At 60.6% G+C, this 57,671-nt stretch carries 51 protein-coding genes (2 of these 51 cut by a window edge); 13 read left to right on the top strand and 38 right to left on the bottom strand.

The features are described from left to right. The 3 genes from lpxK to L1073_RS01385 all read right to left on the bottom strand — a co-directional run. On the bottom strand, positions 1-767 hold the 5' portion of the coding sequence (gene lpxK, locus L1073_RS01375) for a tetraacyldisaccharide 4'-kinase (RefSeq protein WP_246896451.1). Its footprint begins 238 nt before the window's first position; only the first 767 of its 1,005 coding nucleotides appear in the window; it begins with the start codon at positions 765-767; the stop codon falls past the left edge of the window. Then, the gene (gene msbA / locus L1073_RS01380; protein ID WP_246896453.1) at positions 764-2,431 is read right to left on the bottom strand and encodes a lipid A export permease/ATP-binding protein MsbA; all 1,668 of its coding nucleotides are present in this window, start codon (positions 2,429-2,431) and stop codon (positions 764-766) included. The genes lpxK and msbA overlap by 4 nt, the downstream gene beginning before the upstream one ends. Before the next feature lie 186 nt (positions 2,432-2,617). Continuing rightward, positions 2,618-4,894 (bottom strand): DNA internalization-related competence protein ComEC/Rec2, encoded by a 2,277-nt coding sequence (locus L1073_RS01385; protein WP_246896455.1) that lies wholly within the window; start codon positions 4,892-4,894, stop codon positions 2,618-2,620. A gap of 122 nt (positions 4,895-5,016) precedes the next feature. Here L1073_RS01385 and L1073_RS01390 point away from each other — a divergent pair, with 122 nt between their 5' ends. Then, positions 5,017-5,544 (top strand): DUF2062 domain-containing protein, encoded by a 528-nt coding sequence (locus L1073_RS01390; RefSeq protein ID WP_246896457.1) that lies wholly within the window; start codon positions 5,017-5,019, stop codon positions 5,542-5,544. A gap of 9 nt (positions 5,545-5,553) precedes the next feature. Here the strand turns inward: L1073_RS01390 and L1073_RS01395 are convergent, their stop codons facing one another. Then, complete coding sequence (locus L1073_RS01395) at positions 5,554-6,264, bottom strand: ABC transporter ATP-binding protein (protein WP_246896458.1); 711 nt, start codon at positions 6,262-6,264, stop codon at positions 5,554-5,556. Between the two features lie 10 nt (positions 6,265-6,274). Then, positions 6,275-7,516: a lipoprotein-releasing ABC transporter permease subunit gene (locus L1073_RS01400; protein ID WP_246896460.1), complete on the bottom strand. Its 1,242-nt coding sequence runs from the start codon at positions 7,514-7,516 to the stop codon at positions 6,275-6,277. A 227-nt stretch (positions 7,517-7,743) separates the two neighbouring features. Here L1073_RS01400 and L1073_RS01405 point away from each other — a divergent pair, with 227 nt between their 5' ends. The 3 genes from L1073_RS01405 (at position 7,744) to L1073_RS01415 (ending at position 10,760) form a co-directional block, all read left to right on the top strand. Then, positions 7,744-8,856: an agmatine deiminase family protein gene (locus tag L1073_RS01405; RefSeq protein WP_246896461.1), complete on the top strand. Its 1,113-nt coding sequence runs from the start codon at positions 7,744-7,746 to the stop codon at positions 8,854-8,856. Positions 8,857-8,860: 4 nt separating this feature from the next. Beyond that, positions 8,861-9,760 carry a carbon-nitrogen hydrolase gene (locus tag L1073_RS01410; protein WP_246896462.1) on the top strand — a complete coding sequence of 300 codons (900 nt, stop codon included), beginning with the start codon at positions 8,861-8,863 and terminating at the stop codon, positions 9,758-9,760. A 139-nt stretch (positions 9,761-9,899) separates the two neighbouring features. Next, the gene (locus L1073_RS01415; RefSeq protein ID WP_246896463.1) at positions 9,900-10,760 is read left to right on the top strand and encodes a DNA replication terminus site-binding protein; all 861 of its coding nucleotides are present in this window, start codon (positions 9,900-9,902) and stop codon (positions 10,758-10,760) included. 5 nt (positions 10,761-10,765) lie between these two features. On the opposite strand, the gene L1073_RS01420 is transcribed toward L1073_RS01415, so the two are convergent. The 11 genes from L1073_RS01420 to L1073_RS01470 form a co-directional block, all read right to left on the bottom strand. Then, positions 10,766-11,050: a YrhK family protein gene (locus L1073_RS01420; RefSeq protein ID WP_246896464.1), complete on the bottom strand. Its 285-nt coding sequence runs from the start codon at positions 11,048-11,050 to the stop codon at positions 10,766-10,768. A gap of 131 nt (positions 11,051-11,181) precedes the next feature. Then, on the bottom strand, positions 11,182-12,600 hold the full coding sequence (gene sthA, locus L1073_RS01425; RefSeq protein WP_281504427.1) for a Si-specific NAD(P)(+) transhydrogenase: 1,419 nt from the start codon (positions 12,598-12,600) through the stop codon (positions 11,182-11,184). A 177-nt stretch (positions 12,601-12,777) separates the two neighbouring features. After that, complete coding sequence (gene nqrM / locus L1073_RS01430) at positions 12,778-13,035, bottom strand: (Na+)-NQR maturation NqrM (RefSeq protein ID WP_075367888.1); 258 nt, start codon at positions 13,033-13,035, stop codon at positions 12,778-12,780. Then, complete coding sequence (locus tag L1073_RS01435; protein WP_246896466.1) at positions 13,032-14,084, bottom strand: FAD:protein FMN transferase; 1,053 nt, start codon at positions 14,082-14,084, stop codon at positions 13,032-13,034. The genes nqrM and L1073_RS01435 overlap by 4 nt, the downstream gene beginning before the upstream one ends. Then, the gene (nqrF, locus tag L1073_RS01440; protein ID WP_246896467.1) at positions 14,081-15,313 is read right to left on the bottom strand and encodes an NADH:ubiquinone reductase (Na(+)-transporting) subunit F; all 1,233 of its coding nucleotides are present in this window, start codon (positions 15,311-15,313) and stop codon (positions 14,081-14,083) included. The genes L1073_RS01435 and nqrF overlap by 4 nt, the downstream gene beginning before the upstream one ends. A gap of 22 nt (positions 15,314-15,335) precedes the next feature. After that, on the bottom strand, positions 15,336-15,956 hold the full coding sequence (nqrE, locus tag L1073_RS01445) for an NADH:ubiquinone reductase (Na(+)-transporting) subunit E (RefSeq protein WP_246896468.1): 621 nt from the start codon (positions 15,954-15,956) through the stop codon (positions 15,336-15,338). Further along, positions 15,956-16,630 carry an NADH:ubiquinone reductase (Na(+)-transporting) subunit D gene (locus tag L1073_RS01450; RefSeq protein ID WP_246896469.1) on the bottom strand — a complete coding sequence of 225 codons (675 nt, stop codon included), beginning with the start codon at positions 16,628-16,630 and terminating at the stop codon, positions 15,956-15,958. The genes nqrE and L1073_RS01450 overlap by 1 nt, the downstream gene beginning before the upstream one ends. 2 nt (positions 16,631-16,632) lie before the next feature. After that, the gene (locus L1073_RS01455) at positions 16,633-17,409 is read right to left on the bottom strand and encodes a Na(+)-translocating NADH-quinone reductase subunit C (RefSeq protein ID WP_246896941.1); all 777 of its coding nucleotides are present in this window, start codon (positions 17,407-17,409) and stop codon (positions 16,633-16,635) included. Continuing rightward, positions 17,406-18,641 carry an NADH:ubiquinone reductase (Na(+)-transporting) subunit B gene (locus L1073_RS01460; RefSeq protein WP_246896470.1) on the bottom strand — a complete coding sequence of 412 codons (1,236 nt, stop codon included), beginning with the start codon at positions 18,639-18,641 and terminating at the stop codon, positions 17,406-17,408. Before L1073_RS01460 ends, L1073_RS01455 begins: the two co-directional genes overlap by 4 nt. A gap of 2 nt (positions 18,642-18,643) precedes the next feature. Further along, complete coding sequence (locus L1073_RS01465; protein ID WP_246896471.1) at positions 18,644-19,993, bottom strand: Na(+)-translocating NADH-quinone reductase subunit A; 1,350 nt, start codon at positions 19,991-19,993, stop codon at positions 18,644-18,646. Positions 19,994-20,312: 319 nt separating this feature from the next. Then, positions 20,313-21,767: a glyceraldehyde-3-phosphate dehydrogenase gene (locus L1073_RS01470; RefSeq protein ID WP_246896472.1), complete on the bottom strand. Its 1,455-nt coding sequence runs from the start codon at positions 21,765-21,767 to the stop codon at positions 20,313-20,315. 273 nt (positions 21,768-22,040) lie between these two features. On the opposite strand from L1073_RS01470, the gene mfd reads away from it, so the two are divergent. Together mfd and L1073_RS01480 are read left to right on the top strand one after the other, a co-directional pair. Continuing rightward, positions 22,041-25,493, top strand: a complete 3,453-nt coding sequence (mfd, locus tag L1073_RS01475) for a transcription-repair coupling factor (protein ID WP_246896473.1) — start codon at positions 22,041-22,043, stop codon at positions 25,491-25,493. Positions 25,494-25,652: 159 nt separating this feature from the next. Then, positions 25,653-26,762 carry a L,D-transpeptidase family protein gene (locus tag L1073_RS01480; RefSeq protein WP_246896475.1) on the top strand — a complete coding sequence of 370 codons (1,110 nt, stop codon included), beginning with the start codon at positions 25,653-25,655 and terminating at the stop codon, positions 26,760-26,762. Here the strand turns inward: L1073_RS01480 and L1073_RS01485 are convergent. The 6 genes from L1073_RS01485 to topA all read right to left on the bottom strand — a co-directional run bounded on the left by L1073_RS01485 (position 26,744) and on the right by topA (position 32,911). Beyond that, positions 26,744-27,385, bottom strand: a complete 642-nt coding sequence (locus tag L1073_RS01485) for a L,D-transpeptidase family protein (protein ID WP_246896476.1) — start codon at positions 27,383-27,385, stop codon at positions 26,744-26,746. The two genes, L1073_RS01480 and L1073_RS01485, sit on opposite strands and share 19 nt — an antisense overlap. Before the next feature lie 153 nt (positions 27,386-27,538). Next, positions 27,539-27,802: an Lpp/OprI family alanine-zipper lipoprotein gene (locus tag L1073_RS01490; RefSeq protein WP_075367878.1), complete on the bottom strand. Its 264-nt coding sequence runs from the start codon at positions 27,800-27,802 to the stop codon at positions 27,539-27,541. A 379-nt stretch (positions 27,803-28,181) separates the two neighbouring features. Further along, positions 28,182-29,294: a cobalamin-independent methionine synthase II family protein gene (locus tag L1073_RS01495; protein WP_246896478.1), complete on the bottom strand. Its 1,113-nt coding sequence runs from the start codon at positions 29,292-29,294 to the stop codon at positions 28,182-28,184. 187 nt (positions 29,295-29,481) lie between these two features. Continuing rightward, positions 29,482-29,721, bottom strand: a complete 240-nt coding sequence (locus tag L1073_RS01500; RefSeq protein WP_246896479.1) for a hypothetical protein — start codon at positions 29,719-29,721, stop codon at positions 29,482-29,484. A 98-nt stretch (positions 29,722-29,819) separates the two neighbouring features. Continuing rightward, a complete protein-coding gene (locus L1073_RS01505) occupies positions 29,820-30,281 on the bottom strand; it encodes a DUF6586 family protein (RefSeq protein ID WP_246896480.1) in 462 nt (153 codons plus the stop codon). Then, positions 30,278-32,911: a type I DNA topoisomerase gene (gene topA, locus L1073_RS01510; RefSeq protein WP_246896481.1), complete on the bottom strand. Its 2,634-nt coding sequence runs from the start codon at positions 32,909-32,911 to the stop codon at positions 30,278-30,280. The genes L1073_RS01505 and topA overlap by 4 nt, the downstream gene beginning before the upstream one ends. A 424-nt stretch (positions 32,912-33,335) precedes the next feature. Between topA and pyk the strand changes: the two genes are divergently transcribed. Next, positions 33,336-34,805, top strand: coding sequence for a pyruvate kinase (gene pyk / locus L1073_RS01515; protein ID WP_246896482.1), 1,470 nt, complete (start codon positions 33,336-33,338; stop codon positions 34,803-34,805). A gap of 246 nt (positions 34,806-35,051) precedes the next feature. Here pyk and oadA read toward each other — a convergent pair whose 3' ends face one another. Next, positions 35,052-36,866: a sodium-extruding oxaloacetate decarboxylase subunit alpha gene (gene oadA / locus L1073_RS01520; protein ID WP_246896483.1), complete on the bottom strand. Its 1,815-nt coding sequence runs from the start codon at positions 36,864-36,866 to the stop codon at positions 35,052-35,054. Positions 36,867-36,879: 13 nt separating this feature from the next. Next, entirely contained in the window at positions 36,880-38,295 is a 1,416-nt protein-coding gene (locus L1073_RS01525) for an acetyl-CoA carboxylase biotin carboxylase subunit (protein ID WP_246896484.1), read from the bottom strand. 177 nt (positions 38,296-38,472) lie between these two features. On the opposite strand from L1073_RS01525, the gene L1073_RS01530 reads away from it, so the two are divergent. The 3 genes from L1073_RS01530 to lipA all read left to right on the top strand — a co-directional run bounded on the left by L1073_RS01530 (position 38,473) and on the right by lipA (position 41,885). After that, a complete protein-coding gene (locus L1073_RS01530; protein WP_178998154.1) occupies positions 38,473-39,447 on the top strand; it encodes a LysR family transcriptional regulator in 975 nt (324 codons plus the stop codon). A gap of 88 nt (positions 39,448-39,535) precedes the next feature. Then, positions 39,536-40,558: a zinc-binding alcohol dehydrogenase family protein gene (locus tag L1073_RS01535; protein ID WP_246896485.1), complete on the top strand. Its 1,023-nt coding sequence runs from the start codon at positions 39,536-39,538 to the stop codon at positions 40,556-40,558. Positions 40,559-40,832: 274 nt separating this feature from the next. Then, positions 40,833-41,885 (top strand): lipoyl synthase, encoded by a 1,053-nt coding sequence (gene lipA, locus L1073_RS01540; protein ID WP_246896486.1) that lies wholly within the window; start codon positions 40,833-40,835, stop codon positions 41,883-41,885. Between the two features lie 131 nt (positions 41,886-42,016). Here lipA and lipB read toward each other — a convergent pair whose 3' ends face one another. The 11 genes from lipB to L1073_RS01595 form a co-directional block, all read right to left on the bottom strand. After that, entirely contained in the window at positions 42,017-42,679 is a 663-nt protein-coding gene (gene lipB, locus L1073_RS01545) for a lipoyl(octanoyl) transferase LipB (RefSeq protein ID WP_343322439.1), read from the bottom strand. Next, positions 42,680-42,976 carry an HP0495 family protein gene (locus L1073_RS01550; protein ID WP_246896487.1) on the bottom strand — a complete coding sequence of 99 codons (297 nt, stop codon included), beginning with the start codon at positions 42,974-42,976 and terminating at the stop codon, positions 42,680-42,682. It lies immediately after the preceding gene. 116 nt (positions 42,977-43,092) lie between these two features. After that, a complete protein-coding gene (locus tag L1073_RS01555) occupies positions 43,093-44,295 on the bottom strand; it encodes a D-alanyl-D-alanine carboxypeptidase family protein (RefSeq protein WP_246896488.1) in 1,203 nt (400 codons plus the stop codon). A gap of 24 nt (positions 44,296-44,319) precedes the next feature. Then, entirely contained in the window at positions 44,320-45,240 is a 921-nt protein-coding gene (locus L1073_RS01560; RefSeq protein WP_246896489.1) for a septal ring lytic transglycosylase RlpA family protein, read from the bottom strand. Continuing rightward, positions 45,237-46,268 (bottom strand): lytic murein transglycosylase B, encoded by a 1,032-nt coding sequence (gene mltB, locus L1073_RS01565; protein ID WP_246896490.1) that lies wholly within the window; start codon positions 46,266-46,268, stop codon positions 45,237-45,239. The genes L1073_RS01560 and mltB overlap by 4 nt, the downstream gene beginning before the upstream one ends. Positions 46,269-46,326: 58 nt before the next feature. Continuing rightward, complete coding sequence (gene rodA, locus L1073_RS01570; RefSeq protein WP_246896491.1) at positions 46,327-47,424, bottom strand: rod shape-determining protein RodA; 1,098 nt, start codon at positions 47,422-47,424, stop codon at positions 46,327-46,329. Between the two features lie 34 nt (positions 47,425-47,458). Further along, a complete protein-coding gene (gene mrdA, locus L1073_RS01575; protein ID WP_246896492.1) occupies positions 47,459-49,360 on the bottom strand; it encodes a penicillin-binding protein 2 in 1,902 nt (633 codons plus the stop codon). A 63-nt stretch (positions 49,361-49,423) separates the two neighbouring features. Then, entirely contained in the window at positions 49,424-49,891 is a 468-nt protein-coding gene (gene rlmH / locus L1073_RS01580; RefSeq protein WP_246896493.1) for a 23S rRNA (pseudouridine(1915)-N(3))-methyltransferase RlmH, read from the bottom strand. Further along, positions 49,888-50,259 carry a ribosome silencing factor gene (gene rsfS / locus L1073_RS01585; RefSeq protein ID WP_246896494.1) on the bottom strand — a complete coding sequence of 124 codons (372 nt, stop codon included), beginning with the start codon at positions 50,257-50,259 and terminating at the stop codon, positions 49,888-49,890. The genes rlmH and rsfS overlap by 4 nt, the downstream gene beginning before the upstream one ends. 152 nt (positions 50,260-50,411) lie before the next feature. Then, entirely contained in the window at positions 50,412-51,068 is a 657-nt protein-coding gene (gene nadD / locus L1073_RS01590) for a nicotinate-nucleotide adenylyltransferase (RefSeq protein ID WP_246896495.1), read from the bottom strand. Continuing rightward, entirely contained in the window at positions 51,055-52,341 is a 1,287-nt protein-coding gene (locus L1073_RS01595) for a glutamate-5-semialdehyde dehydrogenase (RefSeq protein ID WP_246896496.1), read from the bottom strand. The genes nadD and L1073_RS01595 overlap by 14 nt, the downstream gene beginning before the upstream one ends. 78 nt (positions 52,342-52,419) lie before the next feature. Here L1073_RS01595 and L1073_RS01600 point away from each other — a divergent pair, with 78 nt between their 5' ends. From L1073_RS01600 to L1073_RS01610, 3 genes are read left to right on the top strand one after another with little or no spacing between them, the layout of a single operon-like run. Beyond that, positions 52,420-53,337 carry a hypothetical protein gene (locus L1073_RS01600; RefSeq protein WP_246896497.1) on the top strand — a complete coding sequence of 306 codons (918 nt, stop codon included), beginning with the start codon at positions 52,420-52,422 and terminating at the stop codon, positions 53,335-53,337. Next, positions 53,330-54,265, top strand: a complete 936-nt coding sequence (locus L1073_RS01605) for a GGDEF domain-containing protein (RefSeq protein ID WP_246896498.1) — start codon at positions 53,330-53,332, stop codon at positions 54,263-54,265. The genes L1073_RS01600 and L1073_RS01605 overlap by 8 nt, the downstream gene beginning before the upstream one ends. Positions 54,266-54,267: 2 nt before the next feature. Further along, the gene (locus tag L1073_RS01610; protein WP_343322451.1) at positions 54,268-55,671 is read left to right on the top strand and encodes a bifunctional DedA family/phosphatase PAP2 family protein; all 1,404 of its coding nucleotides are present in this window, start codon (positions 54,268-54,270) and stop codon (positions 55,669-55,671) included. A gap of 40 nt (positions 55,672-55,711) precedes the next feature. On the opposite strand, the gene L1073_RS01615 is transcribed toward L1073_RS01610, so the two are convergent. The 3 genes in view from L1073_RS01615 to mpl are tightly spaced (each overlapping or abutting the next) and all read right to left on the bottom strand, a layout consistent with a single transcriptional unit that may run on beyond the window. Next, positions 55,712-56,335 carry a LysE family translocator gene (locus tag L1073_RS01615; RefSeq protein ID WP_246896501.1) on the bottom strand — a complete coding sequence of 208 codons (624 nt, stop codon included), beginning with the start codon at positions 56,333-56,335 and terminating at the stop codon, positions 55,712-55,714. Further along, positions 56,332-56,958: a flavin prenyltransferase UbiX gene (locus L1073_RS01620; RefSeq protein ID WP_246896502.1), complete on the bottom strand. Its 627-nt coding sequence runs from the start codon at positions 56,956-56,958 to the stop codon at positions 56,332-56,334. Before L1073_RS01620 ends, L1073_RS01615 begins: the two co-directional genes overlap by 4 nt. Next, positions 56,948-57,671, bottom strand: the 3' portion of a protein-coding gene (gene mpl / locus L1073_RS01625) for a UDP-N-acetylmuramate:L-alanyl-gamma-D-glutamyl-meso-diaminopimelate ligase (protein ID WP_246896503.1). 647 nt of this gene lie beyond the right edge of the window; the window shows 724 of its 1,371 coding nt (coding positions 648-1,371); its start codon lies beyond the right edge, outside the window — the gene reads right to left on this strand; the stop codon is at positions 56,948-56,950. Before mpl ends, L1073_RS01620 begins: the two co-directional genes overlap by 11 nt.

A 57,671-nucleotide genomic window follows, 5' to 3' on the forward strand; every position in this document is an offset into this window, starting at 1 on the left:
CCTGCCAGTGTCTCGAAGAAACGCGATGGATGACCGATCCCTGCCACGGCATGCACGCGTCCATTGAACGGTCGCCCTTCAATGGGATAGCAGACATTATCGATCAGATGCCGCCACCGCGACGGCACCAGATGCATGCTGTAGTGAGGCACCGGTAAATCCTGCTGCAGGGGGCCATTGCCGATGACTGCGTCCACGTCTTCCAACCGGGAAAGCGGTTCACGCAGCGGCCCCGCGGGCAGGCAGCGGCCATTGCCGAAGCCGCGCGCGCCATCCACCACCACGAGTTCGATATCGCGTCCCATGGTCAGATGCTGAAGACCGTCATCGGAGAGCAGGATATCGCAACCAGCCGCGATCAACTTGCGAGCGGCACGCGGACGATCGGGGTCGACCGCGACCGGAAGTCCCGTCTGGGCCGCCAGCATGACTGGCTCGTCACCCGCTTCTGCAGGTGAGGTTTCCGGCGTCACGTACAACGGATAGCGATTTGCATGACCGCCATAGCCACGCGAGACGATGCCCGGATGCCAACCACGTTCGGCGAGCCAGCGTGCCATCCACGCCACCAGGGGTGACTTCCCGGTCCCTCCCACGGAAAGATTGCCAATCACGATCAACGGCACCGGAGGTGCCCAGACCGTCTTCGTGCCACGTTGATAGGCCCTGCGTCGCGCCCCCATGGCCGAGGCATACAGCCCCGCCAGGGGACGCAGCGGCATGAGCCAGGCCGCGTCACGGTACCAGGCATCCTGCAAGCGACTCACTCGGCCTCCTGGAATTGCAGTTGATGAAGTGCTGCATATGCACCATCGCGCGCCAGCAGTTCGGCATGTGTGCCGCTTTCGATGATCTCGCCCTGCTCCATGACCAGAATACGGTCGGCACGTTCGATGGTCGACAGGCGATGGGCAATGACAAAGGTCGTGCGCCCGCGGCATACCGTTTCCAGCGCTTGCTGAATATAACGCTCGGACTCGGTATCCAACGCCGAGGTCGCCTCGTCGAGCACCAATACGGGGGCATCCTTGAAAATGGCTCGCGCGATGGCCAGACGCTGCCGCTGGCCGCCGGACAACATCACCCCGTTATCGCCAACGACGGTATCATAACCGTTCGACAAGTGTTCGATGAACTCATGTGCGTGGGCAGCGCGTGCGGCGCGCTCGATGGCCTCTCTATCGGAATCCGGATACCCGTACGCAATATTGGCAGCGATGGTGGTATTGAAAAGTGTCACCTGCTGAGACACCAGGGCGATGCGCTGACGCAGGGGCGACAGCGAATAGCTCTGGAGATCCACGTCATCTAGCGTCACTCTCCCCTCGGAGGGACGATAGAAACGTGGTAGCAGGCTCACCATGGTCGACTTACCGCTGCCGGAACGGCCCACAATGGCGATCATCTCCCCGGCAGGGATATCAAAATCGACACCCTTGAGCACCTCGGACTGATCTTCACCATAGCGAAAGCGCACGCACTCGAAACGCACATGCCCGTCGATGCGCGCCGGTACGTAGGTACCATTGTCGACTTCGGAAGGCTCCTCGAGAAGACCGAACAACTCCTGCGAGGCCGAGAGTCCTTTCTGAATCGTACTATTGATCTCGGTAAGCTGCCGCACCGGCTTGGCCATCAACGACGCGGCAGTGATGAAGGCCACGAACTCGCCGGGTGTCATCGACGCCATGAGAGCCGGCGACATTGCCAGCCACACCAGCCCTGCCAGCGACAGCGCCACCAATAACTGAATGACTGGCGTGCTGATGGCCTTGGTCAACGCCACTTTCATGCTCTGTTCACGGTTGTAATTGCTGGCCTCGGCGAAGCGCGCCTTTTCATAGCCTTCAGCGCCGTGAGTACGTACCACGCGATAACCCGATAACGCTTCGGAGGCCACGTGAGTGACATCACCCATCGAATTCTGAATGTGCCGCGACAGGCGCCGAAAACGCTTGCTGGTATAACGGACCACCAAGCCGATCAGCGGTGTAACGGCCAGGAAGATCAACGTCAGCATCCAGTTGGTCCAGAGGAGATAACTGATCAGGCCGATCACGAACAGGCCTTCGCGCAAGATGATGGTGATGGCGTTGGTCGCAGCCCCGGTCACCTGCTCGACATGGTAGGTGACACGTGACAGCAGGTGACCGCTGGAATGCATATCGAAAAAACGTCCCGGCAAGCGCAGCATGTGGTTGAACACTTCGCAGCGCAATGTATGCACCACGTTACGCGCCACATCGCTCATATAATAGGTACCCAGGAATGTCCCCACCCCCCGCGCCGCAAACATGCCGATCACGAATAGGGGCAACATCAGGCGAAAGGCCGCATCGGGGTTCTGAATACCGTCGATCAAGCGCTTCATCATTTCCGCCAACGCGGTGCTCGATGCCGCATAGATGGCATATCCCACCACAGCGGCCATGAATGCCTTCCAATGCGGTTTAACGTATCCCAGCAAGCGACGATAAAGGGACCAACTGGTAGCGTTTCTCACGGCGTCTCCGCTGGTTGAGAGGCTTGCTCGCCCCACACATGGGGCAACTGCTGAAAATAGGCGATACACGAGCCAATGGTGGCGCGCCACGTGCCCGATGACGATACACACGTATCAACCGCCGGATTCTACCCCAATGCACGCCCCTTCGACACCGCTGGGCGGGCGTGCCGGATGCATGCGCGGCGCCGGTACGCCCAGCGTGAAACGCAACGCGCCGTCCGTCGCGGTATTCCATAAGCAGCTTCCGGCACGACGAAAACGGCGCACTACCTCGGGGTGCGGATGCCCATGCGCATTGTCCCGCCCGGCACTGAAGATGACATGTCTCGGCCGAGTGCGGGCCACGAACGCCGGCGAGGAACTGGTACGGCTGCCATGATGGCCGGCGACCAGGACCGTCAGCGTGTGCTCGAGCCCCACCAGCAAACGCCGCTCGATGGCTGTGCTCGCGTCGCCGGTGATCAGCAGGCGCTGATCGCCGGCCGTCACTTGCAATACGCACGAACGATCGTTGTCGGAGCGCGTCACGTCGCTCGCCACTGGCGATAGAAAACGATAGTCGACGCCGTCTCTTTGCCACTCCACGCCCCAGCGACATGCCCGTGTGGCGACGCCCACGGGCATGTCCGGCGGCCCCCACCAGCGCGCCACATGATGCATCTCGTCAATCGTAGCCACCCCGCCGGCATGATCGCGATCGCTATGACTGACGATGACATCGTCGAAACGTCGCCCCGCTGGCCACAACGATTCGGCGGGCGTGAACCCCGAGCCATAGCGCGGCCCCGTGTCGAAGAGTAGATGCTGCGTGGCACTGCGCAGCTCGACCAGTTGCCCTTGCCCCACATCGTGCACGACAACCACGACCCGCCCCGGTGCAATAGCGGGCGGACGCAGGGCGAACGCCAGGACGATCAGGCTCACCGAGGCCCACAGACGTATATACCCCACCAGCCCGGGGATCAGCCACACCATGCCCAATGCGGCCAATATCAGTGCCAGCGGCCATGTCTCCCATATCGGCGGCGACCATACAGGCAACCACGCGGCGGCCAGCGTCAGGCCCTTCCAGACGATGTGAGCGAGGCCGTCGAAGGCATGCCAGGGAACTATCGCCAGTGTCGGTGACCACGCCAGCGCCCAGCCCAGGAGCCCTAATGGCACCATGATGCTGCCGACTAGCGGCACCGCCACCAGATTGACCAGCGGCCCCACCGGTGCCAGCCGTTCGAAACCGATCAACACGGCGGCAGCCATGAACGGCGCCAGCAAGCATTGCGAGCGGGCCAGTGCCCACAGCCATCCGCGCACACCACGCGGTGCGGGACGTCCCTGCCAGGCCGCAATCAGCACGCCCACCGCGAGAAACGACAGCCACAATCCGGGGCGCCATACCGTGAGCGGATCACTCACCACGATCACCAGCAGCGCCAGCCACCAAGCCTGCCACGGCCCCGGCGCATGACGCCCACTGGCCACCCACAGCCCCAGCAGGGCCATCACCGTAGCGCGTAGCGCGGGTGGCTCGAATCCTGCCATAGCGGCGTACCCCAGCGTCGCAAGCCCTGCTAGCCACCATGGCCAGGTTGCGAGTCGCCAATGACCTGGCGTCACACCTCGTGCCAGCAGGCGCAGCAACAACAGTGTCACGCTTGCCACCAAGCCGACATGCAGCCCGGATATGACCATCAGGTGCGTGGTCCCGGTCGCGTTGAGCAAGTCCCAGTCGTCTTGCGTCAGACGCTCGCTAACGCCCAGGGTGAGCGCCGACAGCCAGCGGGTAGCAAGCCCCGACAACTCTCGCGTATCCAGAAACGCCAAGCCGGCATCGCGTAGGGTCGGGGACGTGCCACTCAAACGCTGGGTTACGGACGAATCACGCACATATCCTGTCGCCTGGATGCCTTCGCGCCATAGCCACGCCGCGTAATCGAATCCGTAGCCATTGGCAAAGCCCTGCGGCGGACGCAAGCGCACACGCCATCGCCAGCGCTCACCGGTGTGCATCACCGGTGCGTCGTACCATGACAGCCGCACCCTCGATAGTGCGTCGCATGGTGGCAACCCGGCCTCTTGTGGCGCGCAATGCGTTACCGCTACGCGCAGGCGTGTCAGGCCTTGGTCGCGACGGACCTGCGTGACCCGCCCGGCAAGCGTGACATCCTGACGCGACAAGCCCTCGGGCAACGTTCCCGAGCGCTGCTCGGCGACCTGCCACGCGCATAACCCCACGACGACGAGCATCGCAAGCCATCGCCATCGTCCGCGAGCCACCGCCAACGCAATGGCCACCCCCCACACGCAGACGCCACCGGCCATCCCCCACCAGCCCCAGACACTGCCGGCGAGTGCCGCCAAGGCCAGCGGCATCGCCCATCCCAGATTCATTCGCCATCCTTTTCTTAGCTAATGACGATATATGATCGACTGCTGCGCGCTGGCGCGCAACGATAGCGAGATCCCAAGGTTGTATGGATAATGAATCGACACTTCGACAGCTCGTGGGGACCATGCCTCGCCGATTTCTGCAGCGTTACATGCCCCAGCCGGAAACGCTGAAACGCCAAAAATCGCTGCGTTTCATGCATCACCTGCTGGGCGATCCATCCCTATGGATGCTGTCGCGCCGTAGCGTCGGCAATGCGTTCATGGTGGGTCTTTTCGTTGCCCTACTGCCCATCCCATTACAGATGGTCGTCGCCGCCTTCGGCGCTTGGCTGCTGCGCTGCAACCTGCCATTGTCCGTCAGCCTCGTCTGGCTGACCAACCCGCTCACCATACCGGTGATCTTCTACTTTAATTACCGTGTCGGTGCGTGGCTCCTCGACTCGCCCGCACGCCACATGCCGGATAGGCTGTCGACGGCGTGGATTGCCGAGAAAATGGCGGATATCTTACCCGCCTTGCTGACGGGCTCGCTGGTGGTGGCGATCATCGTCGGTTTGCTCAGCAACCTGACGATTAGGCTGATATGGCGTTGGCAGGTATCTCGAAGCTGGAAGCGCCGCGCACGGCGGCGCCGCCAGCGTAAGATGTAGCGTCCTCACTCAGTCCGCGCTCAGGCGTCCTTGATCGAGGCGCATCACGCGGTCCTGATGCGCAGCGAGACCGGTATCATGAGTAACGATGATGAAGGCGCAGGCGCTACGCGCGACCAGGCTATCCATCAGCGCCAGGATGTTGCCCGCCGTGGTCTGATCGAGATTGCCGGTCGGCTCGTCCATCAGCACCAGACTCGGATCGGTCACCAAGGCGCGAGCTATCGCCACGCGTTGCCGCTCCCCACCCGAGAGTTCGCCCGGCTTGTGCTCGCAACGCTCTGCCATGCCGACCCGGGAAAGAATGTCACGCGCCTTGGCCTGCGCTTCCTGCCGTTTTTGCCCACGAATGAACAATGGCATGGCGACATTTTCCAGCGCCGAAAACTCTGCCAGCAGATGGTGGAACTGATAGACGAAGCCGATATGGCGATTGCGAAAGTCACCCAATGCCGCTTCGCCCATGTCGGCGAGCGACTGACCGGCAACGCGTACATGGCCGGCACTCGGGCGGTCGAGACCGCCCAGAAGGTTGAGCAACGTGGTCTTGCCCGATCCTGAACTTCCCACCACGGCAACCCGCTCACCGGCCCGCACTTCCAGCTCCAGCGCATCGAGCACGGTGACGTCCTGCGGCCCCTCGCTATAGATACGCGTCAAGCCATCGCAGTGCAGCATGATCTCATTATCGGCGAACTTGGAGTTGCCATTAGATGCCATCGCGGCTTCCTCATTCATAACGCAATACCTCGGCCGGTTGAATACGCGCCGCACGCCAAGCGGGATACAGTGTCGACAGGAATGTCAGCACGAAGGCCGATCCGGCGATGATGCCTACATCGCCCCACTGAAGTTGCGAGGGCAGATAGCTGATGAAATAGACATTGGGATCCAGGAACTGGATACCCGTCAGTGCCTCGAACCAGGCAATCAGGTCCGACACCGACAACGCCAGCACCACGCCAAGCGCCACGCCCACGACGGTACCAATGGTTCCGATCGCCATGCCCTGGACCATGAAGATACGCATGATGGTTCCCGGTTTGGCGCCGATGGTCCGCAAGATCGCGATGTCGGCGTGCTTGTCGGTCACTACCATGACCAGGGTAGAAACGATGTTGAATGCCGCCACGGCGACGATCACCATCAACAATAACCCGATCATGCGTTTTTCCATCTGGATCGCCTGAAACAGATTGCCGTGGGTATAAGTCCAGTCCACCCCGCGGTAACCACTGCCCAAGTCGTCCACGATCGCATTGGTGACCGGCCCCGCCTGGAAGAGATCGTCCAGTTCCAGGCGTAGGCCACCGACCGAATCTCCCAGGCGGCCCAGCTTCTGCATGTCCTCGATGTTGGCATAGGCCAGGTTGGCATCAAGATCGGCGCCTATCTTGAAAATTCCGCTGACGGTGAAACGCTTGAGACGTGGGAAGACGCCCCCAGGCGTAATCGACGCCTCAGGCACCAGCAACGTCACGCGATCCCCCACGCCTACGCCAAGGTTGCGTGCCAGCAAGTCACCCAGCACCACATGCCACTCGCCGGGCGCAAGATCGTCTAGCGAGCCTTGTGTCATGTGCTCGTCGATGATCGACACCTTACTTTCATAGCTCGGCTTGATCCCGTTGACCATTGCTCCCTGGGTACGCCCTTCAGAGGAAAACATGCCTTGCTGCTGAACGTACGGGGCCGCGCCGATGACGTGGTCACGCTTCTCCAGGCGTTCGGCGAGTGTCTGCCAGTCCGTCATGCCCCCCTGGGCTTCGATCTTGGTATGCGGCACCATACCCAATATGCGTGTTCGCAATTCATGATCGAAACCATTCATGACCGACAACACGAGGATCAATACCGCCACGCCCAGCATCAGGCCTAACATGGACGTCAGAGATATGAATGAAATGAAATGGTTGCGGCGTTTCGCGCGTACATAGCGCAATCCGATAAGAAACGGCAAGCGATCCAGCATCGACATCGATTCCTTGGTATGAGCCGGGCTCATGGTACGTGTTTTTGCGTGCTCCTGCATGAGCCAATGACAGCGAATAAACCACTCGGTGGCATCATCATGGGCAGCGCCTGGTGATACTTGTATCCGTGTCGGCGAAGACTAAAATGCTGCAGCCCGCCGTCATCATCGACATGACCCCGAGATCCTGCCACGGCGTCGTGCCTCAATCCCCATAGGAGACCGCAATGCTCCCACGCCTGTTCCCCGAATGGCATCCCCAGGATGCCATTCAACTCACTTGGCCCAGTGCCGAAAGCGATTGGGAACCCCTGCTCGAGCGTATCGAAGCCTGCCTGGAAGCCTTGGTCGTGGCTATCACACGGTATCAACCCGTACTGATCGTGGTCGCCGATACCCAGACATGCGAATGCCTCGATTCACGTTTCACGCACCTGGGTATCCACCCCAAGCAATGGCATCTCATTGAGGCACCATCGAACGATACCTGGACCCGCGACCACGGGCCGATTGCCATCGAACGCGACGGCCAGATCGTTCTGCTCGATTATCGCTTCACCGGCTGGGGCGGAAAGTTCGCCGCCGAGCGCGATGACGCCCTGACCGAGACCCTCTCGAATATCGGCATTTACGCCGCCCGTCGGGAAGCGCGAGAGATGGTTCTGGAAGGCGGTGCCATCGACGGTGATGGCGAGGGCACGTTACTGCTCACCGAAGCCTGCCTGCTCAATCCCAACCGTAACCCGCACCTGACGCGTGAAGACATCGAAGCCGCCTTGCGCGACGACATGGGCATCGAGCGTTGCCTATGGCTGACTCAAGGCCATCTCGAGGGCGACGATACCGATAGCCATATCGATACCCTGGCCCGATTCTGCGATGCCGAAACTATCGCCTATGTACGCTGCGAAGACCCCGACGATCCGCATTTCTCCGCGCTGACGCAGATGGAAAGCGAACTCAAGGCCTTCAAGCGCACCGATGGCGAACCGTACCGCCTCATCCCTCTGCCCCTGCCTCGCGCATGCTATGACGCCGATGATGGCCATCGCTTGCCCGCCACCTACGCCAACTTCCTGATCATCAACGGTGCGGTCCTCGTACCCACCTATGCCGATGCTGCCGATGGCGTGGCCCTGACAGCCCTGGCCAGCGCATTCCCCGGACGCGATATCATTCCCATCGACTGTCGCACCGTCATCCGCCAACATGGCAGCCTCCACTGCCTGGCCATGCAACTGCCACGCGGCGCGTTCTTCACCGCATCCGCCGCCAATGCCAATGCGAACGGTGCCAATACCAACGTTGCCAATACCAACGTTGCCAATAACAAGGAGTAACGCCATGCCTTCGACACTCAAGGTAGGACTCTTTCAGCAACAAGCCTGGCCGGACAAGGCCCGTAGCCTGCGGGAAAGCGAGGCCGGCATTCGTGAACTGGCGGAGAAAGGCGCCGAGCTGATCCTGCTTCAGGAACTGCATGCCACGCATTACTTCTGCCAGACCGAAGATGACCGCCTGTTCGATCTTGCCGAACCGCTCGACGGCCCCAGCGCCCAGCAACTGGCTGCCCTCGCCGCCGAACTCGATATCGTGCTCGTCGGCTCGCTTTTCGAACGCCGTGCCGCCGGGCTCTATCACAACACTGCCGTGGTGTTCGACCGTCAGCGCGGTCGCGTCGGCCACTATCGCAAGATGCATATCCCCGACGATCCGGGCTTCTACGAAAAATTCTATTTCACGCCCGGCGATGCCGAAGAGGACGCCGGATTCGAGCCCATCGAGACATCCGTCGGCCGGCTCGGTGTCCTGGTCTGCTGGGACCAATGGTATCCGGAAGCCGCGCGCCTGATGACCCTCGCCGGGGCCGACCTGTTGCTCTACCCCACTGCCATCGGCTGGCATCCGCTCGACGACGAGGCCGAGAAGCAACGGCAAAAGGATGCCTGGACAGTGATTCAGCGCTCACATGGTGTGGCCAATGGCCTGCCGGTCGTGGTCGCCAATCGCGTCGGTCACGAGGCCGACTCCTCGAATGCGACGCCGGGCATCGACTTCTGGGGCGGTAGCTTCATCTGCGGCCCCCAGGGCGAGATATTGTCCCAGGCCGGCGATGAAACGACGCATCTACTAGCCGAACTCGACATGACACGTAGCGAACGAGTGCGGCGAGCCTGGCCTTACCTGCGTGACCGACGCGTCGATGCTTACGCCGACCTCACCAAGCGTTACCGCGATCGTTGAGTGGCGGGCCGCCCTGGCCCGTCATCCAAGGGCGGGCTCTGCTCATCTCCTGCGACCGGCGTTGAACTCCAGGCCTACTTGCCAAGATGCACCAAGCTTGCCACCATGTGGCCATCAGTATTTAGATAACGGTATAAATATGGAGCGACAATATCACCTCCTGGCCCAACTCGAGCATGACTTCGATCATGTGATCGAAACCTGCGAGGCACTCATCGGCCATGTCGAACACGCACCTCCGAGAGGCTGGGTACTGGGCGATACGCCCTTTGATATCGCATGGCTACGCCATGCACTGCTCGACTTCTGGTATCAAGACGGCCAGGACGGTCGCGCGACACGCAATTACATCGGCCTGATCGCCGCCGACCCCACATTGCTGGCATACGTCACCGACATCAATCACGCCAAGGAGACCTTCGCGGCGACACTCGCCGAGATTCGCCAGGACGCACCGAGCCTGCTCCCTGAGATCAAGGCCGTGTTGCCCTTTCGCCATCCCACGCTGCACGACCATCTACGTGGCCAGGGCTTGGCGCGTCTGCATCTCAAGCAATGCTGGCGCCACCTGCCCGTGGCAGACGCACCGCTATCGCGTGTGCGTCTCGCCTGGTATACCAGCGGACGCTCCATCAAGCGACTAAGCGTGCGCGATGCCGAACGCCGTCTTCTGGAAATGGATACCGACAGCCCACATATTCGTATTCAACTACGCCATTTGGCGGGCATCCCTGACAGCGAACCATTGGCACAGGTACAAACCCAGGCCCCCGTCATGCGCGCCAACCTGTTCTTTCATGAAGCCCTGGCGGATGGGCGCCTGCGCCGTGCCATGAACCTGCCATTGCCGCTATTCATACCCAGTGAGGATGGCCGTCTACCGTCGCACAACACTCCGAAGGCAACCCCCCCCGACAAGCGAACGCGTGCCAAACGCGCCGATACCAAGCTCGAAGACGCACCCTTCCTGCCCAGCTTGCGGATCTATCGTTACCGATAATCGCCTCAGAATTCCTGACTGCTGGAAGGCAACTGCTTGAGGGTAAACTGACGGTGCAGACGAATCACGGGGCGCACCAACAACTGTAGACTGCCCAGCACGAACAGCCACACGCCCGCTTCCTTGACGCTGCCCTGGTAGAAAAAACAGACGCTGCCGATCGTGAACCATAGCCCGATCAAGAGATCGTTCACGGTGCTGGCCAGTTCATGACGACGGTGAATGATCAACTCTTCGCGTCCCAGGGTGAACGTCGTTTCGTCGCTATGCTGCTTGTCTTCGCGATACATAAAACCTCCTTGTGCTCATGGGCGATTGATCCCCCAATGCAACGAGCCGGCACTTGTGCCGGCTCGTCGAATGCCGATCCACGCCGGCAAATGCTCAAGGCCCTCGAACGCCGGGCCCATGTCGACCCGTATCAGAATATACGATTCAGGCCATTTTGCGCCGCGACACGATACGCCTCGGCCATGGTCGGATAGTTGAAGGTGGTATTGATGAAATACTTCAGGGTATTGGCCTCGCCCTTTTGCTGCATGATGGCCTGGCCGATATGCACGATCTCGGAGGCTTGGTCGCCGAAGCAGTGAATCCCCAGTATCTCGAGCGTCTCGCGATGGAAGAGGATCTTGAGCATTCCCACCGTATCTCCGGTGATCTGCGCACGCGCGGTATCCTTGAAGAACGCCTGCGCTATCTCGTAGGGCACCTTGGCTTCGGTCAACTCGCGTTCGCCCTTGCCCACCGAACTGATCTCGGGAATCGTATAGATACCGGTGGGAATGTCCTCGACGAAGCGGAAGTCTTCCTCCAGGAAGTCATCGCTAGCACTGCGTCCCTGATCGTAGGCGGCGCTGGCTAGACTCGGCCAACCGATGACATCGCCTACGGCATAGATATGCGGCACCATGGTGCGATAGTGCTCATCGACCTGTAGCTGACCGCGTCCATTGGGTTCGAGGCCGATGTTTTCCAGCCCTAATTGATCGGTATTGCCGGTACGTCCGTTGGCCCACAGAAACGCATCCCCGCGCAGACGCTTGCCGGACTTGAGTTTGACGACCACACCCGATTCATCGCCTTCGATGCTTTCGTAGTCTTCGTTATGGCGTACCAACACGCCATTCTGGCGCAGATGGTAGGAAAGCGCGTCGCTGATCTCGTCGTCGAGGAACGACAGTAGGCGCTCGCGCATATCGATCAAGTCGACCTTGACGCCGAGTCCTGAAAAGATCGAAGCATACTCGGACCCAATGACCCCGGCCCCGAAGATGATCAAGTTACGAGGCGTATGCGATAGCCCCAAAATGGTGTCCGAACAATAAATGCGGGGATGCCGGAAGTTGATATCGGCGGGACGATAAGGCCGAGACCCCGTGGCGATCACGAACTGCTGGGCACATAGCTCTTCGACGCCTTCCTGGTTGTCACGCACGATCAGGGTGTGCTCGTCACGGAAGTTCGCCACCCCGAAGAAAAGATCGATACGATTGCGCGAATAGAACTGGGTACGCATCTCGACCTGCTGGTCGATGGTTACCTTGGAACGTTCAAGCACACGAGGAAAGGAAAACCAGCGCGGTTCGCCGATGTCGCGGAACATGCGGTTGGTATTGAACTGCATGATCTGCTTGACCTGGTGGCGTAGCGCCTTGGACGGGATCGTCCCCCAGTGGGTGCAGTTGCCGCCCACCGCTTGTTGCTTCTCGACGATGGCCACACGCTTACCGTGCTTGGCCGCGTTGATCGCAGCGCTTTCGCCTGCGGGACCCGAGCCAATCACCACCACATCATAATTGTGAACTGCCATTAGGTTCGCCTGCTCCTCTCGATGCATGAGGAACCGCTGCGATAAGCCTCAACGCAAGACTGGCCACGGCAAGCGGGGATGACGAGGTGCGCCGCTATCGGCGGCACATACCCGTATTTCCCGCAATATCATGTCGGGACACGCCCTAAGGCGCCTTGGACTCAAACCAACGATTCCAGTGTGAGTATTGATTGACGAGTGCGCTCAGCGTCGAACGGCGTCGTAGCCGAGGTCGGCGCCCCGGTTCTCGTCGCTGGAACGACGCGCACTCTTGCGGCGCTTTTGATTCTCTTCTTCGCAGACCTTGTCATTCCCGCCGCAGATATCGCACCCCTCCTTGAGGCCCAACTGATTGAGCCCCCCGCACGAGCCTGCGATCGGCTTACGGCCGAGAATGACGCCGATGGCCATACCCGCCAGCAGCAGCAGCATCAATGCGAATACCAAAAGCCATAGTGTCATTGCTTTTCCCCTTCGGACGGCTCATCCGCAAGATAGGTATGAAACACCTCGCTAAGTTCTGTCTTGAAGCCCTCATCGGTTTTGACGATGAAATAAGCCGCAATATCCTCGCGATTAGCCAACGCCATGCCTTTCTCGGGCCCCAGAACCTCGAGCGCCGTCGCCAGACCATCGGCCGTCGCGCTACGCTTGGAGACGACCGTCACCGAGGCGAGATGATGGGTGATCGGACGACCGGTACGCGGGTCGATGGTATGCGAAAAACGCTGGCCATCTTCCTCATAATAATTGCGGTAATCCCCCGATGTCGCCACCGCCACGTCTTCGAGTTCAAGCACGCGTTGCACGCTACGCTCCCGGGAAATCGGTTTTTCCACGGCGATGCGCCAAGGCTCGCCATTGGGCTTGGCGCCCCGTGTACGAATTTCGCCACCGACCTCCACGAGATAGGACGTCACGCCCAGCGCATCCAGGCGAGCCGCCACTTGGTCGACCCCGAACCCCTTGGCGATACCCGAAAGATCGACATATACCGGCTTGGTCTTGATCAGGCGATTGCCTTTCAATTTCAGCGCCTGGTAACCGACCTCGTCCAACGCCTGGGCGATTTCATCGTCGCTGGGCACTTCGTCCGGACGCATCTCGGGACCGAAGCCCCACAGGTTGACCGCACTACCGATGGTGACATCGAATGCCCCCTTCGAGAGATCGCCGATATCGATAGCTTCCCTGATCACATTCGCCGTGGCAGAGGATAATTCGAACGGCTCATTCACCGACGCGGCATTGAAACGCGACAACTCCGAGTCGGACTTATAGGTCGACATCAGATGATCGACCTCATCGAGCGACTCCTTGATTCCATCCTCCAGCGACGCAAGTTGCTTATCGCTGAAGTCACCATAGACGGTCACATGGTAGCCCGTCCCGAAGATGGGACCCTCGAAGCGATGCGCCTGCGGTGGTTGATCGCAGCCGACCAGCATCAATAACACAAGCAGGACCAGCCCTCTCCAGGCCGATCCTGCACAGTATGCTGCGAGCCTCATCCGCCGAAGTCGTCCAGCATGATGTTTTCAGGCTCTACACCCATGTCGGTCAGCATCTTGATGACGGAGGCATTCATGATGGGCGGGCCGCACATATAGTATTCGCAGTCTTCCGGCGCCGGATGGTCCTTGAGGTACTTGTCGTAAAGCACATTATGGATGAAGCCGGTGTCCCCTTCCCAGTTGTCTTCCGGCAACGGGTCGGAGAGCGCGAGATGCCATTCGAAATTTTCGAACTCTTCGGCTAACTGGTCGTATTCTTCATTATAGAAGGTCTCACGCCAGGAGCGCGCACCGTACCAGAATGAGATCTTGCGCGACGATTTGAGGCGTTTGAGCTGATCGAAGATATGGCTGCGCATCGGCGCCATGCCTGCGCCACCACCGATGAAGATCATTTCCGCATCGCTGTCCTTGGCGAAGAACTCGCCGAATGGCCCCATCACCGTCACCTTGTCACCCGGCTTGAGCGCGAAGACATACGTCGACATCAACCCCGGGGGGTGATTGGTATTGGGCGGCGGTGCCCCGATACGAATATTGAACTTGAGGATGCCCTTTTCATCGGGATAATTGGCCATCGAGTAGGCGCGAATGACCTCCTCGTTATTCTTGTGCGAAATATCAAACAGGCCAAACTTCTCCCAGTCACTACGGTACTCCTCCTCAATGTCGAAGTCCTTGAAGGAGAGATCATAGGGTGGCGCTATCAGTTGCACATAGCCACCGGCGCGGAAAGCCACATCCTCGCCTTCGGGAAGCTTGAGGTTGAGCTCCTTGATGAAGGTAGCAACGTTGGGATTCTCGGTGACCTCGCACTCCCACTTCTTGACGCCGAAGACCTCTTCGGGAACCTCGACCTTCATGTCCTGCTTGACCGGCACCTGACAAGACAGCCGCCAGCCCTCTTTTTTCTCACGCAGGGTGAAGTGAGACTCCTCGGTGGGCAGAATCGAGCCCCCGCCATCGACCACACGGCATCTGCACTGCGCGCAGGAACCGCCACCGCCGCACGCCGAGGAAAGAAAGATGCCGTTGGCGGCCAACGTTTGCAGCAACTTGCCGCCAGCCTGGGTCGTCAGAGTGTTCTCGGGATCGTCGTTGATCTCGATGGAGACATCGCCACTGCTGACCAGACGACTGCGCGCCGTCAAGATCACGGCCACCAGACCAAGCACGATCACGGTGAACATGACGACGCCGAGCACGATGATGGATGTATCAACCATGTCGGTTTCCTATTTCCGTTGCTTAGAGCTGGATGCCGGAGAAGGACATGAAGCCCAATGACATCAGTCCGACGGTAATGAACGTAATCCCCAACCCTTGAAGGCTGGCCGGCACGTCACTGTACTTGAGCTTTTCCCGAATTCCCGCCAATGCGGCGATCGCCAGCGCCCAGCCGAAGCCAGCCCCGGCACCAAAGACCACCGATTCGCCGAAGTTGTAGCTACGCTCCACCATGAACAGGGACGCGCCGAGAATCGCGCAATTCACGGTGATCAACGGCAGGAAAACCCCCAGCGCGTTATAGAGCGTGGGAACGAATTTATCGAGGAACATCTCGAGGATCTGCACCAGCGCCGCGATGACGCCGATATAGCTCAGCAGCCCCAGGAACGACAGATCGATATTCCCGGCGCCTTCAAGGCCCGTCCAGGTCAACGCACCTTCCCTGAGCAGATACGTCAGGATCAGGTTATTGACCGGCACGGTAATGGTCAGCACCACGATGACCGCGATTCCCAGACCGATCGCCGAGGAAATCTTCTTGGAAACGGCCAGAAACGTACACATGCCGAGGAAGAACGCCAGTGCCATGTTCTCCACGAACACTGCCTTGACGAAGAGGCTCAGATAATGTTCGAACATTACACGGACTCCTTAATCTTGGCCTTGCTGTTGGCCACGATCCGGTATTCGGTCTTTTCGACCTGCTCGGTACGAATGCTGCGCAGCACCCAGATGATCAGGCCGATAACGAAGAATGCCGAGGGCGGCAACAGCATCAGACCATTGGGTACGTACCAACCGCCGTCCTGCACCGGCGTCAGCACTGTGAAGCCGAAGACGCTACCGGAACCGAAAAGCTCACGGAAAAAGCCGACGATCAACAGGATCACGGCATAACCCAGACCATTGCCGATCCCATCGAGAAAGCTCATCACAGGGCCATTTTGCATGGCATAGGCCTCGGCACGGCCCATGACGATGCAATTGGTGATGATCAGCCCCACGAAGACCGATAGCTGTTTGGACATCTCGTAAGCATATGCCTTGAGCACCTGGTCGACCACGATGACCAGCGAGGCAATGATGGTCATTTGCACGATGATGCGGATCGACGACGGAATATGCTGACGAATCAACGAAACGAACAGATTGGAAAACGCCGTGACCGCGATAACGGCCAGGCCCATGACCAACGACACACTCATGGAATTGGTCACCGCCAGTGCCGAACAGATCCCCAGCACCTGCAGCGCGATCGGGTTGTTCTTGAAGACTGGCGAGAGAACGACGTCTTTTACGGATTCAGCAGCCATGTTCACGCTCCTTCGGAATTGCCGTGGAAGCGGGCGAGATAGGGGCCGAAGCCACTCTCGCTCAGCCAGAAATGCAGCATGTTGGTAACGCCGCGGCTCGTCAGCGTCGCCCCCGACAAGGCATCGACTTCATATTCACCATCCGCGCCACCCTTGACCAGGGAGATATCGGGATTCATGCCATCTTCTGCATAAATCTCCTTGCCCTTCCACTTCGACTTCCAACGAGGATTGTCAACCTCGCCACCGAGTCCCGGCGTTTCGGAGTGATCGTAGTAGGACAATCCGATGATGGTATTGCCATCGCCTTCGATAGCGAAGAAACCTCGCATCAGCCCCCATAGCCCCTGCCCGCGAATCGGCAGAATGATCTGCTCGGGATCATCGGGATCGTCGCCCACCAGATAGACTGTCGAGTACATCTCTTCGCGCCCGATACCCGCACTATCCTCTTCACCGGACAGGGTACGCGATGTCGCAGGGTCACTGGCGGCGTCGAACTGATCGTAACTTTGCGGATCGAAACGATCGCTGTACTCACCGGTCTCCAGTTTGATTACACGCGAGGTAATCAACTCATCGAAAGCATCGTCGACATCCATCCCCGGCTCGTAGAGGTTAGCCACCTGCAAGATGTTGCTCTTGCGGTCGAGCTCCTGGTTCTTCTGCTGGGTAGGCTGCAAGACCACGGCAGCGGTCGAGACCACCACCGAGCACACGATGCACAGCGCGAGTGCGACCGTCAGTGTTTTCTTGATGGAGTTGTTACTGGCCATCAGGTGGTCTCCTCGGTCGTCGCGGTGGAATACGCGGCATCACGCTTCTGGCGGCGCTTGATGTTGGCCTGCACGAAGAAGTGATCGATCATCGGCGCGAACAGGTTGGCGAACAGAATCGCCAGCATGATGCCTTCCGGAAACGCCGGATTGACCACCCGGATCAATACCGTCATCACCCCGATCAAAAGGCCGAACAGCAACTTGCCACGATCAGTCATCGACGCCGATACCGGATCGGTGGCCATGAACACCATCCCGAAGGCGAAGCCACCGAGCACGAAATGCCAGTACCATGGCATGCCGAACATCGGGTTGCTGTCCGAACCGATGGAAGTGAACAGCATGGCGGTCAGTGCCATGCCCACGAATACGCCCAGCATGATGCGCCACGAGGCAATACGCGTAATCAACAAGACCACCGCGCCGATGAGGATCGCCAGTGTCGAGGTTTCCCCCACCGAACCGGGAATGAAGCCCAGGAAAGCATCCCACCAACTATATGCCTGCTGCACGGCACCCATGCCGTTCTGCGCCGCAGTGGAAAGCGCGGTCGCGCCGGTATAACCGTCGGCAGGCACCCACACGCTATCGCCGGAGATCTGCGCCGGATAGGCGAAGTACAAGAAGGCACGCCCGGTGAGCGCCGGGTTCAGGAAGTTCTTGCCGGTGCCGCCGAAAATTTCCTTGCCGATCACGACCCCGAAGGTGATCCCCAAGGCCACCTGCCACAGCGGAATCGTCGCCGGCAGAATCAACGCAAAAAGCACGGAGGTGACGAAGAAGCCTTCGTTGACCTCATGACCACGCTTGACGGCGAACAGCACCTCCCAAAACCCGCCAACGACGAAGGTCACCAGGTAGATAGGCAAGAAGTAGGTGGCGCCGAGCACGAAATTGGCCCAGATACTGCCGGGATCGTGGCTCCCGGCCAGCGCCATGGTGATAGCTTCGCGCCACCCGCTCAGTGCGCCGAACCCATCGCCCATCGCCATATTGGCCTGCAGGCCGGCGTTGTACATGCCGAAAAACATCGCCGGAAAGGTACACAGCCACACCGTGATCATGATCCGCTTGAGATCGATGCCATCACGCACATGCGCCGTGCTTTTGGTCACGTCCGGGGGCGTATAGAAGATTGTATCGACGGCTTCGTAAAGCGCGTAGAACTTCTCGTATTTACCACCCTGGTGAAAATGCGGCTCGAGCTTGTCGAGCGTATTACGAATTCCCATCGTCAGGCCTCTTTCTCGATCATGGTGAGGTTATCACGCAGGATGGGGCCGTACTCGTACTTGCCGGGGCAAACGTAGGTACAAAGCGCGAGATCTTCTTCATCCAGCTCCAGACAACCGAGTTCCATCGAGCTCTCGATGTCGCCCACGATCAATGAGCGCAACAGTTGTGTCGGCATGATATCCAGCGGCATCACGCGTTCGTAGGCGCCCACCGGTACCATGGCGCGCTCGGAACCGTTGGTAGAGGTATTTGGCGAATACCGATCGAGCCCCAGAAACTGAGAGACATAGATGCCCATCACCGAATGACGCCGCAATCCCGGCGACAACCAGCCCAGTAAGGCACGCTTGTTGCCCTCTTCGAGCAGCGTGAACTGGCGATGGAAACGGCCCAGGAAGCGCCGCGAGCCTTCGGCGATCTCGCCACCGAAGACCGACCCTGAAATCACGCGAGCGTCATCGGGCGAGTCGACCTCACCTTCCAGCAATTCACTGCTGCTCGCCCCGAGACGCGTCCGCAGCAAGCGCGGCTGCTTGGCGCGCGGCCCGCCGACGGCCACTACCCGCTGCGTCTCGAGGCGCCCTTCGGCAAACAGCTTGCCGAAGGCGATGACATCTTGATAGCCGAGATGCCACACCTGACGCGCAAGACTCACCGGCGAAAGATAATGGATATGGGTGCCCACCAGTCCGGCAGGATGCCGGCCGGCAAAGGTCTCGGAACGCACGCCTTCGAGCTCACTGCCCGGCAGCTCGGCGCCTTGCCCATGGCAGACGAACACCTGACCTGGCGTCAGGTGCTTGAGCACCTTGAGCCCCTGCTCGAACGCAGCGGCGTCCTCACCGATTACCACATTGGGGTCGGCGGCAAGGGGATGCGTATCGATGGCAGTAACGAAAATATCGGCGGGAGTCGTATCGGGTGCGGGCGTGCGGGAATAAGGGCGAGTCCTGAATGCCGTCCAGAGCCCTGAATCGACCAATTGATCAACGACCGTCTGGCGCTCCAAGTGTTCCAGCGCGTCCGCGCCATGCGCCGTGAAGGGTACGGCCTCTTCGTGATCATCGAGTTTGATGACGACCGACAGCAGGCGCCGCTTCTCGCCGCGATTGATCGCCACCACCTCGCCTGCGCCTGGTGCCGTGAACCGTACGCCCGGGATCTTCTTGTCGGTGAACAGTAGCTGGCCCAGTTTTACCTTGTCCCCCTCGCGGACCTCCATTGTCGGCTTCATGCCCACGTAGTCGGTACCGAGTATCGCCACGTGCCGCACGGGCGGCGCATCGTATATGCGCTGCTCGGGCGACCCGGCGATGGGGAGATCCAGGCCTCGTTTGACTTCGATCATAGTCTCGCCCAGTTGTCGGATCTGATGTTTCGAAAGGAAAGGGGTCCATGAACGGCCACACGCTTGCCACGCGTCTTATAGGCACGCTGAGCAGCACGGGCAATCTTCACGGTAGTCGGATTCTTTTCTTATCAGACGATTGTTTCTTTCGGCCCATGGCCACAAGGGCCGTCCTCAAAATCGGGCACTATTATAGAGAGACTAACCCCAAATGACTACATAACCTTAGGAAGTATGAGGCTTACGAAGGAGGAATACAGGCGACAAAAAGCGCCCCGGCCAGCGCCAGGGCGGAGATGAAAGCGACGCAAGAGCGCGCTCAGCGCGTCTCGCGCGGCAAGTATACGAAACGCACGTTGGACATGTGCTGCAGGATACGCACCACCTGACAGCTATAGCCGAATTCGTTGTCGTACCACACGTAGAGCACGATTTGACGATCTTCGGCGATCGTTGCCTGAGCATCGACGATGCCGGCATGACGATTGCCCACGAAATCGGACGACACCACCTCCGGCGAGTCGACGTAATCGATCTGCTTTTGCATGCGTGAATGCAAGGCCATGTCGCGCAGGTACTCGTTCAGCGCCTCGCGGTCGGTAGCCTTGTCCAGCGTCAGATTGAGAATGGCCATGGAGACATCCGGCGTGGGTACGCGAATGGCATTCCCGGAGAGTTTGCCCGACAACTCGGGCAGTGCCTTGGCCACGGCCTTGGCGGCACCGGTTTCGGTCAGCACCATGTTCAGCGCAGCACTACGTCCCCGGCGGTCGCCCTTGTGATAGTTGTCGATCAAATTCTGGTCGTTGGTGTAGGCATGCACCGTCTCGACATGCCCGTGGACGATACCGAACTCGTCATTGACCGCCTTGAGAACCGGCACGATAGCGTTAGTCGTGCACGAGGCCGCAGACAACACGCGGTCATCATCGCTGATATCATCCTGATTGATACCCGGCACGATATTCTTGACGCTACCCTTGCCGGGTGCAGTCAGTAGCACCTTCGCCACACCCTTGGACGCCAGATGCTGGGAAAGGCCTTCCTCGTCGCGCCATTTGCCGGTGTTATCGACGACCAGGGCGCTCTGGATGCCGTATGCGGTATAATCGATCTCGCTAGGCGAATCGGCATGAATGACCTGGATGTAATTGCCGTTGGCAATAATCGCCTGGTTCTCATGGTCGATCCGAATTGTGCCGGCGAACGGCCCATGCACGCTATCACGGCGCAACAGACTGGCCCGCTTCTCGAGGTCATCGCCGCCACCCCGCACCACGATGGCACGCAGACGCAACAAGTTACCGCCGCCCGCCTTCTCGATCATGATACGCGCCAGCAAACGACCGATGCGCCCAAAGCCGTAGAGCACGACATCCTTGGGCTCGCCGCCCATGCCGTTATCCGCATGGCGACCTACGATATCGGCGAGCTCCGTTTCGAGGAAGGCCCGAATGTCATCTTGCCCGGAGCGCTTGAAGGCCACGCCCAACTTGCCGATGTCGATGTGCGCCGGCCCCAGCTCGAGCTCGGTCATGGCCTTGACCATCGGCAACGTATCGCGCACCGAGAGTTCGGTTCCCTCGACCTTCTTGACGTAGCGATGATTCTTGAGAATGCGAATGACCGAACGATTGATCAACGAGCGCCCATATAGAGATGGCACGACATTGTACTTGCGGTAGAGGCAGCCCAGCAGTGGGATCATCTCCTCAGCCAAGGCTTCGTTTTCTTGCCAATCCTGAAAATAGGTCTCGAGATTTTCTTGACTCACGGCGGGCCTCGTCACGGCAGCGGGGAACGAAATCGAGCGCATTATCCGTAGTCTTTCACACCCTTAGCAATGCTTGCTTGGTCGCATGCGGTGTAATTCCACTACACCAACAGGCCCTTGACTACAGGGCTGAAAAAGGGCATTGAACGTCGATTTATGCGACCAATTTCGACTACAAGACCGGTACCGAACGCGGCTTTAAATCCCCGACTATCGCCCCCAACCCTTGTTTTGCCTGCTATCATCGTCTCGACCTAGAAAATGAAGCGCACCATGTCGTATTTTTCACCGCTAGATCCACCGCATCCTCAGGGCGTACGTGACACTGTCTACTGGCAACGTCCGCACGCCGCCGCTAGCGCCCTGGCGCTGGCACGCCTCGCCGACGACGCTCCGCTGATGGTCGTGACCCCCGATACTGCCAGCGCTCAACGGCTCGAAGGCGCGCTGCAATTCTTCGCCAATCATCCCATCTTGTCGTTCCCCGACTGGGAAACGTTGCCCTACGACAGCTTTTCGCCGCATCAGGATATCGTCTCGACACGTCTCAAGACGCTGCGTCAGCTACAAGAAGGGACGCGCGGCATCGTCGTGGTGCCCATCAACACCCTGATGCAACGGCTCCCACCCACCGACTACATCGCCGGCCGCGTCCTGACGCTGTACACCGGCATGCAACTCGATCGAGAAGGCTTCAGGGAACGCCTCTCGCGGGCCGGCTACCGCGCCGTGGAGACCGTTTACGAACCCGGGGAATACGCGCTTCGCGGTGCCTTGATCGACCTTTACCCGATGGGCAGTGAGCATCCTCTGCGTATCGATCTCTTCGATGACGAAGTCGATACGCTGCGCTATTTCAATCCCGATTCTCAGCGCTCCCTGGACAAGGTCGAGCGCGTGGAACTGCTGCCGGCACACGAATATTCGCTGTCGCGCTCGGCGATCGCCTGCTTCCGCGAGGGATTCGAGACATTGTTCGACGTCGACCCTCGTCAATGCCCGCTGTACAACGACGCACTCAAAGGCATTCCGTCTCCCGGGCTGGAACAGTACCTGCCGCTATTCTTCGAGGAGACCGCAAGCCTGTTCGAGCATCTGAATGCGCATACGCGCATCGCACTGATGCCCGGCATCCACGAGGCGGCCGAGCATCACTGGAGCGCCATCGAAAGCCGCTACGACAACCTTGGTGTCGACCCCACGCGGCCCTTGCTGCCACCGGCACATGCCTTCATCCCCGTGCCCGAGGTCTTCGCATCCATCAAGCAGCACCCGCGCGTGGCGCTGGTTGACGACGACGAACCGCATCCGCATGCCAAGGTACCGGCCACGCACCCCCTCCCTGACGTGGCCATTCATGCTCGTGGTCGTCACCCTCTCGCCAAACTCGAAGCGTTTCTCGGCGCCCCCGACGCCCCGCGCGTCTTGCTGGTCGCCGAGTCCAGTGGGCGCCGCGAAGCCCTGGAAGAAACCCTCGCCCCGCTGGAGCGCCCTCTAGCCGTGGCCGATGGCTGGCAACACTTCCTGGATGGCAGTGCGCCGCTAGCGATTTGCGCGGGCGGTCTCGATGAAGGGCTATGGCTCGACAGCCCCGCTACTTGCGTCATTACTGAAACCGAGCTTTACGGTGATGTCGTTCGCCAGGCACGCCGCCGGGGGCGGGTAACCGATGACAACGAGCTCGCCGTTCGCCACCTGGCGGAATTGCGCCCTGGTTCTCCGGTAGTTCACCAGAGCCACGGTGTGGGCCGCTACCAAGGGCTCGAGACGCTCGAAACCGGCGGTCAGGCCGCTGAATTTCTGGCGCTGGAATACGCCGGCGGCGCCAAGCTCTACGTACCGGTGGACAGCCTGCACCTTATCTCGCGTTATGCCGGTGCCACCGATGAACTGGCCCCGCTGCATAAACTCGGCTCGGAAACCTGGGACAAGGCCAAACGCAAGGCGGCCGAAAAGGTGCGTGATACCGCCGCTGAACTATTGGATACCTATGCCCGGCGCGAAGCCCGCGAGGGCTTCGCCTGCGAAGCTCCCGGTGCAGAATACGCACGCTTCACGGCCAGCTTTCCCTTTGAGGAAACCCCCGATCAACACGCCGCCATCGATGCGGTGCTCGAGGACATGACCGCACCACGCCCGATGGATCGCGTGGTCTGCGGCGACGTAGGCTTCGGCAAGACCGAGGTCGCCATGCGCGCCGCCTTTCTTGCCGTGCATTCCGGTCGTCAAGTGGTGGTGCTGGTACCCACCACCTTGCTGGCCCAACAGCACTACGACAACTTCCGCGACCGCTTCGCGGATACCGCGGTACAGATCGAACTGCTCTCGCGCTTCACCGCCGGCAAGGGACAACAAGCGTCGCTGGAGCGCATCAGCGATGGCCGTGCCGATATCGTCATCGGCACCCACAAGCTGCTTTCCAAGTCGATGTCGCTGCCCAACATGGGGCTTTTGATCATCGACGAGGAACACCGTTTCGGCGTCTCGCAGAAGGAAAAGCTCAAGAGCCTGCGGGCCGAGGTCGATATTCTCACGCTTACCGCGACGCCGATTCCTCGCACCTTGAACATGGCAATGAGCGGCATTCGCGATCTCTCGATCATCGCCACGCCGCCAGCGCGCCGCCTATCGGTCAAGACCTTCGTACAGCAGCGCAACGAAGGCGTCCTGAAGGAAGCCCTGCTGCGCGAAATCCTGCGCGGCGGCCAAGTGTATTTCCTGCACAACGAGGTCAAGACGATAGAAACCGCTGCCGAGCGGGTCGCCGAACTAGTCCCCGAGGCACGCGTGGCCGTCGCCCATGGCCAGCTACCCGAGCGTTCTCTGGAACGTGTGATGTCGGATTTCTATCATAAGCGGTTCAACGTATTGGTCTGCTCGACGATCATCGAAACCGGCATCGACGTCCCCAGCGCCAACACCATCATCATCGAGCGCGCCGACAAATTCGGACTCGCCCAGTTGCACCAGCTCCGCGGGCGTGTCGGCCGCAGCCACCATCAGGCATACGCCTATCTCCTCACGCCACCGCCCAAGGCCATGACCCAAGACGCACTCAAGCGCCTCGAGGCGATCGGCCAGGCGGAGGATCTCGGGGCCGGCTTCACTCTCGCCAGTCACGACATGGAAATTCGCGGCGCTGGCGAACTGTTGGGCGATGAACAAAGCGGGCAGATGGAAACGGTCGGCTACAGCCTTTACATGCAAATGCTCGACCGCGCGGTCAAGGCCATCAAGAGCGGCAAGACACCCAATATCGAGTCGCCGCTGGACGATGGCGTGGAAATCAGCCTCAACTTGCCGGCCTTGATCCCCAGCGATTACCTGCCGGACGTGCAACAGCGCCTGATCATGTACAAGCGTATTGCCAACGCCGAGGACGAAGCTGAGCTCAAGGAGTTACAGGTCGAGATGATCGACCGTTTCGGACTACTACCAGGGCCGCTCAAGACGCTGTTCCGTCAGACCCGGCTACGCCAGCGTGCCGAACGCCTGGGGATCGTGCGCCTTGAGGCCGGCGCCGAGCGTGGTCGCCTCACGTTCGGTACACACACCGCCGTCGACCCCATGACACTGGTTCAAATGATCCAGCAGGATCCGGCACACTATCGATTGGACGGTGCGGACACGCTACGCTTCGATGGCGACATGAGCGACGAGGAACGGCGTTTTTCCCTGCTCGAAGCGTTACTCGGCCAGCTCAATCGCAAGACGGAAGCAGCCTAACAGGCAGCACCCGCCAAGCGCGCGCCTAGCCAGCGGCTTACATAGACGTACGCATGCACGCCACAAATCCGCTGAAGGCTTGTGTCGGCATGAAAATACGCCAGAATGCAGGTGACCGTGGCATTCGCCACTTGCCTGAACGAAAAAGAGTCCCTATCCATGCCGGTTATTTCCCGAGGCCTATCGCCCTTCCTGCTGGCCCCATTGCTGTCTCTCTCTACGCTGGCGCTTGCCGACTCAGCCCCAGGGCCCGTCATCGATCCCGAAGCGGCCGACTTGCCGCAAACCGAGGCGGCGCCCCACGACCAGCGCGTTACACGTTTCGATATCGACGAGAACAGCAATATCGTCGGCGAAGCACGCGTCATCGAGGCCGAAAAGGAAGACACGCTGCTCGACATCGGTCGCTACTATGGGATCGGCTACGAAGAGATGCGGCGCGCCAATCCCGGGGTCAGTGTCTGGTATCCCGGCGAAGGCACCGAGGTCACGGTTCCCACGCGCTTCATTCTCCCCGATGCCGACCATGAAGGTGTGGTGGTCAACATCCCCGAAATGCGCCTCTATTACTACCCCGAGCAAAAGGAAGGAGAACCGGCACGGGTGGAGACCTACGCCATCAGCGTCGGGCGCATGGACTGGTCGACGCCGCTGGGAGAAACACGGATTACCGAAAAGCAGGAAAATCCGCCCTGGTATCCGCCCCAGTCGATTATCGAAGAACACGCCGAGGATGGTCGAGAACTCCCCGATGTGGTGCCGCCCGGCCCCGATAACCCGCTGGGCGGGTACAAGATGCGCCTGAACATTCCTGGCTACCTGATCCATGGCACCAACCGCCCGCAGGGTGTCGGCATGCGCGTGACGCATGGCTGCATTCGCATGTTCCCGGAAGACGTGGAGCATCTATTCGGCAAGCTTCCAGTAGGCACCCAGGTGAATCTGGTCAGCGAACCGACCAAGTTCGGCTGGCGCGACGAGACGCTCTACGTACAGTCTTTCCCGCTGCTCGAAGAAGACCGCCGTTCACCGGTGCTCAAGCGTGTGCTCGACGCCGATGAAGCGCTCGTAGCTACCTTGAAACGCCACGATATCGACACCGACATCGATCACCGCCGTCTAGCGGACGCGGTATTGATTCCCGATGGCGCAGCGGTGGCACTGAACGTCGAACCCGAAGAAGAGACACCGCGCGAACCGCTGCCCGGCAGCCTGTACGACGCCTTGCCGACGCCGCCGCACCTGCTCTATCAATCCGTCGAGATCTGAGTACTCGCCTGCGGCTTGTCGCGCAGGGAATCGATCGGCACATCGTCGTCTCCCCGGATCACGACGCGTGTGCCGATCGAGACCAGGCGCGTCAGTTGTTCAATCTGGTCATTGGTGACGGCCACACACCCTTCCGTCCAGTTAAAGCGCCGATGAATATCGGGATCGCTATTGCCCAGACCATGGATACCGATATAGCCGCCCAGCACCGTATCCTGCGGCGGCGCCCCATCACGATAGTAAGCATCCTGGAAATCGGCATATTCGGTCGGCGACATCAAACCTGCCTGCATCGCCTCACGTGCGGTTTCGAGCTTGGGGTAGTCTATTCCCAGGAAGATATCGAACTTGCTGTCGCGATTGATGCGGTTGATATGAAATTCGCCGGTAGGCGTCATTCTGCTACCTTGCTGACGCACGCGCGCCGTTCCACCCCGCCCCAACGCCACCGGCTCGAAACGCTCGATCCGTGTATCACCGCGATAGATATCCAGTGTGGAATCATTGTCGTCGATCAAGATCCAGACCTCGTCATCGGCGTTCGCCAGCGCGCATGCCCCGCTCCAAATCGCTAACGACAAAACACTCAAGGTCATTACCCAAGCACGCGTCCATCGCCTCATGTTCCACTCCGAATGATCGTGACAAGGCGCTAGCGTACACCGAAAGCCCCCGGGGGCGTCATCCCCGTCAGTTACAAACGAAAAGGGCCCCACCAATGGCGGGGCCCTTTTCTGGACCGGACGTTGAGACGCCGGCCCCACACTGCCTACGCATTACTTGCGCATGGACTTCTCGAACATACGATCCATCTCGGCACGGTTGCGCTGAGTCGCTTCGAGAGCGGCATTCGCATCGCGCTGCGCTTTCTCGGCAGCATTCATTGCCTGCTGAGACATGCTCTTGGCTTCAGACGCGTCAGCCTGCGCCTGATCGATATCGCTCTTCATCTGTTCTTGACCAGAAGCACAACCGGCCAACACGGCCAGAGAGCCAGCAGCGACCAGAAGCTTGAGCGTGTTCTTGCTGTTGGACAACATCTGCGTTCTCCTTGAAAACCTTTCTGTGTGTGGTGATGAAGCCCTGATACATCAGGTCCCTCATGTACCGCCCACAGGATAATACGAATACCGCTAATCTCGCCAATATCAATTGCCTGATAAACGGTAAATTTTCCTACAGTGCCCATGATCAAGGGGTCCAGAGATCCCTATTCGTCGCCGAATGGACACACTTCTGACGCCGCTAGACGTCATAATTCCCACTATAGAAGCGATGATTTACCGTTACATCACAGAATGATTCAACGCTTAGCGCTCCATCCGCATCGCCTTCATTGAACTGTCACGCGAGCCCAGTCAATAAAACGCCCCCACATGCGAGCATGCAGAGGCGAACAACAGATCAGCACAGCAAGACTCAGTCTTGCCAGACGGCCTTGGCGATATCCACGACATGGCGCAGCTTGTCCCACTGCTGCGTTTCGCTGAGCAAATTACCTTCCTCGGTCGAGGCAAAGCCGCACTGCGGGCTCAAACAAAGCTGGGAAAGCGGCGCATGGCGCGACGCTTCGGCAATGCGAGCGCTGACCGTATCGGCAGGCTCGAGCTCACCGCTCTTGCTGGTAATCAGCCCCAGGACGGCCTGCTTGTGACCTTCGGGCAGAAAACGCAGCGGCTCGAAACCGCCCGCCCGCTCGGTGTCGTATTCGAGGAAGTAGGCATCGACATCGACACGCCCCAGCAGCGTCTCGGCAACCGGCTCATACCCTCCTTCGCTGATCCATGTGGAGCGAAAGTTGCCCCGGCAGACGTGCAGGCTGACATGCAGGTCATCGGGACGCTCGGCCAGCGCGTGGTTGAGCACCTCGGCATAGATATGCTGCAGACGATCGGCATCCTCGCCACGCTCACGTGCCGCCGCCAGTTCCTTCTCGGAGCATAGATACGCCCACACCGTGTCATCGAGTTGAAGATAACGACAGCCCGCCGCATAGAAATGCTTGACCACGTCACGGTAGGTATCGGCCAGGTCGGCGAAGAAGGTATCCAGGGAGGGGTAGACACTACTGTCGATATTGCGGCGGCCGCCACGGAAGTGCAGCACACTCGGACTCGGCAGCGTCATCTTCGGCGTTGCCTTGCCGACCGTGTCCGCCAGGAAACGGAAGTGATCGAGCATCGGATGCTGGGGATCGAAACCCAGCTTGTCGATCACGCGCACGCTGCGTGCCTGCGTCTGACGGCCCTGAAACTGAATCCCTTGATCCGAGCTATAGCCTTCTACGCCCTTGAGGTCTTCGAGAAAATCGAAATGCCACCAAGCGCGACGGAACTCGCCATCGGTGACCGCCTTGAGGCCCAACGCCTCCTGCTTGGCGACGACACGCCGAATCTCGGCGTCTTCGACATCACGCAATGCCGCATAGTCGGTTTCCCCGGCGTGGAAACGACGTCTCGCCTGCTTGAGCTCGTCACTGCGCAGCAGGCTACCTACGGTGTCGGCACGAAATGGAGGCTGATACTGGCTCATAGCGTTTCTCGACTCTCGGCTCGAAGATTAGGGGGCTCACTTTGCCGCGCCACAGCGGTCATGACCACTGCATATACTTCAAGTGAGTATGAAAGATATTCATGATGGTGTACACGATAACGTCCGATCCTTATCGGCAGTCGGGCGTCTATCAGTAACACCAGTGTCGATCATCGAGCGACGCGCCTCAATGCACCGTTTCGGGGGCCTCTTGCGACTCTTCTTCATTGCCTTCCCACAGGCGCGTGCGCGTGATCGCATGGTCGATCATCTGACGCGCCACCTCGAAGCGGCTCTGACGCAATAGATCCAGCGCCTCCTCCGAGAAGCGAATGCTCACCAATGGCTCGCTGTCGGTTTCGGAAGGCCTAAGCACGACTTCGCCATCGGCAAGCTCGACGATTTCCAGAATCGCGGTATCGGACACGCTATATTCTCCCGTTTGTCCCAATAAAAAACGACCAAGGCAAACGCCATGGTCGTTTCTTTTCATTGACGTCAGGATACCACCGCATGCATGCGGCGTCACCACTCCTCGCTGGTCTCGCGCAGTTCGTCAAGCTGAATCTTGAACGCCGCGATACATGCATCAAGCTCTTCGGACAAGGCCATGCCCGAGGCGCTGGCGATCACGCCCGAACCGCCGGCACGGCGACGCGACGCGCCCTCGACGTCATGCAAAGACTCGAGATGCGCCAGCAAGCGCGCCAGCCAGCTATCTTCACGTCGCGCCAGCTCGCGCAACTGCCCGACACCCTCGAGTGCCGGGCCTTGATCGGCCAGCAGCTCGCGCCAATCGTGATGCGAGAGTTGCGCATGCTCGGTCAGCTCACGCAGGGCCGCATTGAGTGCCAGCTCCAGCGTCGCCAGAGCGCCTTCTTCATGCGCCATGCGCCGGGCATCGGTATGCTCGTCGTCGGCCCAGGCGGTATCCAATAACAGCTGGGCATGATAGAGCAGCTGATTGGTACGACCTCTCGGTGTCATTTGCGCTTGTCCTCGATCCGCCACTTTCCGTCTTCGAATTCGGCCCGCCAGCCGCTGGCCTTGCCGTCACGTTCACTCATCACGTACTGGCTTTTGGTCTTGCGCGAGAAGCGAATCTGCGCGTCACGTCCCTCGGGATCTTCCACCGGCGCGTCGAGCAGGAAATGATACTTCTCGGGTAGCTCATCGCGGTGCGCCTTGAGCTCCTTGACCAGCGGTGGCCGCGTTTCACGGTTCTTGGGAAACTGGCTCGCCGCCAGAAACAAGCCGCTGGCACCATCGCGCAAGACGTAATGATCCTCTACCTTCTGGCAGGCCAGCTCGGGCATGGGAATCGGGTCCATCTTGGGCGGCGCGACTTCGCCGCTCTTGAGCAGCTTGCGGGTATTCTTGCAGCTCTCGTTGGTACAGCCGAAGTACTTGCCGAAACGTCCGGACTTGAGCTGCATCTCGCTGCCGCACTTGTCGCATTCGATGACCGGACCGTCGTAACCCTTGATACGGAACTTGCCCTGCTCGATTTCGTATCCGCTGCAATCGGGACTGTTGCCGCAGATATGCAGCTTGCGCGTTTCATCGATCAGGTAGCTGTCCATCGCCGTGCCACATTCCGGGCAGCGGTGCTTGGCCCGCAAGGCCTCGGTTTCAGCCTCCTCATCGGCATCCGACGCCACGGCTTCGTCACCGGCAATCAGATCGATGGTCGTCTTGCAACGCTCCTTGGGTGGCAGGTTGTATCCCGAGCACCCCAGGAAGACACCGGTCGATGCCGTGCGAATCTGCATCTTGCGGCCACAAGTGGGGCAGTCGATGTCCGTCGGCACCGGCTGGTTCGGACGCATGCCCTCTTCGGCTTCGGCATGCTCGAGCTTGGCCTTGAACTCGGCGTAGAAGGCATCCAGCAGCTCACGCCATTCGCGGTTACCGGTGGCAATCTCGTCGAGGTGATCTTCCATGCGTGCGGTGAAGCCGTAATCCATCAGGTCACTGAACGATTCGGCCAGCCGGTCAGTGACGATATCGCCCAACTTCTCGGCATAGAAACGCCGACTCTCGAGCTTGACGTAACCGCGATCCTGAATCGTGGAGATAATCGAAGCGTAAGTCGAAGGCCGCCCAATCCCCCGCTTTTCGAGCTCCTTGACCAGGCTCGCCTCGGTATAACGCGCCGTCGGCTTGGTGAAATGCTGCTGAGGGTCGAGTGCCTGCAGGGCCATCGACTGCCCTTTCTCGAGATCCGGCAGTGCCTGGTCGTCTTCTTTCTTGCCCGCCGGCTTCATCACCCGCGTGTAACCGTCGAACTTGAGCACCCGGCCACGCGCCTTGAGTTCGAACCCTTCGGCCTCGACGGTCAACGTCGTCGCCAGATATTCCGCCGGCACCATCTGGCAGGCCACGAATTGGCGCCAGATCAACTCATAAAGACGCTGAGCGTCACGCTCCACCGCAAGCTCATCGCCATTCTGCGTCACCTCGGTAGGACGGATCGCTTCGTGAGCTTCCTGCGCCCCTTCCTTGCTGGCATAACGGTTGGGGGTCTCGGGGAGATAGGCCTGACCAAAATGCTCGTCGATATACGCCCGGGCACTGTCCACCGCGTCTTGCGAGAGGTTGGTGGAGTCGGTACGCATATAGGTGATGTAACCCGCCTCGTAAAGACGCTGCGCCAGGGTCATGGTCTTCTTCACCGAGAAGCCGAGACGTCCGCTGGCCGCCTGTTGCAGCGTCGAGGTAATGAACGGCGCGTTCGGCTTGGAGCGCGTCGGCTTGGTATCACGATCGGTGATCGCCAGCGCCGCCTCACGCAGCGGTACGATGCGCTCCAGCGTTTCCTGTTCGGAGGTGGGGCGAAATGCCTGGCCTTCATGACGCGCCACCTCGAAGCGAATCGGCGTCGTATCGGCCTTTTCAGGTACCAGATCGGCATGCACATCCCAGAATTCCTCGGGGACGAAAGCACGAATCTCACGCTCGCGCTCGACGATCAGGCGCACCGCCACCGATTGCACCCGGCCCGCCGACAGTCCCCGCGCGATCTTGCTCCACAACAATGGCGACAGCATGAAGCCTACGACACGGTCCAGAAAACGCCGTGCCTGCTGCGCCTCGACGCGTGACAGGTCCAGCTCGCCGGGCGTCTTGAACGCCTCCTGAATGGCATTCTTGGTGATCTCGTTGAAGACCACGCGACGATAGCGGGACGCATCGCCGCCAATGGTTTCCTGCAAGTGCCAGGCAATGGCTTCCCCTTCGCGGTCCAGGTCAGTCGCGAGATAGACGGCATCGGCCTTCTCGGCGTGCTTCTTGAGCTCGGCGACGACCTTTTCCTTGCCCGGCAGAATCTCGTAATTGGCATCCCAGCCATGCTCGGGGTCGATCCCCATGCGCCGCACCAACTGGTTCCACTGCTTGTGCTTTTTATAGGTGGCTTTTTCATCGGGCGACATCTTGCGTGTCGCCGCTGCCTGACGGGCCCGCTCCTTGGGATCGGTGGCATTCTTGCCGCTGCCACTCGTCGGCAAGTCACGGATGTGCCCGACACTCGACTTCACCACGAAATCGTTGCCGAGATACTTGTTGATCGTCTTGGCCTTGGCCGGCGACTCCACGATGACCAGTGACTTGCCCATAAAGCTCCGCTCGAATGGCCAACGCTCTCTGTCAGGGCGTCGGCAGTGATGTCGTGACCGGGAAACCGCCCGGCGAAAAATGCGCCTACCCTACCTTAGCGCCTCGTGTCGCGCCAGTCCGTCGCGACACGCCCTTCCAGCCAGGTCCATGACGGTCTTAACGCCACTCGCCTGAAAGACACTAGACGCGACGCCTTGCCAACGGCAAGCAAACCCACATTCGAATTTCCCCTTGGCAGTGTCATTGGCAAGCGTCTCCAGTGTCACCCAACCTAGAGGCATGCCCGTCATGCAAAAAATGCTAATCTGACGTTCGCAACCCGGAAACATCGCACCTGTCGAGACGATGAGGCACAATGTAGTAAAATAACGACATGGCTCGCACGGAGCCGCTACTACCTTTCATGAGGCCAAGGAGAATTCCATGCAGAATGCGTTTCACGGTCCGATTCGCCGCACCAAGATCGTCGCGACCCTAGGCCCGGCCAGCGACCGCGAGGAGGTCCTCGAAGACATGATCTCCGCAGGCGTTGACGTGGTACGACTCAACTTCTCCCACGGTTCTGCAGACGATCATCGGCGGCGGCTAAAGGCGGTGCGTGACGCGGCCTCACGCGTCGGTCGCACCGTCGCTGCCCTGGGCGACCTGCAAGGCCCCAAGATTCGTATCGCGCGCTTCAAGGACGAGGCGGTCACGCTCGAGCAGGACCAACCCTTCGTCATCGACGTCTCTCTCGAGCGTGACGCCGGCGATGCCCAGCGCGTGGGCTGCGATTACCAGGACCTGGCCGATGACGTCGCCCCGGGCGATGTCCTGCTACTCGACGATGGCCGCCTGGAACTGCAGGTCGAACGCGTCGAGGCCCCGAAGATCCACACCACGGTCAAGGTCGGCGGCAAGCTCTCCAACAACAAGGGCATCAACAAGCAAGGTGGCGGTTTGTCTGCTGCCGCACTGACCGACAAGGACCGCGAGGATCTCAAGACCGCCATCGATATCGGCGTCGACTACCTGGCCGTGTCCTTTCCGCGGCATGGCGACGACATGCGCCTGGCCCGCGACCTGCTCGGCGAAGCGGGTAGCGAGATCGGCCTGGTCGCCAAGATCGAGCGTGCCGAGGCGGTTGCCGACAACGACACCCTGGACGACATCATCCGTGCCAGCGAGGCGGTCATGGTCGCGCGGGGCGACCTGGGCGTGGAAATCGGCGACGCCCAGTTGATCGGCGTGCAGAAACGCATCATCCAGCATGCGCGTACCCTTAATAAGGTGGTGATCACTGCGACGCAGATGATGGAGTCGATGATCGAATCACCGCTGCCGACACGTGCCGAGGTCTTCGACGTCGCCAATGCGGTACTCGATGGCACCGATGCCGTCATGCTCTCCGCCGAGACCGCTGCCGGCGATTATCCCGTGGAAACCATCAAGGCGATGGATCGTCTCTGCCTGGGCGCCGAGCGCGAGCGCGCCGCGCAGCAATCGCAGCATCGCATTCACGAAGGCTTTACCCGTATCGATGAAACCGTGGCGCTATCGGCCATGTACGCCGCCAATCATCTCACCGGGGTATCAGCCATCGTGTGCATGACTGCCACCGGCTATACGCCGCTGATCGCCTCGCGCATTCGTTCGGGCTTGCCGATCGTCGCCCTGGCGCACAACGAAGTCGCCCAGCGTCGCATGGCACTATATCGTGGGGTCGTCTCGCTGCCTTTCGACACGCAACGTCTCGCGCCCACCGAGTTCAACCGCTACGCCGTGGACAACCTCATTGCGCTGGGCATCGTCAAGCAGGGCGATCACGTCATCCTTACGCGTGGCGACCAGATGAATGCACATGGCGGCACCAACACCATGAAGATCATTCAAGTAGGCGACGACATTGATTGAGTAGCGCTCTCGCCGGCGAGCTGCACCTAGCTTGCCGCTTTGAAGCACCGCGACGCATGCCACGTATTGGCGGCATGCGTCGATTTCACATGCCAGACACGCGTTTTCGGGTTACGCACGATATTGCAGTGCAACAATTCGTGACCAGAAGCGCCCTTCATGTTTCCCATGCACGCCGCTTGGTTGGCAGCCGCCAGCCCCGTGGCACCGAATCGCCAGGTGCCACGGGCATGAGCAACGTTCCCGTCAGGCGATCTCGATCAGCACCTCACCTGGCGTCACGCGGTCGCCTTTGGCAACGTGGACCGCCTCGACGGTGCCCGAGACCCGCGCCTGGACCTCGGTTTCCATTTTCATCGCCTCGGTGATCAGCACCGCCTGGCCTTCCTCGACACGATCGCCCTTGGCAACCAGCACGTCGACGATGTTGCCGGGCATGGAAGTCGTGACGTGTCCAGGTTGCGAGGCACGTGCGCGCCCCGCAGTCTCACCACCGACGAAGGCGTCCTTGGCCTCGAAGACGACCTCTTCCGGCATGCCGTCAAGCGTCAGGTAGACTTGGCGCTTGCCGCCGCTGTTACCACCCACGCCGGTGATCTGCACTTCGTAGGACTCGCCGTGCACGTCAATGACGAACTCGGTGGGTACGCCTTCGGTCACCGGCCGGCTGGCGTCTCCGGCGTCGGGGACGGGAACCGGCTCCGGCACCAATGAGCCGTCGCGACGCCCCTGCAGGTAATCGCGCCCCAGCTCGGGGAACATGGCGTAGGTCAGCACGTCTTCCTCGCCCTCGGCCAGTTCACCGATATCTTTCTTCAGTCGTGCCATTTCAGGATTCAAACGGTCGGCGGGGCGCGCCTCTTCCACCGGCGAATTGCCGATGGCCTGGCGGCGCACATCTACGTCCACCGACGCCGGTGGATGGCCGTAACCGCCCTGGAGATAGCGCTTCACCTCGTTGGTGATGGTCTTGTAGCGCTCGCCGGTGAGCACGTTCATCACCGCCTGGGTGCCGACGATCTGCGAGGTCGGCGTCACCAGGGGCGGATAACCGAGATCGGCGCGCACGCGGGGAATCTCGTTGAACACATCGCGGATCTTGGACAGCGCGTTCTGTTCCTTGAGCTGATTGGCGAGGTTGGACATCATGCCGCCCGGCACCTGATTGATCTGTACCGAAACATCCTCGCGGGTGAACTCGCTCTCGAAGGCGGCATACTTCTGGCGCACGCCCCGAAAGTAGTCACCGATCTCCTTGAGGGCTTCGAGGTCCAAGCCACTGTCGTATTCAGTGCCCTGGAAGGCGGCGACCATGGCTTCCGTCGATGGGTGGCTGGTGCCCCCGGCGAATGCCGAGATACAGGTATCGATATGCCGGCACCCCGCTTCCACGGCCTTGAGGTGGCACATCGGCGCCAATCCCGAGGTGGCGTGGGCATGCAGATGAACCGGCACGTCCACCGCCTCGACCAATGCCGCCACCAGCTCGCCCGTTGCATACGGCGTCAGCAGCCCCGCCATGTCCTTGATGGCGATCGAGTCGGCGCCCATGTCGACCAGACGCTTGGCTTGGTCCACGTACATTGCCAGGGTGTGTACCGGGCTCACCGTGTAGCAGATCGTGCCTTGAGCATGCTTACCGCTAGCCTTGACCGCACGCATGGCGGTTTCCAGGTTACGTAGATCGTTGAGCGCATCGAAGACACGAAACACATCGACGCCGTTTTCCGCGGACTTGGCGACGAAGCGCTCGACGACATCGTCGGCATAATGGCGATAGCCCAGCAGGTTCTGGCCACGCAGCAGCATCTGCAGCGGCGTGTTGGGCATCGCGTCCTTGAAGGCGCGCAGGCGCTCCCACGGATCTTCTTTCAGAAAGCGCACGCAGGCATCGAACGTCGCCCCGCCCCAGACTTCCAGGGAATGGTAGCCAATGGCATCCAGCTTGGCGCAGGCGGGCAGCATGTCTTCCGTGCGCAGACGCGTGGCGATCAATGATTGATGGCCGTCGCGTAACACGACGTCGGTGATATTGACCTGGGAAGATGATACGGCATTCATGATGGGTATCTCCTTATAGACCGGCGTGAGCGGCGATGGCAGCGGCAATCGCCAGGGCGACTTCTTCGGGATTGCGCTTGACTGAATAATCGAGCAATTCGGGATGATTGGGCACAAAGCCGGTATCAAAGTGCCCGCTGCGGAAATCGGGGTGGCGAAGAATTTCCTGATAATAAGGCGCGGTGGTCTTGACCCCCTGTAGACGCATATCGTTGAGGGCGCGTATTCCTCTATTAAGCGTTTCTTCCCAGCTCATGCCCCACACGATCAGCTTCAAGCACATGGAGTCGAAGTACGGCGGTATGGTATAGCCGGTATAGATGGCTGTATCGGTGCGCACCCCAGGTCCGCCCGGTGCGTAATAGCGTGTGATACGCCCGAACGAAGGCAAGAAGTCGTTCTTGGGGTCTTCGGCGTTGATGCGAAACTGGATGGCATAGCCATGGTGACGGATGTCTTCCTGGCGATAGGCGAGCTTGAGTCCCGCGGCGATGCGCAATTGCTCGCGTACGATATCCACCCCGGTGATCGCCTCGGAGATGGTATGCTCGACCTGTACGCGGGTATTCATCTCCATGAAGTAAACCTCGTTCCCTTTGACGAGGAACTCCACGGTGCCGGCGTTCTCATAACCCACCGCGCTGGCCGCGCGTACTGCCATTTCGCCGACGTAGGCACGTTGCTCGGGAGTGAGCTGGGGGCTCGGCGCGATCTCGATCAGCTTCTGATTGCGACGCTGAATCGAGCAATCGCGCTCGAAGAGGTGGATCACGTTGCCGACGCTGTCCACCAGGATCTGCACCTCGATGTGATGCGGCTCGACGACGCATTTCTCCATGAACACATCGGCACTGCCGAACGCCTTGGTCGCTTCGGAGATCACGCGCTCCCAGGCCTGCTCGAGTTGCGCCGACGTATCGCAACGGCGAATACCTCGCCCGCCGCCGCCCGAGGTCGCCTTGAGCATCACTGGGTAGCCGATGGTATCGGCCAGCGCCAACGCCTCCTCGCAGGTATCGAGATTGCCTTCCGAGCCCGGTGTAACGGGTACACCCGCATCGCGCATCGCCGCACGTGCCGCCGTCTTGTCCCCCATCCGCGCGATCACATCGGCGCTCGGCCCCACGAAAGCCAGCCCGGCGTCTTCGCAAATACGCGCGAAGTCGGCGTTTTCCGAGAGGAAGCCGTAGCCCGGGTGAATCGCATCACAGCCGGTCTCCCGGGCCAGGTCGACGATACGTCGTGGGTCGAGATATCCCGCCAACGGATCCTCGCCGACGAAATGCGCCTCGTCGGCCCGTTTGACGTGCAGCGCGAAGCGATCGGGCTCGGTGTAGATCGCCACCGAGCGGATGCCCATCTCAGCGCAGGCGCGTACAATGCGTACAGCGATTTCGCCGCGATTGGCGATGAGAAGTTTCTTTAACACTGTCTGCCCTCCGGTTGCGGACGTCGCGTCGACACAGCGTGTCAGCGTGGCGCCCTCTGGGTCGCTGAGTGCTTGTTATTACCGTGCTCCCACGCTACCCACCGAAGGACCAATAGAAAAATTGATATTTTTTTGCCAAGCTATAAGCAATAGCTTATGACAACGCCGGGGGGCGTCATGTCACGACCCAATCTGCTCAATCGCCTGACCTTTCGCCAATTGCAGGTTTTCCAGGCCGTGCACCGGCAGCAATCCTACTCGCGTGCGGCCGAACAACTCGGTCTCACGCAGCCTGCGGTCAGCGCTCAGATCCGCCAACTCGAGCAGGCGCTCGAGCAACCACTCTTCAAGTACGCGGGCAAGACCCTGCACGTGCTGCCTGCTGCCGATGCGCTGGCTGCCTCGGTACAATCGATTTTCGGTCAGGTTTCCAGTCTGCAGATGGAACTCTCGGAGCTGGCGGGGACCATTCGCGGCGAGCTCAACCTCGCCGCCGTCAGTACCGCGCAGTATGTCGTGCCGCACATCCTGGCGCGTTTTCGTGCTCGCTACCCGGAAGTCCAGGTGCGCCTGCGTGTCTGCAATCGCGGTCAGGCCCTGGAGCGTCTTGCCGAGCGACGCGACGATCTGGTGATCATGGGCATGGTCCCCGAGGACGCCAACCTCGCCTTCATGCCGATCCTCGACAACGAAATGATTCCCGTGGTGTGGCCCGGGCATCCGTTGCTGACGGCCGACTCGCCCACACTCGAGGATTTCACGCGCTATTACGTACTGATGCGCGAACCCGGCTCGGGGACACGCACCGCGTTCGAGGACTTCGTCGCCCGTGAACGTGTATCGCTACGTCATACCCTGGAGCTTGGCACCAACGAGGCGATCAAGCAGGGCGTCATGGCGCACCTCGGGGTCGCCGTGCTGCCGCGGCTGGCGGTCCAGCTCGAGCTCGCTTCGGGGCTTCTGGCGTCACCCACGCTGCCCGGCTTCCCGCTGCGCCGCTCCTGGTGCACCGTGCATCCCAAGGATCGCTATCCCACGCCGGTGACCGAGCTTTTCCTGCGCTTCGTGCGTGAACTGCTGCCCGAGCTGAACGCGCACTTCAAGGCGCCGCTGGTACCCGCACCCGGCCCCAGCTTCGCCTGTACGCCCTGAATCGGCCACGCTTGACTTGACTCCCACCTTGACGGCCCTCATCTAGGGGGCAGTGTCATTACGTTTCGCTTTTTATAGGGAGTCAGTCATGCAAGTAGTCGCTACCACCGGCCAGCCTCAGGCAGCGCCCCTAGACGCTTTCGAGCTCCACGAACGCGAGATGCCCACTCCCGGCGAATGGGACCTCCTCGTGCGCGTCGACGCGGTATCGGTCAATCCGGTGGACACCAAGATTCGCCAGGGCGCCTTCCTGCCTAGCGACCAGCACAACGTCCTCGGCTGGGATGCCGTGGGCCGGGTGGAGCGCGTCGGCGCCAATGTCGAGCATTTCGCCCCGGGAGATCGCGTGTACTACGCCGGCGAGGTCGAGCGCCCTGGCTGCAACGCCGAGTATCAACTCGTCGATGCACGTCTTACCGCCAAGGCACCGAGCAAATTAAGCGCCGAAGAAGCGGCCGCCATGCCGTTGACGGCACTCACCGCCTGGGAAGCGCTGTTCGATAAGCTCAAGCTCGCGCAGGGCGACGATACCCACCAAGACCAGACCCTGCTGATCATCAACGGTGCCGGCGGCGTCGGCTCGATCGCGACACAAATGGCCCGTCAGTTGACTGGGATCAAGGTCATCGCCACGGCATCGCGCGATATCTCCATCGAATGGTGCCGGCGCATGGGCGCGCATGAGGTCGTCGATCACCACGATCTCGTGGCGAACATGCAAAAGGCCGGTCACGAGCAGGTCGATTATATCTTCAATTGCCACGATATCGGCGACCACTGGGAGAACATGACCACGCTCATTCGTCCCCTGGGCCACATCGTGGCCATCGCCGAAACCCAGAAGAGCGTCGACCTCAACGCCCTGCAAGGCAAAGCAGTGACCTTTAGTTGGGAATTCATGTTCGCACGGCCGTTGCACGGCGCCGACATCGCCCACCAGGGCCGCATCTTGGCCACCTTGGCCGAGCACTTCGATAGCGGTCACCTGCGCAGCACGCTCAGCGACATCGTCGGCCCATTGACGCCGACCAATCTCGGGGAAGCCCATCGCCGCCTCGAGACCGGTCATACCACAGGCAAGCTGGTGTTGAGTGCCATGCCCGAGGCGTGACATTCATCACTGACACGCCCCTGCACAATGCGACACGCCCGGCATCGGCCGGGCGTGATATCGCATCGCCTGCGGCCAGGCGCCGTCCTAGACACTGACGACGCGCCCTCGCCAGCCTGTCCAGCACTACGCCTTTTGTGGTATATTGGGCGCATCAATTCACGCATCATCAGACGTGCCAGGCCCCCCGGAAACGTCGACCGACGCCCTTCCCCTTCTTTTGTGGTAGCGTCGCCTCGGCGCCGTCGGCCGGACTTGCAGAGAGGCTCACGCTATGAGCGACACTCCTACCCAACGCGTCATCAGCGGCAAGAAATACCGCAACGACCAGGGCATCGCCGCCATCAAGGATGGCATGAAGTCACGCGAGCAATCCGCAGGCGATGGCGTCGGCGGCCGCAAGCCTTCGTGGTTACGCGTCCAGATGCCCGGCGGCGAACGCTTCGAGGCGGTCAAACGCAATGTGAAGGAGCACCGACTCAGCACCGTCTGCGCCGAATCCCACTGCCCGAACATGGGTGAATGCTGGAGCAACGGTACCGCCACCATCATGCTGATGGGCTCGGTATGTACCCGAGCCTGCCGCTTCTGCGCCGTCGACACCGGCAATCCGCGCGGCTGGCTGGACCCCGAGGAACCGGCGAACACCGCCGAGTCGGTGGAGCTGATGGGACTGCGTTACGTGGTACTCACCTCGGTGGACCGCGACGATCTACCCGACGCGGGTGCCAGCCACTACGCCGACTGCATTCGCGCGATCAAGGCGCGTACGCCCCAGGTGGCGGTGGAAGCGCTGACGCCGGACTTCGATGGCATCCAAAGCGCCGTCGAACGGGTCGTCGATTCCGGCCTGGAAGTGTTCGCCCAGAACGTCGAGACCGTGGAGCGCTTGACCGAGCGCGTGCGCGACCCGCGTGCCGGTTATCGCAAGACCCTCGACGTACTCGCACATGCCAAGCGCCATCGTCCCGAGATCATCACCAAGACCAGTATCATGCTAGGGCTTGGCGAAACCGAAGAAGAGATCCTCGAGACCTTCGATGACCTGCGCGCCATCGGCGTCGACATCGTGACGCTGGGCCAATACCTGCAACCGACCCGCAACCACCTGCCGGTGGAACGCTGGGTAACGCCCGACGAATTCGAGCACTACCGCCAGCAGGGCCTGGCGAAAGGCTTCATGGAAGTGCCGTCAGGACCGCTGGTGCGCTCCAGCTATCGCGCCGACCGAGTGTTCGAGAAGAACAACCTGGGGCTAGCCGCTCCTGCTGAGGTGCCCGGTCAATCGCCCGATCCCGACCGCATCGCGGCCGTCAACGTCGGCTAGTCGCGACACTTTCCAAGACCCGGTGTCCCAAGACAAACGGCCCGCCGTGGACTCAGTCCACGGCGGGCCGTTTGTCTTGAAATCCACCGACCGATCTAACGCTGAACCAGCGCACACAGGCTCTGTGGCCGTCAGGCGTTATCGGTGGCAGCCGGTACGAGCCTTCGTCCCAGCGTTCGCGCCAGACGCTCTGCCAGCTCGACGGCGAGCGTTTCGCTATCCGGACAGGCGTCGATCAGATCGGCAAGCCGCGTCATGCTCATGCCGGCATAGCCACAGGGATTGATGCGCTGGAAGGGGGATAAGTCGCCATCGACGTTGAGCGCGACGCCGTGAAAGCTGGCACCGCGCCGAATACGCAAGCCGAGCGAGGCGATCTTGGCCTCGCCGACATAGACACCCGGCGCATCCGGGCGGGCATGCGCCTCCACGCCATAGTCGCCCAGCAATGCGATCACCGTGTTCTCGAGCGCAGACACCAGCTCCCGCACGCCGAGCTTGGCACGGCGTACGTCGATCAGCGGATAAAGCACGATCTGGCCCGGCCCATGATACGTCACCTGCCCACCACGGTCGGTGGCAACCACCGGAATATCACCGGGCATGAGCAGATGCTCGGGCTTGCCGGCCTGCCCCTGCGTGAACACCGGTTCGTGCTCCACCAGCCAGAATTGATCGGGCGTAGCGGCATCGCGTTCGTCGGTAAGCTTGCGCATGGCCTGCCAAACCGGCTCATAGGCGCGACGTCCGAAGCGATGCAACTGCACCGGCGAGCTTTCCTCGCGCACCCCCACCTACAGCACCATATGCACACGCCCCGTCGACTTCAGCGAGCGGAACAGTGCATCGAGCTGGTCTTGTCCGGTGGCGTGAATGACGACACGCACGGATTGGAAGCGGCCATTGCGACTATCGACCATGCGCACGCTGCGACGGTCGAAGCCAGGCGAGTGTTGCTCGACGATGTCGACCACCGTGACCTTGAAGTCCGGGGCCGCGTCACCGACGATCTTGATGGGATACTGGCAGGGAAACTCGATCTTGGGTGCATCTTGCGATGCACCCTGCTCGGTTGGTGAATTCTGTTGCATGGAGAACGGCCTCACATGGGCTCGGCATGATATTTCCGAGTATTCTACTCAACCTTAGCGTATCGACCAAGGGCGAAACTTTCGCAACGCTTGGCCCTCAAGCCAACCCAACGCGATCAGTCGAAAAATCCATTCACGAATTGCAATACGCTATCCCAGAGACGCTTGAAGAAACCACCCTCGGAGACTGATTCCAGCGCCACCAGGGGACGCTCGTCGAGCACTTCACCATCCAGCTTGATCTTCAGCGTGCCGAGTTGCTCCCCTTGCTCGACCGGCGCGTCGATGGTTTTCTGGATATCGAGCTGGGCGTTCAATTCGTCGCTGCGTCCACGCGGCACGGTCAGATAAACGTCGTTGGCCACACCCAGGCGCAACGCGTCTTTATCACCGCCCCAGACACGCGGCTTGTTGAGCACGGCACCGCTTTCGTAAAGCCGCTTGGTCTCGAAGAAACGGAACCCGTAGCTCAACAGCTTCTGAGTCTCTTGAGCCCGTGCCTCGTCGGAATCGGTACCCATCACCACAGCCACCAGGCGTGTGTCGTCCTTCTTGGCGGACGCCACCATGCAATAGCCGGCTGCTTCGGTATGCCCCGTCTTCAACCCATCGACATTGGGATCACGCCACAACAGGCGGTTGCGGTTAGGCTGACGGATATCGTTCCAGGTGAAATACTTCTCCGAATACACCTCGTAGTGATCGGGATAGTCCTCGATGATGTGCTGCGCGATGACCGCCAGGTCGTGTGCCGACGCGTAATGATCGTCGTGCGGCAGGCCGGTGGGGTTCATGAAATGCGTATGCTTGAGATTCATACGCGAGGCCTGCTGATTCATGAGATCGGCAAAGGCATCCTCACTCCCCGCAATATGCTCCGCCAGCGCAACGCTGGCGTCATTGCCCGACTGAATCACGACGCCCCTGAGCAAGTCATCGACGCTTACCTTGGTACCCGGATTGAGAAACATACGCGAACCGCCAGTGCGCCAGGCATTCTCGCTAATCGTCACCTCATCGTTGGCATCGATGTTCTCGGAGTCGATTTCGCGCTCGACGATATAGGCGGTCATCATCTTGGTCAGGCTCGCCGGCGGCAGTTCCTTTTCAGCATTGTGCTCGACCAGGATCTTGCCGCTATCGGCATCCATCAGCACCCAAGCGGTTGCCGACAATTGAGGCGGCGAAGGCACCATCGAAGACGGGACCGGCGAGGGCTTGGGGGGATCCTCGGCTTGCGCCACAGGGGTGAGACCACCGACACCTAGCGTGACCAATAAAACAATACGTAACAATGACGATCGGGCGAACACTTTCATGACAACTTTTCTCGCTAAGCGGGGTTACTCGGTAGCGGAAACGACAAACGACTGATCAAAACCCGCCGCTTGCAGTTCCGCTTTGATGGACTCAAGATGCGACGCATCACGCACAGGCCCTACCTGAACGCGATACACGGACGCCTCTTCCCTTACGCGTACCGGACGCGATACTTGTTCTTGCAAGCGCTTTTCCAACGCCTTGGCCCTTGCCGCGGAACTCAGAGCCGCGACCTGAACATATTGTGCCGCATCGCCCTCTCGCTCGGTGACACGATCTCGCTGGGGCGCCTCGGCGGTCGGTGCTTCATCCACTGTCTTCTCACCCGGTTCTTGAACCGGTGCGCCCGAAGACGCCTTGGCCACCTCACCTTGGGATGCCGACGCGTTGGAACGCTTATGCTGCTCGGCCCATTGCTCGGGGTCAATGGCTTCCACCCGCACATGTCCCGTTCCGTGTCCCAAGATGTCCAAGCGTGCCGCAGCAGCATAAGACAGATCGATCAGCCGATCACCATGAAACGGGCCACGATCGTTGACACGCACGATGACACTGCGCCGATTGTCGAGGTTGGTCACGCGGACATAGGTCGGCAGCGGTAGCGTGCGATGCGCCGCCGACATCTTGTACATGTCGTAAGGTTCGCCGCTGGCGGTATCGTAGCCTTGGAACTTGGTGCCATACCAGGACGCATCGCCTTCTGCCACATAGCCGCTGGGATCGGACAGCACATGATAGGTTTCGCCCCACACCTCATACGTGGAGCGATTGCCGCTCTTGGCAAGCGGCTCATCCTTGGGTACCGCATCGGGAACATCCGACACATCGGGCGGCGCGTCCGGATAAGCATCGTTTTGCTGCGCATAACGACCACCGCCGCCGTCACTGGCGCACCCTGCCACCAACAGCATCAACAGACACACAAGCGCACCACCGATTTTCATGCATCATCCTTGTCGAGCAATGCCTGGATATCTGCCGCGAGTTCGGTGACGGCCATCGCATATAGGTAACTGTGGTTATAACGCGTGATCACATAAAAATTTTCATGCCCCAGCGCATAGCGGTAATCACCCGACTCGAGTGCCAGAGACAGTGGAATGACATGCGACGCGTCGAGCTCACCGCGCGGCTGGATACCGGCATCGGCAAGAGCCGCCAATGTCATGTAAGGCGCACGCGTGCGATTGAAGTCGATCGTCTGCGGAGGTGTCTCGGGGCCATCGGCGGGCGTCACCACCGGCGCTCCCCGACGCCACCCATGCTCGGCAAAGTAATTGCCCACGCTGCCGATCGCATCCACAGGATCGTCCCACAGATCGCGCCGACCATCGTCATCGAAATCGACGGCATACGCGCGGTAACTGGTCGGAATGAATTGCGGGTAGCCCATGGCACCGGCATAGGAGCCTTTGGGGGCTTCCGGCGAAATCCCCTGATCCAGGGTAATTTCGAGAAACGCCGCCAGTTCACCACGAAAGAACTCGCCACGTGAAGGGTGATGAAACGCCAGCGTCGCGAGCGAATCGAGCACACGATGACGCCCCTTGTGCTGACCATAGCGCGTCTCGACACCGATGATCGCGGCAATGTAGGCAGGCGGCACACCGTATTCGCGTTCGGCACGCGCGAAAGCGTCACGGTGCTCACGAATGAACGCCACGCCTTCTTGAATACGCTTGGGCTGCACGAAGATGTCGCGATATTCATGCCAACTCAAGCGACGCTCCGCCGCCCCCTGCATGGCGTCCAGCACTTCCTGGCGAAACTGGGCGTGGCGCAAGGCTTGGGTGACGTCATCACGAGAAATACCGTCTCCCGATACGCCATCGACCCACTTGCGGATGTCAGCGTGCGAAGCAGGATCGAACTCTTCGGCCGCATGCGCCGACGGAAAAAGACCTACCCCGCACAGTAACAAAGCTGCCGGGACAAACCCTCGCCAATGGGACCGCGCACTCTTCCACTTCATCAGGCTCTTACTCCTTGACCCTGGGCTGTCGTCGCTTCCTCTCTGCGTCGCGCTCTGCCTAGCGCGGCAACAACCGTCGGTGGGTATGAACGGACATGAGGATACCGAAACCGACCAGCAAGGTCACGCTGGACGTACCGCCAAAACTGACCAGCGGTAGCGGTATGCCGACGACAGGCAAGATGCCGCTGACCATACCGATATTGACGAAGACATAGATGAAGAACGTCAGCACGATGCTGCCACCGACCAAGCGCCCGAAGGTATCCTGGGCGGTACTGGCGAGAAACAGCCCGCGCCCGACGATGAGCACATAGAGGGCCAGGAAGACCAGCATCCCGATCAGCCCCCACTCCTCTCCCAGCACGGCGCCGATGAAGTCGGTATGGCGCTCGGGAAGAAATTCCAGCTGAGATTGAGTACCCAGGCCCCACCCCTTGCCGAAGACGCCCCCGCTGCCGACGGCCGTTTTCGACTGGATGATATTCCAGCCAGTCCCCAGCGGATCGCTTTCGGGGTTGAGAAAAGTCAACACGCGTTGGCGTTGGTATTCATGCATGTTGAACCATAATAGCGGCAACGCCGATGCCACCAGCACCGCAAGCAACCCGATCACGCGCCATGACAATCCTGCTAGAAAGATGACGAACACCGCAGCGCACGCGACCAGCAATGATGTCCCCAGGTCAGGCTGACGCATGATGAACATCACCGGCACACCGATGATCAAGACACAGATCAGCAGGTCGCGCATGTTCGGCGGTAACGGTCTCTTGTAGAGGTACGCCGCGACCATCATGGGCACCGCCAGTTTCATCAACTCGGAAGGCTGAAAGCGAAGCAACCCGGGAATCTCTAGCCAGCGCTGCGCTCCCATCCCCATGTCGCCCATCACCTCCACCGCCACGAGCATGGCTACCCCTATGAAGTAGCCAATGGGGGTCCAACGGCACAACGTACTTGGCGAAAACTGGGCGATCACGAACATGGCCAGCAAGGCCACACCGAAACGCGACGCCTGCCCTAGCGTGACGGCGAGACTCATGCCACTGGCGCTATACAGGACGACCAGCCCCGCCCCCATCAGGCTCAGCAGCAGCAAGAGCAACCAGGGGTCGAGATGAAGGCGCGACCAGAGAGAGCGCTTGCGCCCCATGCCATCAGCCGATGCCCGACTTAAGCGACGCCATTCAAGTGCCTTCAACTTCGACGCCCTCCTCGATGAGCTCTTCAGCTTGATGGGTATTCTCGTCATCCGACAGGAGCCATTCGTCTGCCAGGGCGCGAGCCAGACCTGCGGCATGCGAACTACCGCCCCCGGCGTTTTCGACGATCACAGCAATCGCAATCTGGGGGTCATCCACTGGGGCGAACGCCGTGAACAACGCGTGATCGCGCAAGCGCTCCTGGAGCTCGTCAGCATCGTACTTCTGATTTTGCCCCAGGGAAAACACCTGCGCCGTACCCGATTTGCCCGCCATTTCATACTTGAGCCCCTTGCCAATGTGACGCGCCGTCCCCTCACTGCCGCTGACGACTTTCTGCATGCCGCTGAAGACGTCGTCCCACCAGACATCCTTGTCGAGCTTCACATCGCTCTTGGTATTCTTGAAAGGCGGTTCGATCGAGGTCTCACCGACGCGCTTGGCCAAATGGGGACGTACCCAGCGCCCTCGATTGGCGAGTGTCGCCTCGGCCGTCGCCAACTGAAGTGGTGTCACCTTCCAATACCCCTGACCGATACCCGCCGATAATGTCTCACCGGGATACCAAGCTTGATTGAGCTGCTTTTGCTTCCACTCTCTCGACGGCACCAGCCCCGACGAGGCACCCTGCACATCCAACGAGGTGACTTCCCCAAACCCGAACTTGTGCATGAAGCCGGATAAGGCATCGATGCCCAGGCGATGCGCCACGGTGTAGAAGTAGGTATTGTTGGAAACGGCAAGGGCGCGCTCCAGGTCGACACGCCCGTGCCCCCAGCGCAACCAGTTACGGTAACGGCGCGTCCCATTCGGCAGTTTGTAATACCCAGGGTCATAGATGACTTCATCGGGTGTTACAACCCCGTTTTGTAGCGACGCCAAAGCTTCGAACGGCTTGATGGTGGACCCGATCGGATAATGGCCGCGCACCGCCCGATTGAACAGCGGCAGGTCAAGATCCTGTTGCAACGCCTGATAGTCCTTGTAGGAAATCCCGGTCACGAACTTGTTGGAATCGAACCCTGGGGCGGAGACCATCGCCAGAATGTCACCGGTCTGGGGTTGAATCGCAACGATGGAGCCACGCCGCCCATCCAACAAATCGTAAGCCATCTGTTGCAGCCGCGTGTCGATGGTCAGCGTCAAGTCTTTGCCCGGTTTTGGCGATATACGCTCGAGCTCGCGCAGCACACGACCGCGGGCGTTGGTTTCCACCTTGCGCAGGCCGGCCTGCCCGTGCAGCGCTTTTTCGTATTCCTTTTCGATACCGGTCTTGCCGATATAATGCGTGCCCGCATAGTTGCCGCTATCAAGCGAGGCCAGTTCTTGCTCGTTGATTCGCCCTACATAGCCCAGTACATGTGACATGATCCGGGGATCGGGATAGTGACGCATCCACTGCGCCTCCACCTCGACCCCCGGAAGCCGGTAACGATTGACGGCCAATCGCGCGATCTGTCGTTCGTTGAGATCGCTCATCAGCAATGCCGGTTGATAGGGCCTTTGACGCTGACGCGAGCGTTTGCGAAACGTCTCGACCTGCGTATCGTCCAGTCCCAGGATATCGACTACTCGGTCAAGGGTGGCATCAATATCATCAACCCGCTCACGAACGATAGTCAGGTTATAGGTTGGGCGGTTTTCGGCTACCAACTCTCCTTGGCGGTCGTAGATGAGTCCCCGGGTCGGTGGCAACGGTTCGACGCGCACGCGGTTCTTCTCGGAACGCGTGGTGAAGACATCATGTTCGACGACCTGAAGATAGAAAAGACGAGCACCCAGCCCCCCGGCCATCAATAAGACGAGTAATGCCGCCAGTATCGAGCGAGCCCGGAATACACGGACTTCTCGAGCGGTATCCTTGATTGGATCGCGGTGTTTACGCATGGGTCCCCGATAACAGGCGGGAAGGTGGAAGGTGGCCGCTGAGCAGGCATCGAGCCCCGTCGCTCATCGGTGATAGGGATGGCCGGCCAACAAGGTCCAGGCGCGATACAGCTGTTCGGCCAGCAAAATACGTACCAATGGATGAGGCAACGTCAATGCCGAGAGCGACCAACGTTGCTCGGCCCGCGCCAACAGACGTGGATCGAGTCCGTCCGGTCCGCCCACCAGGCACGCCACATCGCGGCCGTCCTGACGCCATTGCTCGGCATTGGCGGCCAATCGTTCGGTACTCCAACTTCGACCCTCGACATCCAATGCGATGACACGCTCCTGATCGCGCAGCTTTGCCAGCATGGCATCGCCTTCACCCTGAATCGCACGGGCCACATCGGCGTTCTTGCCTCGCTTGCCGGGCGCAATCTCGACGATATCTACGCTGAAATCACGCGGCAGCCGCTTGAGGTATTCATCGACGCCCTGCGTGACCCAGCCAGGCATGCGTGTCCCCACAGCAAGCACACGCAGTTTCATCCACGCACCTCGCCAAGCGCCTCCTCGACGGATACGCCATCGCTGGGAAGATCCGACCACAAACGCTCGAGGTCGTATAGCTGACGAGTCTCGGGCAACATGACGTGCACCACGAGATCACCCAGATCGACCAGGACCCAGTCGCTTCCCTGGTGGCCTTCGACACCCAGAGGACGGCATCCCGATTCCTTGACTGTCTCCACCACGCTCTCGGCCAGGGCGCCGATGTGTCGACTCGAAGTACCGCTAGCAACGATCATGGTGTCGGTGACGCTGGTCAGCGAGGCGACGTCGAGTTCGGCAACATCGCGTGCCTTGAGTTCCTCGAGCGTGTCCATTACCAGCGTTTTGAGTGCTTCAGTCTGCATAGCTCCTCGTTCATATGTCATACCCCTTCGGGCAAGGCCCGCATTCTACCGCGCTGACACCAGACCGCCAGGGGCAAGGCTAAAAAGGCCTTGGGGTGGCCTTGGAGTGGCACCACCACTCGCCAGGCCCCTTGCATTGATTGATGACGGCATCATCGATAAAGACGACGCGCCAGGAGATAACGCTCCACGGCATCGGGCAGCAGATAGCGCACACTTTCACCACGTTGCAATCGCTCGCGAATCGCCGTGGCTGAAATCGCCATGCGCGTGGGCAGGCTCAAGTGCAGCAAGCCTCCCGCAGGCGATTGCATCAGCGTATCGACACTCGCCACTTCACGGCCTTCGATCAACGTCTCGAGCGCCACCGGAAGGGGCTGTTGATGGTCGGGACGATCGACGATGACAACATGCGCGAGCTCGAACAGCCGCGCCGGCTCGTGCCATTCGGCCAAGTGCAGGTAGGCGTCGTACCCCAGCGCCATCACCAGGCGTGCCTGCGGCCCCAGCTCTTCTCGCAAGGACGCCAGGGTCGCGGTGGAATAGGAAGGTCCTTCGCGGCGGAACTCGCGGTCGTCCACGTAAAGCCCTGGGGTATCGGCGATGCCCAGCGCCAGCATGGTCGCCCGCTGCTCGGCATCGACACCAGGCGTAGCGCGATGCGGCGGCACTCGCGCCGGGACCATGTGAACGCGGTCGAGCGCCAAGGCTTCGCGCAACTCGATGGCGCTACGCAGGTGCCCGACATGCACGGGGTCGAAAGTGCCGCCCAGCATCGCGACGCGCGGTGGGCGCTCAACTGCGCACATGGCCATCGCCGTACACGATGTATTTCTCGCTGGTGAGGCCTTCCAGGCCGACGGGGCCGCGTGCATGCAGCTTGTCGGTGGAAATGCCGATTTCCGCACCCAGCCCGTATTCGAAGCCATCGGCGAAACGCGTCGAGGCGTTGACCATGACCGAGCTGGAGTCGACCTCGGTCAGAAAGCGCCGCGCATCGGTCAGATTCTCGGTGACGATGGCATCGGTATGGTGCGAGCCATAGGTATTGATGTGCATGATCGCCTCTTCCAAGGTATCGACCACGCGAATGGCCAAGATCGGCGCGAGGTATTCGCTGTACCAGTCGTCCTCGGTCACGGCGACGGCGTCCGCCACCCAGGCACGCGTCCGTTCGCATGCGCGCATCTCGACACCCTTGCGGCGATAGATGTCAGCCAGTTCGGGGAGTACCTGGGACGCCGCCTCGGCATGCACCAGCAGCGTTTCCATGGCATTGCAGGGCGAGTAACGCTGGGTCTTGGCGTTGTCGGCAATGGCTACGGCCTTGGCCGGATCGGCGGCCTGATCGACATATACATGGCAGATACCATCGAGATGCTTGATCACCGGCACGCGCGCGTCTCGCGCAATGCGCTCGATCAGCCCCTTGCCACCGCGCGGCACGATGACATCGACGCATTCCGGCATGGCGATCAATGCGCCGACCGCGGCACGATCGGTCGTCGCCACGACTTGTACGCAGGCTTCATCGAGCTCCGCCGTCCTCAGTCCCTGGCGGATACAGGCCGCAATCGCCCGATTGGAATGGATCGCCTCGGAGCCGCCGCGCAGGATCGTGGCATTGCCTGATTTCAAGCACAGGCTGGCAGCGTCCACAGTCACGTTGGGGCGCGATTCGTAGACGATGCCCACGACGCCCAGCGCAACGCGCATCTTGCCCACCTGAAGCCCCGAAGCTAGATAGCGCATGTCACGAATCTCACCGACCGGGTCGGGCAAGGCAGCCACTTGACGCAAGCCTTCGATCATCGCATCGATGCGCGCCGGGGTCAGCGCCAGACGATCCAGCAGCGCCTCGGCGAGGCCGTTGTCGCGCCCCGCCTCGAGATCGCGGCGATTGGCGGTTTCCAATGCATCGCGCGCCTCGTCCAAGGCGCTCGCCATGGCAAGTAGCGCACGATTCTTTTGCGCGGTAGTGGCGCGGGCCAGCAGGCGTGACGCACCACGCGCCCGTTCACCCATCGCGCGCATGTAAGCATCGACGTCGGCGATTTCGGACTCGGTAGTTTCAAGGGCCATGCGAGCAGTTTTCTCCTGAGTATCCGACGGGAAGCATATGATAATCGGTGCTTTCCGAAACATGACGACAGCGCCACAATGGCTATACTGCCGGCACCGTTGGGAAAGGAATCACTATACGGCACCATGCAGAGCAAATACAAAACACCGCTAACTGGGCTTTTCCTGCTGGGCGCAGGGTTGGTGGCCATCACCGCCTGGCAGGAAGACGACCCGATCACGCAAGGCCTGTTCATCGCTGCCATTGTCGTGTTATCGACGCTTGCGTGGCGGCACTTGTCACGCCGCGCCTGGGCATTGACGATCCCATTGTGCGCCCTGCTGTTGCTGACACTACTCTGGCATGCCCCCATGACGTACGCCATCAGCATCTGGCTTTGGCCGATCATGCTGCTCGCACCGCAACCCCGGGGCATGCGCTACGCGCTCCTGGCCGCCGCCGCACTCGGTTGGTGGTACGTTCAAGCCCCCCTCGGCGTGGCACAAGCCGCCTTGAGCGGCGCGTTACTGGCCGCCCTCATGGCATTGGGATTTGCCAAGACCAGTGAGCACAACCGGCTACGCCAAGAACTGGAACGTCGCCATCGCCTCACGCTGGAGGACTCACTGTGGTCGCTCAATCGTCTGCATCATGACCTGGGCGTCGAATGGACGCGGCGCCAACGCGAAAACATCTACGCCGAGCTGTTCATGGTGCGTCCGCATCAACGCGGCAGCAATATTCGGCGGCGCCTCAGGCAGCGCTTGGCCACGCTTATCCACGCCTTCGAGGGATGTTACCGCGTGGACGCACGCACCTTCGCAATACTGCTGATTTCAAAGGACGAGCAGCACGCCGCTTCACGTCGTGACGCAATCTCGGCCGAACTTCAGGAGCACTGCCGTATACGCATCGCTCCTATATCGCCCGATCTCGACCCTGTCAGGCTGGGCCATGAGCTAGCAGTGCAAGCCGATGGCCTGCATATCCGGCAGGAGAAAACCGATCATGCCTGAGCGTCCTTCGTCATCACGCCTGCACGCCATGGCATATGCATGCGGAGCGCTGGTGCTCGCCAGTCTCGCCACTTGGCACTATCTGATGGGCCATTACCCGCGCATCCTGCCAGTCACCATCCTGGCGATCATGGTGTTTGCCGCCGCACTAATGGCAGAAAACGCTTACGCTCGCCGACTGCCCGCCTACCTGGTGCTGATCAGCGGCTATTTGGCAATTGCCGTGGAAGCGCCTTACCTCGAGGCTTCGGGGGCACTTTGGATAGGGATTCCCCCGATACTCGCCACACTACTATTGCCGCCTGGTGCCGCGCTATTCCTCAACGTATTGCTCGCCCCCATGTGGCTATTTTTGATCAACCCTGTATTGTCAACGTCCACGTGCGGGCTGCAGTACTTCACACTGGTCATCATCTCGATGCTGCCCCTGGGGTGGTACATGCAGCAGGCCCGGCTGCTCAAGACCACCGACCAGTTCGATACGCAAAGCGCCATGCTACCGCGCGATGCCATCAGCGAACGGCTCATCGCCGAGGTCGCTCGCGCTCACGTATTGAACCAATCGTTGAGCGCGCTCGTCATTCATTTACCGCAACTCGACATGGCCAACGAGCAATTCGGCCCAACGGTACAAGACACGCTATTGACGACCTTCTGTCAGGTGGTACAACGCAACTCTCGACGTGGCGACGCCCTGGGCCGACATCGTCATAGCGTCTTCTGGCTGCTGCTTGCCGACGCCGGGGAAGCCGGCGCACTCATCGTCCGTGAGCGCTTGATGCATGCACTCGGAGAAGCGCCGCTCCCCGAAATCGGCGCCATCGAAGCCCAGGCTCGTATTTGCCACTTGGCGGATGACGAAAGCGCCGAACGTTTCGAGCAACGGCTGATCAAGGGTGGATTAAACTTGCTGGAGCCGGATACTTGAACGTGACCGAGTGGCTGTATCAATTCTCCCCCTCGCCGACATTACTGATCTTGATCGTGCTGCTGGTGGCGCTGCTCGAATCGCTCGCCGTGGTTGGCCTGCTGGTACCCGGCATCGTGCTACTGACCGCCGCCGCATCACTGGCCGGGCATCAGCACCTTCCTCTGCCGTTATTGCTGACGGCGGCTTTTGCGGGAGCCATCCTCGGCGATGGCCTGAGCTTCTGGCTGGGCTATAGTCAGCGCGAACGCGTGCATCGACTGTGGCCGTTCACCCGCCACCCCGAATGGCTGGCACGCGGCATCGATTTCTTCAAGCGCTATGGCGATTTTTCCATCTTCATCGGTCGCTTCGTGGGACCGGTACGCCCCATCGTCCCGATGGTCGCCGGCATGCTGCACATGCCGACATGGCGCTTTGCCGTCGTCAATATCGTTTCCGCCCTACTGTGGGCGCCCGCCTATCTGCTGCCCGGCTATTTGCTCGGCCATTCATGGGACAAGCTCCTCGCCTTGCCTGCAAACAGCGAACGCTGGCTGATTACCCTGGGGATCATGCTGATAACGCTGGGGATAGGGTTTTCCTGGTGTCGACACCATCTCGGGCGCGGCGGCTGGGTATACATGCGCCTCGCCCGCCTTTCCCGCGCGACGCCGCGTCGGAGGCGCCTATGGCTCGCCTTGGGCGCCGCTCACCCGCGCAACGAAATCCCCCTGGCGTCGCTTGCGCTTCTCGTGGCCAGCCTGGTCGCCCTTTGCGGATGGACGCTTTGGGTGCTCGAGCATCCCACGCCCTCGTTGCCGATGGACCGCCAGATCCAGGCCTCGCTGGCCCCCCTCGCGGACAGTTGGCTAGCAGAGTTCAGCACGCTCATGGCCCTGAGCGGGGATGCCCTGGGCATCATCGCGCTGGCTCTGCCATGGCTGACATGGCTGCTGCTGTCACGGCGTATCGCAGCCTTCGTGCATATCAGTAGCGCGTTAGCGGGTGTCGGGTTCGCCAACCTGGTCTTCAAGCATCTCGCTGGGCGTGCTCGCCCCGATACGCCAGACTATCTCTTGGGGTCGTTTTCCTATCCCAGCGCCCATACCTCGACGAGCATCGTGTTGATTGGCTTGGCGGCAGCATTCACGGCCGAGACACTGCCCGCGAAGCGGCGGATGTGGGCATATTGGGGGGCGACGCTGGTGTGCCTGCCGATGGCCCTATCACGCCTTGTACTTGGCGTGCATTGGACCAGCGATCTAATCGGTGGCGCGCTCCTCGGCCTGGTGGTGTGCGCCATCACGCGCCTCAGCTATCAGCGTTTCGTACATGTACCGCTCACGCCCTGCCCTTGGGCACCCCTGGTCGTTGCATCCTTGCTGTTGCTAGCGGCACGCATTGCCTGGCTGTCCTACGTCTAGGCCGAACATGGCTAGAGCGAACGCCCGCGACGGATAACGTTCAGCCCAGCGCCAACCAGATGCCGACGCCCACCATCAAGCTGCCCGCCACCCGATTCAGCAAACGCACGTTGCCGTCGCGACGCAGAAAGCGACTGGCGGTATGACCGCCCCCGGCATAGATCAGCAAGCAGGTCAGTTCCAGCGTGAGGATCATCCCCACCAGGACCGCCAATTGCGGAGCCATCGGCCGACCAGCGTCCAGGAAGGGCGGCAGCAGTGCGATGAAGAACGCCCAGCCCTTGGGGTTGGCGACCGCCGTGACGAACCCTTGCACGATCAATTGCACCGGCGTCACGCTAGGCACGCTCTCACCGGCGTCGGGAATCGCCATGCGCCCCCTGGAGCGCCACATCATCACGCCGAGATAGATCAGGTAGGCGCCCCCGAGCCACTTGAAGGCCGCGAATATCTCGGGATAGCGCAGCATTAACGTCGCCACGCCGATCACCGCCGAGACTGCGACCAGCCCGACGCCTACCAGTTCGCCGAGCATCATCCACATGGCGCGGCGCACGCCGATGGTCATGCCCAATGTCATGGAAAGCGTCATGCACATGCCCGGCGTCAACGAGACCATGAAAAACGTCGGCACGAAAACCGACAATACCGACAGGTTGATCACGTCGACTCCCCCCAGCGCGGCATCAGTGTGTGGGCGATTCCCAGTTGATTGAGGATTCGGGCGACAATGAAGTCGATCATGTCATCAAGTGTCTGCGGGCGATGATAAAACCCCGGCGCTGCGGGAAGTATCACCGCCCCCATGCGGGTCAGCGTCAGCATATGCTCAAGATGGATCGCCGAAAACGGCGTCTCGCGAGGCACGAGAATGAGCTGACGACGCTCCTTGAGTGCCACGTCTGCGGCGCGCTCGATCAGGTTGTTGCTCGCCCCCGTGGCGACCGCTGACAGGGTGCCGGTGGAACACGGGCAAATCACCATGGCGCTCGGCGCGCCGGAGCCCGAGGCCACGGGCGCCATCCAGTCCTCACGACCGAAACAGCGAATCTGCCCCGGCGCGGCGCCGCTTCGCTCTTTCAACGCCTCACTCAGACGCTCAGGATTCGACGGCAAGCTCACATCAGTCTCGGTGGCGATCACCATCTGCGCCGCCTTGGAGATCAACACCAGCACCTGATGGCGGGCCGCCACCAGGCAATCGATGAGTCGCAATCCGTATTGCGCGCCGGAAGCACCCGTCAACGCCACCGTCACGGGTTTCTCGAACGCCGTCTCATCCGCCATGCCGCACCTCCAGGGCCGCAAGCAATTTCTCGTGAATGCCTTCGAAGGCACCGTTGGACATCACCACGATACGATCCCCCGGCATGGCGTCGGCGACCACCTCGGCCACCAGCATGTCGATGTCATCGCAGACCGCCGCGGGTACCGGGCAGGCGTCGGCCAAGGTGTCCAGCGACCATGACAGCGCCGGCGGCTGGTACCACCAGACGCGGTCCGCCGCCGCGACGCTCGCCGGCAGACGTTCGCGCATGGCGCCCAGGCGCATGGTGTTGGAGCGTGGCTCGATCACCGCCAGCAAGCGCCCCGAGTGCGTTCCCGCCCCCAGGCCTTCAAGCGTGGCGGCGATGGCCGTGGGATGGTGGGCGAAATCGTCGATCACCTGAATGCCGCCGATCTCACCGCGCACTTCCTGACGCCGCCGGGGCGATTCGAAGCGCGATAACGCCGCGGCACCCTCTTCCAGGCCGACCCCGCATGCCGCAGCGGCCGCCAGTGCAGCAACCGCATTGCTCACGTTGTGGCGTCCGCTCAACGACCATGCGACATGCGCATGATGCTCGCCGTGACGCACCTCGAAACGGCGCCCATCGTCGCTGAGCATACGCCACCGCCAGGCGACCGCGTCTCCCTCGCCAAAGCGCACGATGGGGCTCCAGCAGCCCTGCGCCAACACACGCTCGAGCGCCGGCTCTCCCGCCGCCACGACCAACTGG

It is taken from the genome of Chromohalobacter nigrandesensis, assembly GCF_023061285.1.
Taxonomy (GTDB): Bacteria; Pseudomonadota; Gammaproteobacteria; order Pseudomonadales; family Halomonadaceae; genus Chromohalobacter; species Chromohalobacter nigrandesensis.

Excerpts from the sequence above, each read along its gene's own strand:
- L1073_RS01385 (WP_246896455.1), bottom strand. The coding sequence starts at position 4,894 with ATGAATCTGGGATGGGCGATGCCGCTGGCCTTGGCGGCACTCGCCGGC.
- rlmH (WP_246896493.1), bottom strand. The coding sequence starts at position 49,891 with ATGAAACTGCGTGTGCTTGCTGTGGGGACACGCATGCCTGGCTGGGTC.
- rodA (WP_246896491.1), bottom strand. The coding sequence starts at position 47,424 with ATGGGGCGCAAGCGCTCTCTCTGGTCGCGCCTTCATCTCGACCCCTGG.
- L1073_RS01505 (WP_246896480.1), bottom strand. The coding sequence starts at position 30,281 with ATGACACCGAGAGGTCGTACCAATCAGCTGCTCTATCATGCCCAGCTG.
- L1073_RS01415 (WP_246896463.1), top strand. The coding sequence starts at position 9,900 with ATGGAGCGACAATATCACCTCCTGGCCCAACTCGAGCATGACTTCGAT.
- L1073_RS01530 (WP_178998154.1), top strand. The coding sequence starts at position 38,473 with ATGTCACGACCCAATCTGCTCAATCGCCTGACCTTTCGCCAATTGCAG.
- topA (WP_246896481.1), bottom strand. The coding sequence starts at position 32,911 with ATGGGCAAGTCACTGGTCATCGTGGAGTCGCCGGCCAAGGCCAAGACG.
- L1073_RS01535 (WP_246896485.1), top strand. The coding sequence starts at position 39,536 with ATGCAAGTAGTCGCTACCACCGGCCAGCCTCAGGCAGCGCCCCTAGAC.
- L1073_RS01480 (WP_246896475.1), top strand. The coding sequence starts at position 25,653 with ATGCCGGTTATTTCCCGAGGCCTATCGCCCTTCCTGCTGGCCCCATTG.
- L1073_RS01550 (WP_246896487.1), bottom strand. The coding sequence starts at position 42,976 with ATGCAACAGAATTCACCAACCGAGCAGGGTGCATCGCAAGATGCACCC.
- sthA (WP_281504427.1), bottom strand. The coding sequence starts at position 12,600 with ATGCATCGAGAGGAGCAGGCGAACCTAATGGCAGTTCACAATTATGAT.
- L1073_RS01620 (WP_246896502.1), bottom strand. The coding sequence starts at position 56,958 with ATGGCGGATGAGACGGCGTTCGAGAAACCCGTGACGGTGGCGTTGACG.
- L1073_RS01405 (WP_246896461.1), top strand. The coding sequence starts at position 7,744 with ATGCTCCCACGCCTGTTCCCCGAATGGCATCCCCAGGATGCCATTCAA.
- oadA (WP_246896483.1), bottom strand. The coding sequence starts at position 36,866 with ATGAATGCCGTATCATCTTCCCAGGTCAATATCACCGACGTCGTGTTA.
- L1073_RS01465 (WP_246896471.1), bottom strand. The coding sequence starts at position 19,993 with ATGATCGAAGTCAAACGAGGCCTGGATCTCCCCATCGCCGGGTCGCCC.
- L1073_RS01450 (WP_246896469.1), bottom strand. The coding sequence starts at position 16,630 with ATGGCTGCTGAATCCGTAAAAGACGTCGTTCTCTCGCCAGTCTTCAAG.
- msbA (WP_246896453.1), bottom strand. The coding sequence starts at position 2,431 with ATGGCCGCTGTGGTGGGATATGCCATCTATGCGGCATCGAGCACCGCG.
- L1073_RS01555 (WP_246896488.1), bottom strand. The coding sequence starts at position 44,295 with ATGAAAGTGTTCGCCCGATCGTCATTGTTACGTATTGTTTTATTGGTC.
- L1073_RS01460 (WP_246896470.1), bottom strand. The coding sequence starts at position 18,641 with ATGGGAATTCGTAATACGCTCGACAAGCTCGAGCCGCATTTTCACCAG.
- nqrF (WP_246896467.1), bottom strand. The coding sequence starts at position 15,313 with ATGGTTGATACATCCATCATCGTGCTCGGCGTCGTCATGTTCACCGTG.
- L1073_RS01395 (WP_246896458.1), bottom strand. The coding sequence starts at position 6,264 with ATGGCATCTAATGGCAACTCCAAGTTCGCCGATAATGAGATCATGCTG.
- L1073_RS01595 (WP_246896496.1), bottom strand. The coding sequence starts at position 52,341 with ATGGCCCTTGAAACTACCGAGTCCGAAATCGCCGACGTCGATGCTTAC.
- lipA (WP_246896486.1), top strand. The coding sequence starts at position 40,833 with ATGAGCGACACTCCTACCCAACGCGTCATCAGCGGCAAGAAATACCGC.
- L1073_RS01435 (WP_246896466.1), bottom strand. The coding sequence starts at position 14,084 with ATGAGGCTCGCAGCATACTGTGCAGGATCGGCCTGGAGAGGGCTGGTC.
- L1073_RS01560 (WP_246896489.1), bottom strand. The coding sequence starts at position 45,240 with ATGAAAATCGGTGGTGCGCTTGTGTGTCTGTTGATGCTGTTGGTGGCA.
- L1073_RS01605 (WP_246896498.1), top strand. The coding sequence starts at position 53,330 with ATGCCTGAGCGTCCTTCGTCATCACGCCTGCACGCCATGGCATATGCA.
- nqrE (WP_246896468.1), bottom strand. The coding sequence starts at position 15,956 with ATGTTCGAACATTATCTGAGCCTCTTCGTCAAGGCAGTGTTCGTGGAG.
- nqrM (WP_075367888.1), bottom strand. The coding sequence starts at position 13,035 with ATGACACTATGGCTTTTGGTATTCGCATTGATGCTGCTGCTGCTGGCG.
- L1073_RS01390 (WP_246896457.1), top strand. The coding sequence starts at position 5,017 with ATGCCTCGCCGATTTCTGCAGCGTTACATGCCCCAGCCGGAAACGCTG.
- mfd (WP_246896473.1), top strand. The coding sequence starts at position 22,041 with ATGTCGTATTTTTCACCGCTAGATCCACCGCATCCTCAGGGCGTACGT.
- mrdA (WP_246896492.1), bottom strand. The coding sequence starts at position 49,360 with ATGCGTAAACACCGCGATCCAATCAAGGATACCGCTCGAGAAGTCCGT.
- rsfS (WP_246896494.1), bottom strand. The coding sequence starts at position 50,259 with ATGCAGACTGAAGCACTCAAAACGCTGGTAATGGACACGCTCGAGGAA.
- mltB (WP_246896490.1), bottom strand. The coding sequence starts at position 46,268 with ATGAAGTGGAAGAGTGCGCGGTCCCATTGGCGAGGGTTTGTCCCGGCA.
- L1073_RS01400 (WP_246896460.1), bottom strand. The coding sequence starts at position 7,516 with ATGCTGGATCGCTTGCCGTTTCTTATCGGATTGCGCTATGTACGCGCG.
- L1073_RS01495 (WP_246896478.1), bottom strand. The coding sequence starts at position 29,294 with ATGAGCCAGTATCAGCCTCCATTTCGTGCCGACACCGTAGGTAGCCTG.
- L1073_RS01485 (WP_246896476.1), bottom strand. The coding sequence starts at position 27,385 with ATGAGGCGATGGACGCGTGCTTGGGTAATGACCTTGAGTGTTTTGTCG.
- L1073_RS01410 (WP_246896462.1), top strand. The coding sequence starts at position 8,861 with ATGCCTTCGACACTCAAGGTAGGACTCTTTCAGCAACAAGCCTGGCCG.
- pyk (WP_246896482.1), top strand. The coding sequence starts at position 33,336 with ATGCAGAATGCGTTTCACGGTCCGATTCGCCGCACCAAGATCGTCGCG.
- nadD (WP_246896495.1), bottom strand. The coding sequence starts at position 51,068 with ATGTGCGCAGTTGAGCGCCCACCGCGCGTCGCGATGCTGGGCGGCACT.
- L1073_RS01490 (WP_075367878.1), bottom strand. The coding sequence starts at position 27,802 with ATGTTGTCCAACAGCAAGAACACGCTCAAGCTTCTGGTCGCTGCTGGC.
- L1073_RS01600 (WP_246896497.1), top strand. The coding sequence starts at position 52,420 with ATGGCTATACTGCCGGCACCGTTGGGAAAGGAATCACTATACGGCACC.
- L1073_RS01420 (WP_246896464.1), bottom strand. The coding sequence starts at position 11,050 with ATGTATCGCGAAGACAAGCAGCATAGCGACGAAACGACGTTCACCCTG.